Origin of the sequence: Streptomyces sp. NPDC088354 (assembly GCF_044753585.1) — a bacterium.
Lineage (GTDB): Bacteria > Actinomycetota > Actinomycetes > Streptomycetales > Streptomycetaceae > Actinacidiphila.
This window is the reverse complement of the sequence record NZ_JBIVNJ010000031.1, coordinates 55,458-106,572: the sequence shown is the minus strand read 5'-3', so window position 1 is coordinate 106,572 and position 51,115 is coordinate 55,458. Positions and strand designations below refer to the sequence as shown.

Annotated in this window: 26 protein-coding genes and 5 pseudogenes (1 of these 31 running past the window's edge); 13 read left to right on the top strand and 18 right to left on the bottom strand. The window is 67.3% G+C overall.

Features of this window, described 5'->3' with window-relative positions:
• Positions 1-527: 527 nt before the first annotated feature.
• Entirely contained in the window at positions 528-1,808 is a 1,281-nt protein-coding gene (locus tag ACIP98_RS32145; protein WP_401979250.1) for an MFS transporter, read from the bottom strand.
• A gap of 45 nt (positions 1,809-1,853) precedes the next feature.
• Between ACIP98_RS32145 and ACIP98_RS32140 the strand changes: the two genes are divergently transcribed.
• Entirely contained in the window at positions 1,854-2,483 is a 630-nt protein-coding gene (locus ACIP98_RS32140) for a TetR/AcrR family transcriptional regulator (protein WP_401979248.1), read from the top strand.
• 408 nt (positions 2,484-2,891) lie between these two features.
• Here ACIP98_RS32140 and ACIP98_RS32135 read toward each other — a convergent pair whose 3' ends face one another.
• The 16 genes and pseudogenes from ACIP98_RS32135 to ACIP98_RS32060 form a co-directional block, all read right to left on the bottom strand.
• Entirely contained in the window at positions 2,892-5,042 is a 2,151-nt protein-coding gene (locus ACIP98_RS32135; protein ID WP_401979246.1) for an AMP-binding protein, read from the bottom strand.
• 224 nt (positions 5,043-5,266) lie between these two features.
• The gene (locus tag ACIP98_RS32130) at positions 5,267-23,887 is read right to left on the bottom strand and encodes an amino acid adenylation domain-containing protein (protein WP_401979245.1); all 18,621 of its coding nucleotides are present in this window, start codon (positions 23,885-23,887) and stop codon (positions 5,267-5,269) included.
• A 1,390-nt stretch (positions 23,888-25,277) separates the two neighbouring features.
• The gene (gene istB, locus ACIP98_RS32125) at positions 25,278-26,042 is read right to left on the bottom strand and encodes an IS21-like element helper ATPase IstB (protein ID WP_319663752.1); all 765 of its coding nucleotides are present in this window, start codon (positions 26,040-26,042) and stop codon (positions 25,278-25,280) included.
• Positions 26,039-26,698: pseudogene (locus ACIP98_RS32120) on the bottom strand (Mu transposase domain-containing protein); the annotation flags it as partial. The gene istB and the pseudogene ACIP98_RS32120, both read right to left, overlap by 4 nt.
• A 34-nt stretch (positions 26,699-26,732) precedes the next feature.
• Positions 26,733-26,984: pseudogene (locus tag ACIP98_RS32115) on the bottom strand (nuclear transport factor 2 family protein); the annotation flags it as partial.
• A gap of 2 nt (positions 26,985-26,986) precedes the next feature.
• Positions 26,987-27,794 (bottom strand): annotated as a pseudogene (locus tag ACIP98_RS32110) (IS630 family transposase); the annotation flags it as partial.
• Positions 27,795-27,928: 134 nt separating this feature from the next.
• Entirely contained in the window at positions 27,929-28,333 is a 405-nt protein-coding gene (locus ACIP98_RS32105; protein WP_401979243.1) for a hypothetical protein, read from the bottom strand.
• A 175-nt stretch (positions 28,334-28,508) separates the two neighbouring features.
• Complete coding sequence (locus ACIP98_RS32100) at positions 28,509-29,834, bottom strand: RNA-guided endonuclease InsQ/TnpB family protein (protein WP_401979241.1); 1,326 nt, start codon at positions 29,832-29,834, stop codon at positions 28,509-28,511.
• A gap of 156 nt (positions 29,835-29,990) precedes the next feature.
• Entirely contained in the window at positions 29,991-31,229 is a 1,239-nt protein-coding gene (locus tag ACIP98_RS32095) for an iron-containing alcohol dehydrogenase (protein ID WP_319663750.1), read from the bottom strand.
• Between the two features lies 1 nt (position 31,230).
• The gene (locus ACIP98_RS32090) at positions 31,231-31,614 is read right to left on the bottom strand and encodes an Ldh family oxidoreductase (protein ID WP_401979240.1); all 384 of its coding nucleotides are present in this window, start codon (positions 31,612-31,614) and stop codon (positions 31,231-31,233) included.
• 92 nt (positions 31,615-31,706) lie between these two features.
• Positions 31,707-33,167 (bottom strand): NAD-dependent succinate-semialdehyde dehydrogenase, encoded by a 1,461-nt coding sequence (locus tag ACIP98_RS32085; RefSeq protein ID WP_401979238.1) that lies wholly within the window; start codon positions 33,165-33,167, stop codon positions 31,707-31,709.
• A 274-nt stretch (positions 33,168-33,441) separates the two neighbouring features.
• Entirely contained in the window at positions 33,442-34,518 is a 1,077-nt protein-coding gene (locus tag ACIP98_RS32080) for an ABC transporter ATP-binding protein (RefSeq protein WP_401979237.1), read from the bottom strand.
• The gene (locus ACIP98_RS32075; RefSeq protein ID WP_401979235.1) at positions 34,518-35,585 is read right to left on the bottom strand and encodes an ABC transporter ATP-binding protein; all 1,068 of its coding nucleotides are present in this window, start codon (positions 35,583-35,585) and stop codon (positions 34,518-34,520) included. Before ACIP98_RS32075 ends, ACIP98_RS32080 begins: the two co-directional genes overlap by 1 nt.
• Entirely contained in the window at positions 35,585-36,502 is a 918-nt protein-coding gene (locus ACIP98_RS32070) for a carbohydrate ABC transporter permease (protein ID WP_401979233.1), read from the bottom strand. Before ACIP98_RS32070 ends, ACIP98_RS32075 begins: the two co-directional genes overlap by 1 nt.
• Complete coding sequence (locus ACIP98_RS32065; RefSeq protein ID WP_319663743.1) at positions 36,502-37,368, bottom strand: sugar ABC transporter permease; 867 nt, start codon at positions 37,366-37,368, stop codon at positions 36,502-36,504. Before ACIP98_RS32065 ends, ACIP98_RS32070 begins: the two co-directional genes overlap by 1 nt.
• Positions 37,369-37,448: 80 nt before the next feature.
• A complete protein-coding gene (locus tag ACIP98_RS32060) occupies positions 37,449-38,867 on the bottom strand; it encodes an extracellular solute-binding protein (RefSeq protein WP_319663742.1) in 1,419 nt (472 codons plus the stop codon).
• Between the two features lie 388 nt (positions 38,868-39,255).
• Between ACIP98_RS32060 and ACIP98_RS32055 the strand changes: the two genes are divergently transcribed.
• Positions 39,256-39,990, top strand: coding sequence for a GntR family transcriptional regulator (locus ACIP98_RS32055; RefSeq protein WP_319663741.1), 735 nt, complete (start codon positions 39,256-39,258; stop codon positions 39,988-39,990).
• A gap of 95 nt (positions 39,991-40,085) precedes the next feature.
• Positions 40,086-40,655, top strand: a complete 570-nt coding sequence (locus tag ACIP98_RS32050; protein ID WP_089227892.1) for a DJ-1/PfpI family protein — start codon at positions 40,086-40,088, stop codon at positions 40,653-40,655.
• A 242-nt stretch (positions 40,656-40,897) separates the two neighbouring features.
• Here the strand turns inward: ACIP98_RS32050 and ACIP98_RS32045 are convergent, their stop codons facing one another.
• Positions 40,898-41,023, bottom strand: coding sequence for a hypothetical protein (locus ACIP98_RS32045; protein ID WP_319663739.1), 126 nt, complete (start codon positions 41,021-41,023; stop codon positions 40,898-40,900).
• A 235-nt stretch (positions 41,024-41,258) separates the two neighbouring features.
• On the opposite strand from ACIP98_RS32045, the gene ACIP98_RS32040 reads away from it, so the two are divergent.
• From ACIP98_RS32040 to ACIP98_RS31995, 10 genes and pseudogenes are all read left to right on the top strand, one after another.
• Positions 41,259-45,209: a ThuA domain-containing protein gene (locus ACIP98_RS32040; RefSeq protein ID WP_401979230.1), complete on the top strand. Its 3,951-nt coding sequence runs from the start codon at positions 41,259-41,261 to the stop codon at positions 45,207-45,209.
• 92 nt (positions 45,210-45,301) lie between these two features.
• Positions 45,302-47,335 (top strand): ThuA domain-containing protein, encoded by a 2,034-nt coding sequence (locus tag ACIP98_RS32035; RefSeq protein ID WP_401979229.1) that lies wholly within the window; start codon positions 45,302-45,304, stop codon positions 47,333-47,335.
• A 60-nt stretch (positions 47,336-47,395) separates the two neighbouring features.
• Positions 47,396-47,613 (top strand): annotated as a pseudogene (locus tag ACIP98_RS32030) (hypothetical protein); the annotation flags it as partial.
• A gap of 269 nt (positions 47,614-47,882) precedes the next feature.
• Positions 47,883-48,227 carry a GntR family transcriptional regulator gene (locus ACIP98_RS32025; RefSeq protein WP_401979227.1) on the top strand — a complete coding sequence of 115 codons (345 nt, stop codon included), beginning with the start codon at positions 47,883-47,885 and terminating at the stop codon, positions 48,225-48,227.
• Positions 48,205-48,330, top strand: coding sequence for a hypothetical protein (locus tag ACIP98_RS32020; RefSeq protein WP_401979225.1), 126 nt, complete (start codon positions 48,205-48,207; stop codon positions 48,328-48,330). The genes ACIP98_RS32025 and ACIP98_RS32020 overlap by 23 nt, the downstream gene beginning before the upstream one ends.
• A 141-nt stretch (positions 48,331-48,471) precedes the next feature.
• Positions 48,472-48,780 (top strand): annotated as a pseudogene (locus tag ACIP98_RS32015) (DJ-1/PfpI family protein); the annotation flags it as partial.
• A gap of 64 nt (positions 48,781-48,844) precedes the next feature.
• On the top strand, positions 48,845-48,991 hold the full coding sequence (locus tag ACIP98_RS32010; RefSeq protein WP_401979251.1) for a hypothetical protein: 147 nt from the start codon (positions 48,845-48,847) through the stop codon (positions 48,989-48,991).
• 67 nt (positions 48,992-49,058) lie between these two features.
• Positions 49,059-49,868 (top strand): alpha/beta fold hydrolase, encoded by an 810-nt coding sequence (locus tag ACIP98_RS32005; RefSeq protein ID WP_401979224.1) that lies wholly within the window; start codon positions 49,059-49,061, stop codon positions 49,866-49,868.
• Positions 49,869-50,475: 607 nt separating this feature from the next.
• On the top strand, positions 50,476-51,042 hold the full coding sequence (locus ACIP98_RS32000; protein ID WP_401979222.1) for a hypothetical protein: 567 nt from the start codon (positions 50,476-50,478) through the stop codon (positions 51,040-51,042).
• On the top strand, positions 51,039-51,115 hold the 5' portion of the coding sequence (locus ACIP98_RS31995; protein WP_401979221.1) for a M48 family metalloprotease. Its footprint extends 2,161 nt past the window's final position; 77 of the gene's 2,238 nt are visible here — the first part of the coding sequence; the start codon lies at positions 51,039-51,041; its stop codon lies off the right edge, out of view. The genes ACIP98_RS32000 and ACIP98_RS31995 overlap by 4 nt, the downstream gene beginning before the upstream one ends.

Genomic DNA, 51,115 nt, shown 5'->3' with positions numbered 1-51,115 from the left:
AGCACCACGGTCTCGGCGTCGGGGTAGTCCTCGGTCAGTAATCGCTTGACCTGGCCGGCCCAGTCGATCCTGGTGCGACGAGGCTGGGCGTCTACTCGGCGCCACCCTCGCAGGGGTTCAACCCACATGTCTCCAGGGTGTGGCGGCACTTCGACCCCGCCGCGCGTGGGCACGTGGCCGGCGCCCCGGAGCAGCCTTGGCCGCTGCGGGAAACGGGCGGACGCCGCGCCTAACCGCGCCACGATCCTCGAAGCGCCGGCCGGACTGTTCGCCGAAAACAGGATGGACAGCGTCACCACCGACCAGGTGGCGGCGGCCGCGTGGGCCGGTAAAGGTACCGGGTTCCGCTGCTTCGGCGACAGGACCGCCACTGGCCGCCGCCCTGCTGGCGGAGCGGGAGCACGACCTGCGGGAGGCCGTCACGCACAGATGACTGCGGCTACTTCATCGGCGATCACGCGGTCGCCTGTGGCCACTCGAGGCGGAGCCTTCGTGTGGCCGCTCTGCCGGGTCTCCGCGTCGCCCGCTCATGAAGATCGGGTCGTGTGGCCTGCGCCCGAAGTGACGGCCGTCCCGCTGGGGAAAGGCAGTCCGGTCTTCTCGCTCGATCGTGTGCTGATCAAGCTGGCGGCGAACAGGAGGACGGCCCCTGCGTAGAAGGGGGCGCGCAGTCCGAACGCATGGGCCGTAAAACCCGCTGCCACAGCACCCAGTGCGGTGCCGCTGCCGATGACCATTTGGTAAGCCATTGCGACGCGGCCAAGTAGTTCGGCAGGCACGAGTGACTGGCGCAGTGATACCGCGGTGACGTTCCATGCCAGATTCGCTGTTCCGTACGCGGCGATACCCATGCCAGCTATAGGGCCTGAGGTCGCCGTGCCTGCGATTGCGGCCGCGATGGCAGTTCCCGCGGTGGTCAGTTTGAGGAGCCGCGGAGCGCCGAAGTGTGCGGTGAGGCGCGGGGTAGACGTTGCCCCGGCAACCCCGCCGAGCGCGAAGGAGGCGACCAATAGAGCGAAGCCCAGGTTGCTCAGCCCAAGGGTTTGCCGGGCGTAGAGCACCAGGATGGCGATCAGACCCCCGCTGACGAGGTTAGTGATCCCGGATGTCAGGCAGAGACGGCGCAGCAGATGCTGCCGCCAGAGCCAGCGGATGCCCTCGGTCGTGTCACGGCGCAGGGTCGTCCACATCTTTGATGCAGCTTGGGATCGGGGCTCGAAGTTCCCGCGGAGGATGAATACCAGTACTGCAGCGGTGGCGAAGGACAGCGAGTCGACGATGAAGGGGAGCGCGGCGGCGATGCCGAACAGCACCGCGCCCAGCGGCGTTCCCGCCAGGGTGTCGATGATCAGGGAGCTGGCCTGCAGACGGGCGTTGGCCCGTGTGAGTGCGCCGGGCGCAACCAGTGCAGGGACCATGCCGGCCCAGGCGCCACTGTAGAGCGTCTGCCCACAGCCGAGCAGGAAGGCGACGAGCGTCAGGAGCGGAATCGCCACGATGCCGGCGGCCACCGCCACGGCAAGCATTCCGACAAGCAAGGCCCGGGCCGCGTCGACGAGCCACAGGATGCGGCGGCGATCGAAGCGGTCCGCCAGAACACCAGAGGGCAGTCCGAGGAGCAGCCAGGGTAGTTGCTCCGCCAGGGACACCATCGCGATCTGCCGTGGATCGGAGGTCAGTTGTGCCGCGAGGAGCGGCAGAGCGACGAATTTCATGCCGTCACCGAGGCTGGACACGGTGACCGAGGCCCAAACCCGGTTGAATCTAGACCCGAGCCGTGTGCGGGGTATCTCCCTGTCGAATAGCATGAACTGGACTCTGGTTCTGGTTTTGGAAGGTGTCAAGGGGGTCAGATGAGTGAGCAGGTCCGCAAACCACAGCAGCAGCGCAGCCGGGAGAAGGTGGTCCGCATCCTTGAGGCGACGGCCACATTGCTGGAGACGACTCACTACGACGAACTGGGTACCAAGCTGATCGCCGCCGAAGCGGGAGTATCGGTCGGTGTGCTCTACCGGTACTTCGCCGACAAGGAAGCAATCGTCGCCTCCCTGGTTCACCGCTGGTTCCAGATGGACGTGCAGACTGCCGAGCGGATCACCGAAGAGACCTTGCCCCAGAGCTCGCTGGAGTTGCTGCAGAAGCTGCTCGCCGCCTACGCGGACCGGTTCCGCAAGGAGCCAGGCTATCGCCGCGTCTGGTACCACGGACCACGTATTGCCACGCTGCGTGCGGCCGGTCAGCAAACGGACCGGGACATTGCCGAGCGGGTCCACAAGGCACTCGTCCGGGGCTACGCGATGCCGGACACCGAGCTATTCCGGCGACGCGCTCGACTAGCCGTGGAAGTCGGGGGCAACCTGCTCGACATTGCCTTCCGCGAGAGCGCTCAAGGCGACCCCGAGATCCTCGCCGAGGCCGCACTCATGATGGACCGATACCTATTCGCCCCGTCTACGAACTCAGGATTTCCCGGAACCGAGTGAAGTTGCGGCAGGAGTCCTTCAGCAGCGACGGCCAGGCGGCCTGACCGAGAACAGCAGCGGCCAGGCCCCCCTCACGCAACGGGGTGAGAAGGACATCCCGGCGCCGCTGCCCATGCGGCAGCGGCGCCGGGATGCCCCGCGTCAAGGCCGACTTGACGCTGAGCTAACCACCCGGGGTTTCCGGCTCAGGGACAGGCGCTGGCACCTCGCGGGCGGCCTCGCCCTGACGGTGGTGTGGTCCCGCGACCTGCCCGACCACCCCACGTCCGTACAACAACGAACCGGGACAGCCTCGGCCACTGGTACGCCTCCTTCGTCGTGGCCACTGGCCTCGAGCTGCGGGCGTCGCGACGCCCCCAGACTGGTAGCAGTATGGGGACCAGCCCGAGTCACGACGTGATCCACACATCAGAGTGCCCCTTGGTCGTACGAGCCATCGTCCTGGGGTTCCGGGCTGACACTACGGCTGATGGCCCGCGCCATCGTTGTACGAAAAATATTCTGGGCTACGTCATGAGGGGTCTGGTCCCGCAGCGATTCGATCGCCAGGGTGACTCCGGTGATCTCAAAGAGTCTGGTGCGTAGCAGAGTCATGCCGAGCGAGTCAAGTCCGATGTTTCCCATCGGAGTAGCCGTCTCCACGGCGGACACGTCAAGTTCCATGACTGCTGCGACTTCGGACCGGACGAATTCCAGGACGTCGTCCACCGTGCGCGGTAGACGGGCCGGCCCGGGCACGGCCAGGGGCAGCCGCTGGCCGTCGGCAGAATAGGCCGACCCCTCGTGTACGGCCGACTCGTCACTGGCCCGAGAACGGGCCGGCCAGCGGAGGATCTCAGCCAGCTCGCCCTGGAGCAGGAGGTCCCGGGTGTAGCGGCGGCGAACCTTCCCGCTTGACGTCTTCGGCAGCGAGCCAGGTCTGACCAGAACGACTTGGAAGGCACTGACGTCGTGCTCGCGCCGGACGTCCTGGGCGATCGCCTCGGCCAGAGGGACGAGGTCGTCGCGCTGATGGCGGCCGACGATCTCGGCCACGATGCCCACACCCTCCGAGTTACCGCGCTCGAGTGAGAACGCCACGCATCCGCTCGGCCTGACTTGCCGGTGCCTGGCGACAGTGGTCTCGATGTCCTGCGGGTAGTGTTTGCGACCGAAGATGATCACCAGGTCCTTCTGCCGACCGCTGACGAACAGGTCGCCCTGGTAAACGAAGCCTAGGTCACCGGTACGTAGGAAGGTGCCCTTGTAACCGGGGAGCGTCGCGCCGAACGACTCGGCCGTGGCTTGCGGACTGTTCCAGTAGCCACGGGCGACGTGCGGACCGGACAGCCATATCTCGCCGATCTCGTCCGGCGAGCACTCCCGCCCGGTCTCCGGCTCGACGATCGCGACGGTCTGCGGCCACCGTGGCAGACCGCAGCTGACCACGGGTAGGGCGCGCGGGTCAGAATCGGCCAGGATCACCTTGCCTGCCTGCAGACCATCGCGGTCCAACATGACGGCGTCGTGCTGGTCAGGGCCAATGAGGCGACGGCCGGAGACGATAAGGGTGGCCTCGGCCAGGCCGTAGCAGGTAAAGAACGAGGAGCGACGGAACCCGGTTGGCTCGAGACTCCGACTGAACAGGTCCAGCGTGCTGGTCCGGATCGGCTCCGCCCCGTTCCCAGCCCCTTCCAGGCAGGTGAGGTCGAGTCCGGCGATCCGCTCCGGCGTCGCAGTTCGGGCGACGATCTCGTAAGCGAAGTTCGGTGCGAGGGTGAGGGTGGCCCGGTACTGAGAGACGACTCGCAGCCAGCGTATCGGGTCTCGTAGGAAGACCATCGGCGGCATCTGTACGGTGAGATGTCCGTACCAGATCGGCATCAGCGTACTGCCGATCAGCCCCATGTCGTGGTGAGTCGGCAGCCAGCTCACAACGACCGAGTCCGTGTGCATGCCGAAGGTGACACTGAGCATGCGTACGTTGGCGGCGAGGTTGTCGTGCGCCACCATCACACCCTTCGGGGCAGCCGTGGATCCCGAGGTGTACTGCAGGAACGCAATGTCGGACGGAACGATCGGCCCCGGTTGCCAGTCGACATCAGGGTCGCCAAGACCCGTTGTGTCCACCATGAACACCGGCAGACGCGGCAGCGCCGGTTCCTGCTCCGACGAGTCCGCCCACAGCGTGGCCAGGGTCGTCGCGTCGCCCAGGACTACCGCCGCGCCGCAGTCGTCGGCGATGCCGGCCAGCCGACCGAGGTGGCGGGAGCTCTGTGGCGGGTTGACTGGGACCGCGATCACACCGGCGTACAAACACCCTAGGAATCCGACAACGAAGTCCGGTCCCGGTGCAAAGCACAGCAGGGCCCGGTCACCGGGGTGGGCCGAGGTGCTGAGCCGGGCAGCGACTTTGCGTGCCTCACGGTCGAGCTGGGCGTAACTGAGTCGCGCCGACTCGCTCAGGCCGTCGGGCAGGAAGACGAACGACGGCCGGTCCGGTTCGTTCTGACTCCACCAGCGCACCGCTTCTACCAGCGTTGCGAAACTCGGACAGGATGGCGGCGATTTGACGCCCATACGGAATATTCTCCTCGTGATCGACCGGCGGAGCGACGCGGGGTGGTAACCCTCGAGCAGCACCTCCGACTGAATTCCGGCTGCCTCGGAATGCCGAAATCTTGTCGAATATGTTGACTATTGTGTGAATACGCAGTTCAGGGACGGATCCACCCATGCCACCGACGCATCGTGATGGTCCTTTCGTCGCAGGTGAATTCGTTGGGTGATCAGGCCCGGTCGCCTCAGCGTGAAGCGAATGCCGTGAGGAGACGGGTTCCCAGGACTGTGGCGTTTGGTGGCTTGAGAATCGTCATGTGGGTTCCCGGTAGGTCGAACACCGACAGTTCCGGGGCCCATTGGCGCCACCCGTCGGCAGTGGCGTCCTTGAACCGGCGATTCGTGGCGTCGTCGGCCCCCGAGTCGTCGGCCTGGCCCAGGCTGACGGGACCCGGATAAGGCGCCTGTGGCGTATAGGGAGTGCGCAGCGCGGACGCGAACACCGTGAGCGGACCGCGGAGTACGTCCGGGGTAGTCCGGGTCGGGAGCAGACCGAAGTGGACCAACCGCTCATGAATTAGGGTCAGTCTCGTGGCAGGGTCCGGCTCCGCGGCGAGCTGCGCGGACGTGATGCCGAGCGGCTGCTCCACGGTCATCTCGAAGATCCTGACCCAGTTGGCCAACACATCGCTGTGGCCGTACTCCTTCGGCTCCGCTCCCCGTGAGTCCGGCGGGTCACTGTCGAGCAGGGTCAACGACGCCACCGCCCGCCCGGTCTCCCGCAGTCGTCCGGCCATCTCGAAGGCGATCCAGCCGCCGAACGAATGGCCCAACAGATGCACCGGCCCGGACGGATGGATCCGTTCCAGCGCTTCGAGGTTACTGTCGACGGCGGCCCTAATACTGGTGTGCGGAAGCAGCAGACCGTCCAGTCCGCGGGCCTGTAGCCCATGGACAGGCTGGTCGCGGCCAAGAGCGTCACACAGATCGGTGAAACCGACGACGCCGGCCCCGGCTCCTGGGACTGCGAACAGTGGAGTCGCCTGCCGAGATCTGCCCTGCTGCAGGGTGACGAGCGGAGTGAATTCGGCGCCGGTAAGCAATTGGTTCGCAGGCGTCCGGTTCCGTGCCTCTCGCAGTGCGGCCGCGAGTTCTTCCCCGACAGACTTGACGTTGGAAGTCTCGAACATCGTCCAGTGCGTGCCCGCGACCGGGATCACCTGGAGTTCGGCGGCCGGGAGGACGGCAGCCCAGCCACGGTGCTCGCCAGCCTCACCGTTCGGGGTAGACCGGTCGTCGGCGGCAGTGAACAGATGTACCCGGATGCCGTTGGCCTGCACCACGTGCTCCGCTGTTGCCGACTCGGACAGTCTAAGTGTCTCCACCATCACCTGGGCGTCGGCCATGGTCAGTTCCGGCGAGAGTAGTTGCTGTTCCTTCGCGATCTCCACCAGCGCCGCGAAATCGGAGACCGCGAGCAGCCCGGCCTGATCGTCCGGCCCTTGTGCTTCCGCCGTGCGCAGGATCTCCCGGCGCAGAAGGTCTTCCACGGTGACATCCTCGGCCGCTGCGTCCACGCGGACGTAGGTGTCGAACAGCCCGAGAAACTCCACCGTTTCGTCGTCTCCGAGCAGCTGGGTGGCGATCTCGTGGGCGAGCGTGCCTCCGAAAGAGTAGCCAGCCAGCCGGTACGGCCCGGACGGCTGCACCCGGCGGATCATCCGGATCATCCGGGCGGCCATTCCCGAAACGGTCCGAGGTCCCGACGGTCCGCGGGGATCGATCGGCAGGGCGTAGACGGGCGTCACGTCGTCCAGGTAGGGCAGCAGTGCCCGACCGTAGAACAAATGACCGAAGCCGTCGTGGGTTAGGAACAACGGCGGACCACTGCGGCCGGTCCGGAGAGCGACCGCGGCGTCCCCGGCCGCATGCTCGCGTGTGCCGCTGTCCAACGGTGCGCCTGCATTCCCAGCTTCCGGGTCGGTGGCGGGAGAGGGGAACGAACCGGTCTTAGCAGAGGCCATCCGCGAAGCCAGGGCGGCGACGGTGGGCCGGGCGAACAGTTCGGTGAGCGAGACGGTCATCCCGGCCTGCTCCCCCAAGGCCAGAGCGCGCATGGCAAGCAGCGAGTGCCCGCCCAGTTCGAAGAAGCTGTCGTGGCGGCCGACCCGCTTGAGTCCCAGGACCTCAGCCCAGACCTGAGCCAGAGCGGTCTCCACCGGACCGTCCGGCGCTTCGTATCCATGGGTGGTGTACTCCGGCGCCGGCAGCGCACGCCGATCGAGCTTTTCATTCGCCGTCAGCGGAAGACCGTCGAGAACCACGATCGCGGAGGGGAGCATATAGGGCGGCAGTGTCTGGGACAGGTATGTGCGCAGGGCCTCAGTGTCCACGATGGCGCCAGCGTCGGGGATGAGGTAGACGACGAGCCGCTTGTCTCCGGGCGTGTCCTCTCGGACGATCACAGCAGCCTGTGCCACCGCCGGATAGGCGGCAACGGCGGCTTGAATCTCGGCCGGCTCGATGCGGAAGCCTCGGATTTTGACCTGGTCGTCGGTGCGGCCCAGGTACTCCAGTTGCCCGTCCGTATGCCAGCGGACGAGGTCGCCGGTGCGGTACATCCGCTCGCCGTTGCTGCTGAAGGGGTTCGCAACGAAGCGCTCCGCCGTCAGACCGGGCCGGCCCAGATAACCCCGGCCGACCTGGATACCCGACAGGTACAGCTCACCCGCCACACCAACTGGAACCGGCCGCAGCGTGGCGTCGAGCACGAATGCGCGGGTGTTCCATACGGGATGCCCGATCGGCACCGTTGAATCACCCTCGCTCCGGGCATCCCAGTGTCCACAGGTGCCATGGATCGTCACTTCGGTCGGACCGTAGAGATTGATCAACGGAACATCCCACGCCTTGGCGATGCGGGATGCCAGAGTCGCGGGCAGAGCCTCGCCTCCTGAGAGAACAAGGCGGAGTCCGCCCGGCCGCTCAGTCGTCGGAAGCGCGGCAAGGATGGAAGTAACGAGCAGCGCGATCGTCACACCACGGTCCGCGATGTGGGCCCCCAACCGCTCGAGATCCTGGGCCTCCTCGACGGAAGCCATGGATATCGCGGCACCGCTTGCCAGCGGCATCCATATCTCATTCCCAGCCGCGTCGAAACTCACCGACGTGCGTGCGAGTACGACATCGCTTGTATTCGCACCCGTTGCCGCGCTCAAGCACAGTGCCTGGTTCGCGATAGAGGCGTGCTCGACCATCACCCCCTTCGGCACTCCGGTCGACCCCGACGTGTAAATCACGTAGGCCAGATGATCCGGACGCAATCCCACCCCCAGCGGAGCGGATTCCGGCAGACCAGCAAATACCCCGCGGCCGGAGTCGAGTTCATCCAGGTCGAGCACCGGCCGGCTCCCGCTGCCGAGCGCGTCCACCACCGCACGAGCGGTCGCCCCCGCCGTCACCACGACTCGGGGAGAACTGTCGGTGAGCATGTACGCCAACCGGTCCAACGGGTAGCCCGGGTCCAACGGCACGTACGCGCCCCCGGCCTTCAGCACCCCGAGAAGAGCTACCACCAGATCCAGACCACGCTCGGCACACACCGCCACCAGCACATCCGGACCCACCCCGGCCGAACGCAACCCATGAGCAACCCGGTTCGCCCGCGCATCCAGCTCGGCGTAGGTCAGTTGTCGCCCTGCGTGCACGACAGCCACGGCGGCCGGGGTGGCGGCGACCTGCGCGGCGAACACCCCGGTCAAGGTGCGAGCCGGACCGACGGTCGCGCCAGAGTTGTGTCCATAGATGAGCATGTCCCGTTCGGCCCGGGTCAATACCTCAATGTCGGCAACCAGCTGCTGCGGATCCTCGCCCAGGGCCTGAACCAGCCCGCTCAAGGCCGTCTCCAGCATGGCGCACACGGCGGCCGGATCGACAGAATCGGCCGCGCTCCGGGGAATCTGGGCGGTGAGGCGAAAGCCCTGCTCGCCGGCGTCGTCGACCGACATCGCCACCGGATAGTTAGTCCGGTCCTCTCCCCCGAGCAGTTCGACATCCGCCCAGACTCCCGAGTCCGACTCGGCCCAGGCGGACCGGCTTTGGTGCCGGTAGTTGAGCAGGCTGGTGAACAGCGGGCTCGACACCGGCACGGCGCTGCACCGCTGAGCCAATGCCAGTGACGCGTGCTCATGGCGCAGGAGATCCCGGAGCCCCTCGTGCATCTGCCCGACCCCCGATCCGACCGAGGTCGTGCCGAGCGTGAACCGGACCGGCAGGGTGTTGACGAACAGGCCCACTCCCCGTTCGGCTCCGGCCGCGCCCTGGGTCCGCCCGAACAGGACGGTGCCGAAGACGACATCGTCCCGGCCAGTGGTGCGGGCCAGGACCTGGGCCCAGGCCAGGTGGAACAGGCTGGCCGGCGTCACACCGAACCGTCGGGCCACCTCCCGTACCTGCCGGGCGGTGCCGGGGCCGAGCCGGCGCACAGCCTGGTCGATGTTGCCGCCGGTGCCGTGGATGTCGATGAGGCCGAACGGGGCGGTCGGCTCGTCCACATCGCCCAGCAGGCCGCTGAAGAACTCCTCGTGCTCGGCCGCGGAGACACCGAGCCGGGCCTGGGCGACGACGTTCCGGTAGGGCACCGGCTCCTGGAGGTCTGCCTCGTGCCCCCTGAGGATGGCTTCCACCTCCTGGCGGATGACGTCCAGAGCGCTGTGGTCACCGGCGAAGTGGTGCAGCAGGACCAGAACGAGCCAACGCCCGGATACCGGTTCCTTGGCCAGCGCGAGCCGCAACGGCGGCCCTTGGCGCAGGTCCAGCCGGTAGTACTGCGGATCGAACCTGTCTCGCAGCTGCTGGGAAGCGTCCCGCCCCGGGTCGGCGTCCAGAATCACTTCTTCCACCGGGAGTTCCACGCTTCGCCGCACCACTTGGACCGCCTCGGGCAGACCGTCGTGGACGACCGCGGAACGCAGGATGTCGTGCCGGTCCATCACCACCTGCAGTGCCGCCGTGAACCGGTCCACAAGTGAGCGGGACCCGAACGTCATCAGACTGGACAGGAGGTAGGCGTCTCCCTCGCCACCGAGCAGGTGATGGAAGAGGATCCCTTCCTGCAGCGGCCCGAGTGGGTAGATGTCCTGAACGGCGGGCGCGCCGCCGGGCACGGACCGGACCACGAGGTCAATCTGCTCGGGCGAGAGCGTGACCAGCGGCAGCATGGCCGGGGTGATCAGGCTGGCGCCGGGCGGGATCAGGTTTGCCGGGATGGCGACGGCATCGACCTCGGACCCGGCGTCGATCGCCGCTGCTAGAGCGGCCACGGTGGGCTGGGCGAAGAGCGTCCGCACGTCGCTGACCAGGCCGCGTTCGCGCATCCGCTCGACCAGCGAAACCGCCAGCAGCGAATGTCCGCCGAGCTCGAAGAAGTTGTCGTACCGGCCGACTGGTTGCGCGCCTTCGGGGCCGGGCAGGATCCCATGCCACAGTTCCGCGAGCGCGGTCTCGGTCTCGCCCACCGGGGCCTCGAAGCAGCGGGTGACGTAGGCATTGCCATCCGGGGACGGCAGGGCCCGGCGGTCCAGTTTCCCATTCACGGTCAGCGGGAATTCGTCCAGGCGCACGAAGGCGGCCGGGACCATGTGTCCGGGGAGCTTCGCGGCCACGTGTTCCCGCAAGATCTCGACGTCGTCGTCGGCCGGACCGTCGGCGCTGTGGGCGTCGGCCACGTAGTAGGCGACCAACCGCTTGTCGCCGGAGGTGTCCTCCCGTGCCACTACGACGCTTTCTCGGACCAGGGCGTGCTCGAGCAGGCGGGCCTCGATCTCACCGAGTTCGATCCGGAACCCGCGGATCTTGACCTGGAAATCGTTGCGGCCGAGGAATTCAACGGTTCCGTCGGGCTGCCACCGGGCTCGGTCGCCAGTCCGGTACATCCGGGGTTCGGGGCGACCGGCGGGCCGGGGCGCGAACGGGTCGGGAACGAACCGCTCAGCCGTCAGCTCGGGCCGGTTCAGATAGCCGCGGGCCACCCCTGCGCCGCCAATGAACATCTCTCCGGGCACGCCGATAGGGGCCGGCCGGCCCTGCTCGTCGAGGATGTAGACCTGAGTGTTATCCATCGGACGGCCGATATGGGTGACAAAGCCGTCCTCGCGGCGCATCAGCGTCCAGGTCGCGTTGACGGTCGTCTCGGTCGGTCCGTAGGTGTTGTAGACCTCCTCGATCGCGGTCTCGGCGAAGACCCGCTCGACCAGCTCGCGCGGCAGCACCTCACCCCCCAGGTCGACGGTGCGCACCATCGGCGGTACGGCGCGGGAGTCGACCAGCAGGGCCATTGCCGAGGGCACGGTGTTGATCAGGGAGACGTCGACTTCCTCGGTGACCAGACTGGTGGCGTCCTCGACGACCACCACACAGCCGCCGGCGGACAGAGTCGGGAACAACTGGAACACGGACAGGTCGAAGCTGATCGACGTTGCGAAGAGCATCCGGGAAAGGGCCTGCTCACTGTACGAGTTCAGGGTCCAGCCGATCAGGTTGACCAGGCCGCGGTGCTCGATCATGACGCCCTTGGGCACCCCGGTGGAGCCCGAGGTGTACATCACGTAGGCCAGGTGCCGGGAAGTGAGTCCGAACGGCACGGGGTCGGTGTCGAGTTCGCCCTCGTCTCCGGATGCCTCCCCGGCGCCGTTCACCGCGTCCGTACCTGCCTCGAAGGGTTCTGTCAGGTCGATCACGGGCATGCTGGCGTCTGGACCGAGTTCACGTAGGCGGGCACGGGCGGCCAGGCCATGGACGAGGACCGCGACCGGTTCGCTGTCGGTGAGCATGTGCCGCAACCGCTCGGCCGGGTATGCCGGGTCCAGGGGAACGTATGCTCCGCCGGCCTTGAGTACGGCCATCATCGCGATCAGCGTCTCCGGGCTGCGTCCGGCGCAGATCCCGACCCGGCGGTCCGGGACGACGCCGAGGGAGCGTAGCCGGTGCGCGATGCGGTTGGCCCGGATGTTCAGCTCGGCGTAAGTGAGGACGGTGTCCCCATGCACCACCGCGACCGCGTCCGGGGTTGCCCGCACCTGTGCCTCGAACAGCTCATGGGCCGTCGCGTCCTCGTCGAAGGGCACGGCGGTGGCGTTGAACTCGTGGAGCAGTGTGTCGCGCTCCGCGGCAGGCAGGACGTCGATCCTATTCACCGGCCGGGAGGGTTCGTCAGCCAACGCGGACACCAGTTGATGGAGGGCTGTCCGCAGCAGCTCGGCGATCCGGGCCGGGTCGACGGTGTCGTCGACCTGGACAGTCAGGGTGAACCCGCCGCCCAGGTCGTCGACGGACACGGTCAGCGGGTAGTTGTTCCGGTCCTCGATGTCGACGAAGTCGACGCCGGAAAGCGCAGTGGCGTCCAGGCCGGACAGGTGGGGCGCAGCGGAGTCCCGCTGCCGCCGGTAGTTGAACAGGCTCGTGAACAGCGGGGTCGGGGCTGGGATGGCGCTACTGCGCTGGGCCAGCGCGAGCGGGGCGTGCTCGTGCCTCATCAGGTCGATCAGGAGCTGGTGCGTCTCGCGGATGCCGATCTCGACCGGCCGAGCGTCGATGGTGATCCGGACCGGCAGGGTGTTCATGAAGGTACGTACGCCTTGGTCGACACCGGACTCGTCGACCATCCGGCCGGACAGGACTGTGCCGAAGACGACGTCGGTATGGCTGGTGACCTGGGCGAGCACCTGGCCCCAGGCCTGGTGGAACAGGCTCGGAGTGGAGACACCGAAGCGGCGGGCCTGATCCCGGACCGCCTGGGAGAGACCGGCCTCCAGTCGGGTGCGGATCTCGCTGATGCCACCGCCGTTGCCGTAGACGTCCGTCAGCCCGAACGGGGTCGTGGGTTCCTCCACCCCGGCAAGCAGTTGCCGGAAGAACCGCTCGTGTTCCTGAGCGGAGACGCCGAGGACGGTCTGGGCGACGACCTCACGGTAGGGCAGCATCATCGGCAGAGTGCCCTGGCGACCGACCAGGACCTGCGCGACTTCGTCACGTATCAGGTTCAGGACGGTGCCGTCGCCCGTGATCAGGTGCAGCAGAATCAGTATCAGCCAGCGTCCGGTGCCCGGGTCGTAAGCGGTCGACAGCCGGACCAGCGGGGCTTGGCCCAGATCGAGCCGGAAGTGACGCGGATCGACCCGGGCACGCAACTGCTGGGCGGCGTCCAGTTCCGATTCGGCATCGAGGTCGATCTCCTCCACCACCAGTGGAGCGTGCCGCCACACTACCTGGACCGGCTGGGGTACTCCTTCCCAGACCAGTGAGGTGCGCAGGGTGTCGTGCCGGCCGATCACCACCCGCATCGCCTCTATAACCTGTTGCCGCAGGTCCGAGGAGTCGACGGCGATCAGCGCCGAAACCAGGAAGGCGTCACCTTCGGTGGCCAGCAGGTGATGGAAGAGGATCGCCTCCTGCAGCGGCGCGAGCGGGTACACGTCCTGTATGTTGCCCACCCCGCCCGGGACGCCCGCCACCACGTGGTCGATCTGCTCCTGGGTCAGGGTCACCAGCGGCAGAAGGTCCGGGGTGATCACGGTAGTGTCGGAAGTGATCGGGTTGGCGGGGATGACGACCGCACCGGAGCCTGTGCCTGCCTCGATCGCGGCGGCCAGGACCTCGATGGTGGGACTGGCGAAAACGGTCCGGACATCGGCGTTCAGACCGCGTTCCCGCAACCGCTCGACCACGGTGATGGCGCGCAGAGAGTGCCCACCAAGTTCGAAGAAGTTGTCGTGCCGACCGACCTGGTCCACACCCAGGACCTGCGACCAGACATCGGCCACGATGGTCTCGAAAATACCACGTGGGGCCTGGAACTCGCGGGAGTTGTAGGCGTCGTCGTCGGGAGCGGGTAGAGCCAGCCGGTCGAGCTTGCCGTTCACTGTCAGTGGGAGGGCGTCCAGGGCGACGAAGGCCGCTGGCAGCATGTGATCGGGCAGACTCCGGCTGAGGAGCGCCCGCAGTTGCTCAGCCGTGATCGGCGCCGGGGGTATCCCCGGCGAGGTCGTCGTTCCGGTGGTGGTGTTGGGGACGTAGTAGGCGACGAGGCGCTGGTCGCCCGGCGTGTCTTCCCGAGCCAGGACCACCGCTTCCCGGATCCCGTCATGCTCCAGCAACCGGGCCTCGATCTCACCCAACTCGATCCGGAAACCACGAATCTTCACCTGGAAATCACTACGCCCCAGGTACTCAAGCGACCCGTCAGGCCGCCACCGCCCCAGGTCACCCGAACGGTACAACCGACCACCCGCCACAAACGGATCCTCGACGAACCGCTCCGCCGTAAGCTCCGGCCGGTTCAAATACCCCCGCGCCACCCCAGCACCACCGACATACAACTCCCCCGTCACCCCGACCGGCGCCGGACGACCATACGCATCCAGCACATACACCCGAAGATCAGGAATCGGCACCCCGATCAGACTGGCACCACCGCACTCGACATCCGCCGCCGACACCGGCTGGTACGTCACATGCACCGTCGTCTCAGTGATCCCGTACATGTTCACCAGACGCGTGCCCGCACCCGCATTCCGGGCAAACCACGGCCGCAGCATCCCCACATCCAGCGCCTCACCACCGAAGATCACAAAGCGGAGACGGTGCTCGAACTCCGAGGCCGACTGGGCTCGCATCAGCGGACCGAACGCGGACGGCGTCTGATTCAACACCGTCACACCCTCAGAACACACCAACGCATACAACTCCTCAGGCGAGCGCACCACATCAGCCGGCACCACCACCAACCGCCCACCATGCAGCAGCGCACCCCACAACTCCCACACGGCGAAGTCGAACGCATACGAATGCGCCAGAGCCCACACATCATCCGGACCGAACCCGAACCACGCATCCGTCGCCGCGAACAACCTGGTCACCTGCCGATGCTCAACCATCACCCCCTTCGGAACACCCGTCGAACCCGACGTATAGATCACATACGCCAAATGCTCCGGACGCAGCCCCACACCCACCGGACCACCCTCCGGCAGACCCGCGAACACCCCAACACCCGAAGCAAGACCAGCCAGATCAACCACCGGACGACCCACATCACCCAACCCGTCCATCACCTCACGAGCAGCAACCCCCGCCGTCACCACCACCCGCGGAGCACTGTCCTGCAGCATGAACGCCAACCGCTCCACCGGATACGAAGGATCCAACGGCACATACGCACCACCAGCCTTCAACACCCCCAGAACAGCAACCACCAAATCCACACCACGCTCAGCACACACCCCCACCAACACATCCGGCCCCACACCAGCCGAACGCAACACATGAGCCAACCGACTCGCCCGCACATACAACTCCCCATACGACAGGGAACAACCCCCATCAACCACAGCAACAGCATCCGGATCCGCAGCAACCCGCACCGCAAACAACTCCGTCAACGTCACCGGCACCACCGGCCCACCCGCAACCCCCGACACATTGAACACCGTGGTCAGAAGGTCATGTTCGGCGGCAGGGAGCACGTCGAGGGCTGCGACCGTGGCCGGAGTCGGCCGCATCAACATGTCGGTCAGCCGCTCCAGCGCGGTGCACAGCATCGCCACTACCCTGGCGGGATCAGCACCCACGACATGCCCGGCAATTTGGACCGTGAGAGCGAAGTCCTCTCCCAGATCATCCACCGACACAGTCAGCGGATAGCTGGTCCGCCCAGCAGTACTCAGCAGCTCCGCACCGTCCCACGGATCCTCCGAGAGCTCGGGCGAGCGGCTGGCACCCGGTGCGGATGACGGTTTAGCGCCGTGACGGTAGTTCAGCAGTGAGGTGAACAATGGCTCGGACGGCGGAACGGAACTGGCCCGCTGAGCCAGGGCCAGCGACGCATGCTCGTGGGTCAACAGGTCGATCAGCAACCGGTGCATCCGCGCCACCGCGTCGGCGGCCCCGCTCGAGCCGACCTCGACTCGCACCGGCAAGGTATTGATGAACAGGCCCAGTCCTCGCTCCGCACCAGCCCCACCGTGCGCGCGGCCGAACAGGACGGTCCCGAACACCACGTCGTCCTGGCCGGTCAACCGGGCCAGAACCTGGGCCCAGGCCAGATGGAAGACACTGGCAGTGCTCGCGCCCAGTCGACGAGCCGACTCGCGCAGACTGAGAGCCGACTCCGAGCCGAGATGCACAACAGCCTCGCGAACGTCGTCGCTGCCGTGGACATCGAGCAAGCCGAACGGAACGGTAGGCCGGTCGACCCCACGCAGTAGATCGGTGAAAAACTCCTCGTGCTCGGCGGCCGAAACCCCGAGCACGGCCTGTGCCACAAACTCCCGGTACGGCACTGGAAGTGGCAGGTCTTCTCCGTGACCCGCCAATATCGCACCGACCTCCTCACGCATCACCGCCAGTCCGCCGTGGTCACCGACAAGGTGATGAAGCACGATCAGTGCCAGCCAACGCTCCCCGGACGGGTCGAAGGTCACACAGACGCGCATCAACGGCGCTCGTGTCACATCGAGTGGGTACACACGTGAGTCGAAACGCACCTGCAGCTCACTGATCAGCCGGCCCGCCGGGACACCGCTCAGATCGATTTCCTCGACCGGAAGCTCCGCATTTCGGTGCACCACCTGAACCGGTACGGGCAGACCCTCCCAGCGCATCGACGTCCGCAAGACGTCATGCCGATCCACCACCGATTGAAGCGCCGCGACGAACTCGTCGAGTCGCTTCCGCTCCCGGAACGACAACAATTCCGAGACAAGATAGGCATCACCGCCGTTCGTGCCGTCACGACCAAGCAAGTGATGAAAAAGCAGTCCTTCCTGCAACGGCGTCAACGGGTACAGATCCTGTACATTCGCGGTACCCCCGGGGACGGTGGCCACGATTTGGTCGATCTGCTCCTGGGAGAGCGACACCAAAGACACCATGGACGGCGTGATGGCGCTCGCCCCGGCGGGAATGCCACTCGCAGGAAGCAACCCCGTGTCCCGGCCGCTCCCTGTGTCCACCACCATGGCCAGACCCGCCACCGTCGGATGGGCTAGCAAAGCCCGGACATCGGTGTGCACGCCCCGTTCACGCAGCCGCTCCACCAACGACACCGCTAGCAGCGAATGCCCGCCCAACTCGTAGAAATTGTTGAATCGTCCGACCCGGTCCACTCCCAGGCTCTGCGACCAGACCTCGGCCACGACGGACTCCAGACCGAGCGCCGGTGGTTCGTAACCGTAGGCCGTGACAGCATCACCGGTAGGGGCAGGCAGGGCCGCACGGTCGGCCTTCCCGTTGACCGTCAGGGGCAGGGAGTCCAGGCGAACGAAGGCCGCCGGGATCATGTATTCCGGCAGTGTGGTGCGCAGATGGTTCCGCAAGTCGGTCACCGAGAGGTCTGCCGCCGTGCCGTCGTCCGACGCTCCGTCCTGGGGGGTGGGAACGTAGTACGCGACGAGGCGCTGGTCGCCCGGGGCGTCTTCCCGAGCGAGGACCACGACCTCGCCGACTCCGGGATGGTCGGCCAGCCGTGCCTCGATCTCGCCCAGCTCGATGCGGAAACCACGGATTTTCACCTGGAAATCATTACGTCCCAAGAACTCCAGCGACCCATCAGAGCGCCAACGGACCAGGTCACCAGTGCGGTAGAGCCGGTTCCCACCACTGGTGAAAGGGTCGGGGACGAATCGCTCGGCCGTGAGCTCAGGTCGGTTCAAATACCCACGGGCGACCTGGACACCACCAATGAACAACTCTCCGGCGGCTCCGACGGGAGCGGGCCGTCCAACAGCATCCAGGACGTACATACGGGTGTTGGCTCCCGGTCGCCCGATCGGGACCGTTCCTGGAATATCACCGGGCGCACAGAACCATGTGGTCACCTCGACGGTTGCCTCGGTAGGGCCGTACAGGTTGTGTAGTTGGGTTTTGGGCAGGAGTTGATGGAACCGCCGCACCACGGCCGCGGGAAGTGCTTCACCGCAGGCCAGAACCCGGACCGGGGCGATCGCGTTCATGGTATGCGGATAGCCGAGCCGTTCAAGATGATCCAGGAACACCCCCAACATCGAGGGCACGAAGTTCAGTGTGGTGATCTGCTCACGCTGGATCACCTCTTCAAGATAGGCAGGCTCCTGATGGCCGCCGGGGCTGGCCATCACCAGCCGGGCCCCGACCGCGAGCGGCCAGAAGAACTCCCCTACTGAGATGTCGAAGCCGAACGGTGTCTTCTGTAGAACCACATCGTCGGCGTCGAGGCGGTGCTCATGCTGGGCCCACAACAGGTGGTTGACAACCGACCGGTGCTCGACCATCACGCCCTTGGGCACTCCCGTGGAGCCGGACGTGTACATCACATATGCCAGATCCGAACCGGTCGCGCCATCGGAACAACGCAACCCGCCGGCGGATTCGGCCGTCGGCATTCCAGCCTGGGCATCCGCCCCGAGCTCGTACACCGGCACCCCGGTGCCACTCCCGTCACCGACCAACGCACACATCAGGGAGTGCGTGTTCCCCCCAGTGGTCAGGACTGCAATCGGAGCGGCATCGCTCAGCATGTGCCGCAGCCGGTCCGAAGGCAAGCCTGGGTCCAACGGCAGGTACGCCGCGCCCGACTTCAGCACAGCCAGCAGCCCGGCAGCCAGATCCTTTCCTCGCTCGGCACAGACGCCGACCACCACGCCGGGCCGGGCGCCACTCGCCCGCAGACGTCTGGCAATTCGCTCGGCCCGTGCGTTCAGGTCCGCGTAGGACCAGGTCCCGGTCTCGTCACTGACCGCGACGGCGTCCGGTGTCCGGGCAACCTGCATCTCGAAGAGTTCATGCACCGTCACCCCCGCCTCCAGGCCGCGAGGAGTGAGCAGATCAAGATCAGTCGCGTTGAACTCGTCCACCACACGCGCCCGTTCGGCGGCCGGAAGTATGTCGAGAGCCCCAGCCCGACGGTCCGGTGTCCGCACCAGAGCCTCCGACAACCGTTCTAGGGCGGTGACCATGAGAGCGCAGACGCGGGCCGGGTCGAGGGAGTCGTCGACTTGTGCCCGGAACCGGAACCCGATGCCGTCGTCGTCGACCGACACGGTGATCGGGAAGGTCGCACCGCCCTCGGCGTCACCGCCTACCGCCTCGGTCTCCAGCCCAGTCGCTGAATCCGTCCAGCTCTCGGTCGCTTCCTCGAGCGCGGTCTGGGACTGTGGGCTGCGCCGGTAGTTGAGCAGAGTGGTGAACAAGGGAGCCGGAGCAACGACTGCGCTGCAACGCAACGCCAGCGACAGCGGAGCATGCTCGTGCCGCAGCAACCTCGTGAGGATGCCGTGGGCGTGCCGGGCTGCAGCCTCCACACTCAGCCCGTCGAGCGTGATCCGAACCGGCAGAGTGTTGATGAACAGCCCCATCCCCCGTTCGGCTCCAGTTGTCCCCTGAGTCCGCCCTGACAGCACCGTGCCGAACACCACGTCGTCCCGACCGGTGACCCGGGCCAGGACCTGGGCCCAGGCCAGATGGAACAACCCGGCCGTACCGATGCCGAGCCGACGGGCCTGCTGCCGCAGCCGCAAGGCCACATCGGCGTCAAGGACCGCTGCGGCGTCCTTCAGCCCTGAACCATCGCTGTGTTCCTCCAGCACGTCGAACGGAGCGGTCGGCTCGTCGACGTCCCCGAGCAGTGTGGTGAAGAACTCCTCGTGCTCTGTCTCGGACACTCCCAACCGCGCCTGGGCCACGACTTCCCGGTAGGGGACCGGTTCAGGCAACCTGTGCGCCTGACCGTCCAGATGGGCCTGCACCTCGCGTCGCATGACACGCAACGTGCTGTGATCGCCTACCAGGTGGTGCATCATCACAATCGCGAGCCACCGGTGCTGTTCAGCATCGAAGGTCACACCTACCTGCAGGAACGGAGCCCGGCTCAGGTCCAGTCGGCAATGCCGGGGATCGAACCGGGCCCGCAGCCATCCGGCCGTGTCCAGCCCGGCGACGCTCTCTTCCGAGGTGTCCCGATCCAGGTACTCGACAGGGAGTTCGGCCTGACGCCAGACCACCTGCACCGGAGCAGGGAGACCGGCCCAGAATATCGAGGTCCGCAGAACGTCGTGCCGGTCTACCACCTGCTGAAGAGCGCTGAGGAACGCGGTCAGTCTCTGCTCGGAAGGGAAGGCCGTCATGCTTGTGATCAGATAGGCGTCCCCCTCGCCGCCCATCAGATGGTGAAAGAGCATGCCCTCCTGCAACGGCGCCAAGGGGTAGATGTCCTGAATGTTTGACATCCCACCCGGCACCGAACCTGCCACCCGGTCGATCTGTTCCTGCGACAGAGAAACCAGCGGCAGCATCTCCGGAGTGATCATCGTCGCCCTGTCCGGGATCAGCGACGGCGGCACCACCACGGCCATACCACCACTGTCACCCTCGATCGCACCGGCCAGCGCCTGCACCGTGGGGTTCCCGAAAAGGGTCCGAACATCGGCGACAGCCCCGCGCTCACGCAACCGCTCCACCAACAACACCGCCAGCAGCGAATGTCCACCCAGCTCGAAGAAGTTGTCGAACCGCCCCACCCGGTCCACGCCCAGGACCTGCGACCACACCTCAGCCAGCATCGTCTCAAGTACACCGGACGGCGCCTCGTACCGGCGCGAGGTATAAGCCGCACCGTCCGGCGCGGGCAGAGCCAGCCGGTCGAGCTTGCCGTTCGGCGTCAGTGGGAGGGCGTCCAGGGCGACGAAGGCCGCCGGGATCATGTAGTCCGGAAGCGTCACCGCCAGCCCTGCCCACAACTCGTCCAAGCCCACACCAGTGCCGGCGTCTGTCCCCAAGTGGACCCCGAGGCCGGTTACGGTAGTGGTGTTGGGGACGTAGTAGGCGACGAGGCGCTGGTCGCCCGGCGTGTCTTCCCGAGCCAGGACCACCGCTTCCCGGATCCCGTCATGCTCCAGCAACCGGGCCTCGATCTCACCCAACTCGATCCGGAAACCACGAATCTTCACCTGGAAATCACTACGCCCCAGGTACTCAAGCGACCCGTCAGGCCGCCACCGCCCCAGGTCACCCGAACGGTACAACCGACCACCCGCCACAAACGGATCCTCGACGAACCGCTCCGCCGTAAGCTCCGGCCGGTTCAAATACCCCCGCGCCACCCCAGCACCACCGACATACAACTCCCCCGTCACCCCGACCGGCGCCGGACGACCATACGCATCCAGCACATACACCCGAAGATCAGGAATCGGCACCCCGATCAGACTGGCACCACCGCACTCGACATCCGCCGCCGACACCGGCTGGTACGTCACATGCACCGTCGTCTCAGTGATCCCGTACATGTTCACCAGACGCGTGCCCGCACCCGCATTCCGGGCAAACCACGGCCGCAGCATCCCCACATCCAGCGCCTCACCACCGAAGATCACAAAGCGGAGACGGTGCTCGAACTCCGAGGCCGACTGGGCTCGCATCAGCGGACCGAACGCGGACGGCGTCTGATTCAACACCGTCACACCCTCAGAACACACCAACGCATACAACTCCTCAGGCGAGCGCACCACATCAGCCGGCACCACCACCAACCGCCCACCATGCAGCAGCGCACCCCACAACTCCCACACGGCGAAGTCGAACGCATACGAATGCGCCAGAGCCCACACATCATCCGGACCGAACCCGAACCACGCATCCGTCGCCGCGAACAACCTGGTCACCTGCCGATGCTCAACCATCACCCCCTTCGGAACACCCGTCGAACCCGACGTATAGATCACATACGCCAAATGCTCCGGACGCAGCCCCACACCCACCGGACCACCCTCCGGCAGACCCGCGAACACCCCCACACCCGAAGCAAGACCAGCCAGATCAACCACCGGACGACCCACATCACCCAACCCGTCCATCACCTCACGAGCAGCAACCCCCGCCGTCACCACCACCCGCGGAGCACTGTCCTGCAGCATGAACGCCAACCGCTCCACCGGATACGAAGGATCCAACGGCACATACGCACCACCAGCCTTCAACACCCCCAGAACAGCAACCACCAAATCCACACCACGCTCAGCACACACCCCCACCAACACATCCGGCCCCACACCAGCCGAACGCAACACATGAGCCAACCGACTCGCCCGCACATACAACTCCCCATACGACAGGGAACAACCCCCATCAACCACAGCAACAGCATCCGGATCCGCAGCAACCCGCACCGCAAACAACTCCGTCAACGTCACCGGCACCACCGGCCCACCCGCAACCCCCGACACATTGAAGCCTGTCGTCACCTGGGTCAGCTGTGCCTGATTCAGCAACTGCAGTGCCCCGACCGGGGAGTCCGGGTCAGTGACCATGCTGTCCAGCAGTGTGAGAAGGCAGTCACCGATCCGGGCCGCAGCCTCGGTCCCGAGGCGGGCAGTGGAGAACTCCAGCAGGCCGCTCAGATTGGCCCCGGTTCGGGTCATGATCAGGGAAAGGTCGAACTTGGCCGTGCCCTCGACCGCGCCGTCGATTCGGGTCTCGAGGGTGACGGTGGCGTCCCCACCGAGGCCGCGGACGGTCTGCACCGGTATGTTCTCGAAGACGAACGCCGCCTGCACCAAGGGGTTGAGGCCGCTACCGCGTCCGGTAGCGAACGGGCCCACGGCCGCCACGACATCCCCGAACGGCATCTCGTGCTGGGACGCAGCAGCACTCTCGGCCTGCATCCGGGCGATTGCCTCGGTGACACTCGGAGCACCGGTCAGGTCGCAGCGCAAGGCCACCGTATTGGCAAAGAACCCGATCACCTTCTGCAGGGCAATTTCGTCGCGGCCACTGGCCACCGTGCCGACCACGAAATGCTCCTGACTGCTGAGCCGGTGCAACACGATCGCCCACGCCGTGAGCAGAACCGCATACAAAGTGCAACCATTCCGGGCGGCCAAGTCGTTCAGTCGGCCGGTCAACCCGGCCGGGACGGTGAAGGCGTGCACGCCGCCCGCGTACGGCGGGGAGGGTGCGTCGGATCCGAAGTCCGGTTCGAATGGCAGGTCGAGGACCGGCACGTCGCTCAGATGGTTGCGCCACCAGGTCAGGCGGTCACGGTGAACCGGCTCGTCCCGCGACCGGTTCTCGTGGCGGACATGGTGGGCGTACTCCAGGGCAGGGGCCACCCTTTCGGTGGCGTCCTGCGCGACCGACCGGGCCCGGTACCCGTCGGTCAGCTCGGCCAGGAAGACCGTGATCGACCAGCCGTCCGAGATGATGTGGTGCTGAGTCACCGAAACGATGTACTCGTCGTCAAGGAGGGTAATGACCACCACCCGCAGCAGCGGCCCCTGCCCCAGGTCAAACGGGGTCTGCTGGTGATCGTGCAAAATCCTTGCGAGGGTTTGTTCCAGGCCGTCCGGGCCTGCCCCGGCTGCAAGTCCGCGCAGGTCCACGTACTCAAGTCCGACATCGTTCGGAACCGGATCCACTACTGCTTCCGGTCCGGTCGCGGTGCTGGTGAACCGGGTCCGCAAGGACGAATGCCGGGCGATCAGGTCGTGCAGGCTCCCGGACAGAGCATCCCGGTCCAAGGCGCCGCTCCAACGCAGCCGGAAGTGCAGGTTGTACTGCGGGCTCGGTCCGCTCATTTGGTCGATCAGCCACAGCCGCTGCTGCCCGCTGGAGAGCAGCCTGCGATCGGCCTCGCTCACATCGCTGGCAATCGGCAGGACCGTGCCGTTCTCGGCCTGTGCTTGCAGCAGCGCGATCAACTCCGCTCGGTGCACCGCAACGGCCGCCCGCAACGACTCAGTCATCGCCCCTTTCGGGGCCCTGAACGTGAGACGCTCGCCGTCGAGCAGGAAGGTGACCCCGGAATCGGAGGCCAGAATGAGAAATTCGTCGAATGTCACGGTCATCCTTCGTCGTACGAGTCGTCATCCTGAGCGTCCGGGGGTGTCCCCGCGGCTGATAATCCGAGCCGACATCATCCGGAAGAGAGTCTGTCAATCACGGCAGTATGGTCAATTACCACGCGCTTCGGATCAGCCGTACTGCCCGAGATACAGTGGATAAAGGAGACGCCATCAGGCCGCGGCTCCGGCAGTGAGGCAGATGCCAAAACATCGCCCACTGGGAGGAGAATGACACTCATTCATGGGCGAGGGGCACGCACCAAAGCGCCCAGATCCTCCTGCGAATGCACCTATGACGGAGCGGAACCTACCAGTGAGACGCCTGCAACATCACATGAAAAGCAATCAAAAATTTAATGTACCCAAGATCAAGGCACATAGAAGCAGAGTGCCAATCTTGCTGGCATAGACGATCAAGGGGCCTTCTCAGTGGGGCCACCGCGGGGTGACGGCTGGCTGGTCGGAGATCGGTGCAGAACGGCCTGGACTCCTCGGTGGTTGAGCGAGATGTTTGGCGTCTCAACTCTGCAGGCGAAAGACCTCGTTGTCGACGCCCTCCCGGCTGGGACTTGACTCGTGCGCTGGTTGAGTGGGTGACGATGCTGACCGCCACCCGGGAGAGTGACCGCCGCTGCAAGGCCGGCTGCCGAACCAGTGGCAACGCCCACGCCTACGTGGGAGCGGTCACCGATCTCCTGGCCCACCGTGCGTGCGGGGCGACCCGGGCCTTGCGCGAGCCGGACGTGGAGCACATGGTGGTGGACGGCATGCTCACCACGTGGGACCGGATCGGCGTCGGCGGCACCTTCACCACGCCGCCCCGACGCCCGCACCACCGAGAACTCACCTCTTGGCAAGGCCCACTGAACCGGGCGCACGCGGGCCTCCCATATCCCGGTGAACGCCGAATGGCCGCCCACAAGCGCTGTCGCATCTTCCGCCTCGCCTGCTGCAGCCCGAGCCAGGTTGGAAGTTGGTCTCCAGATATCCGTTCCCCCGCTCGACCAGGCCTTTCTCCTCCGGACCGCAGGGCTGGCAGAGATGGACCCTGTCGGCAGGCAGGCCCGCGAACGCTAGGGACTCGCGCTTCAGCTTCCCCTTGCGAACGCCCGGCTCGTTGCACCGGACAAGTGTCCGGGAGGCCACTGCCGAGTTGTCGGCCAGCAGGCGCCGATGACCGTCGATCAGGTCACTTGCCGACCGGGACAGCGGCATCGAGGCTGTGATTACTCCGTGAGTACCCCGGCACGACCATCAGGACCGGCGGCCGACCCGACTGGCCGTAACCGAGCGGCATGTGTCCACGGGCGGAACCACACATCCCACCACGGGTGTCCGCGTACTCGTCTGAGTGCACCATCGAGTACGAAGTTGTCTGCACCATGGCTCAGGCCACGTCGGTGTCTCGCTGGTTGGCTTGCAGGCGGTTCTTGAGTCGGTAGCTGTTGCCGTTGATCGGGACGACCTCGCAGTGGTGCAGGAGGCGGTCGAGGATCGCGGTGGCCAGGACCTCGTCGCCGAAGACCTGGCCCCACTCGCCGAAGGTCTTGTTCGAGGTCAGGATGATGGAGCCCTTTTCGTAGCGCTTGGAGACGACCTGGAAAACCAGGTTCGCTTCGGCTCGTTCCAGCGGCTGGTAGCCCACTTCGTCGACCACGAGAACGGCGGGACGGAGGTAGCCGGTGAGCTTGCTCATTAGCCGGCCCTGGTCCTCGGCGGCCTTGAGGTGGCGGACCATGTCATCGAGGCTGGTGAAGTAGATCGAGTAGCCGGCCCGGCAGGCCGCGACCGCGAGAGCGACGGCAATGTGTGTCTTGCCCGGCGGCCCGAGCAGGGCGACATTGGCCTTGTCCTCGACGAAGGAGAGGGCGGCCAGGTTTCTGACCTTGCGCGGGTCGAGTTCGGGCTGGAAAGAGAAGTCGTATTCCTCGAGCGTCTTGTGGTGCGGCAGCTTCGACAGACGCAGCCCGTTGCGGAATCGGCGGTCGTCACGGACTGCGAGTTCCTCGGCGAGCACCAGGTCGATCAGATCGATATAGCCCATCTTGGCCTCGTCAGCCCGCTGAATGTACTGGTTGAGGGCTTCGGCCAGGTGCGGCAGGCCGAGCTTGGCGGCGGTGGCGCGGATGCGGTTGCTGGTCAGCTCGCTCAACGGACCTCCCTCGTTGGTGCGTTGGTGGTGAAGGGGCGAGTGCCGGTCAGTTCGTCATAGACCGACAGCGGACGGCGGCCGACCTCGACGTTCGCGGCGGCGGCTCGGTTCAGCAGAGCCTGCAGTGGCCCGTTCGGCTCCCCGGCAGGTCGGCCGCGGCGAGGGGCGGGCAGGTCGATCCCGGTGGTGACGCGGCGGCCGGCGCCCGTGGGCAGACCGTCCCAGTGGCTCTCGTCCACGATGCGGGCGCCTCGGCCGACTGCTCTGGGATGGGCGGCAAGCAGCGTCTGGCCGGTCGCGTCGGGGACGGTGGAGTGGAGTGTGATCTGGGACTTCGTTGCCCTGACCTCCACCAGCTGGCGAGGGCGGACCCTGCGGGCGGGAACCGAGTAGAGGTTGGCGTCGAAGGCGACCAGGCAGTCCTTTCCGACATGCCGCAGGTGCCGCTGCGTGACCACGTAGGGGGTCGCCGGCAGTGGGCGGAGAGCGGTGTGGTCGCGCACGGCCCGGTGTCCGATGACCTCACCGTGGGTCCCATGGACCTTTGCCCTCCGCAACGGAACCCAGGCGGTGAAAGCAGCGTTCATTTCCTCGATCGAGGAGAAGGCCCGCCCGGCGAGGACGTGGTTCCGGACGATGCCGACCTGGCGTCGGAGCCAGGTGTCCACCGGGCAGGGCCAGGCCGTGGACCTGCTCCGCAATGACGATGTCGCCGTTCACGGCCTGGCGGACCGTTTCGAACCTGACCTGCTCGAAGGCCTGGAAGACACCCCGCCAGACCTGGACCAAGGCGTCACGGCCGTGGACTTCGCTGTCGCCGTAGTTGTGGAAGACGACGTCGGGGTGGAGGAAAGGGGCGAGGCGGTCGGCGTCCTTGGCATTGAACGCCTCGACGAATTCACGGACGAGAGTGCCGTTGTCGACGGACAAGGTGTGACTCACTTGTCGCAGACGATCGCGATGCGGATGTCCGTCGGATGTAGCGAGCGCAGGTAACGGCAGAACTCCAGGAACTTCGAGCGGTTCTTCGTCTTCTTTATGTGCCCGTAGAGCTGGTCTTTTCCCAGGTCGTAGGCGGCGAACAGGTGCCTCACCCCATGCGGGCGGGTATAGGTCGCCCGGCGGCGCTGCCTTGGTTCACGATCCGGGTCTTTGTGTCTGCCCCCGAGTTCGGCCCACTGGCGGCCGGGGTGGGGTTGCAGGTTGAGCGGCCCGAACTCGTCGAGGCAGAACACGACCTCGGGTTCACCCGGCTCGGGCAAGATCTCGCCGTCGGCGATGGCGTAGAGGTGCTCGACGCGGGCCTTCTTGACCGCGTAGTCGGGATCCCTTCGAAGCCTTCCACGTCTTCACGCGTTGAAAGGTGACGCCCTCCTCGCGGAGCAGGATGCGCAGGCCCTCGTGGCTGATGTCGTCGACCACCCCCTCCGCGACCAGGAAGTCGGCCAGCTTGACCAGGCTCCAGGTCGAGAATGGCAGGCCGTGCTCGATCGGCCTGAACTTGGCGATCTTCTTGATCTCACGCCGTTCAGGCAGGGTGAAGGTTCTCGGCCGGCCGCCCTTGTACTTCGGGTACAGCGATGCGAAACCGTCGGCGTTGAAGTTGTAGATCACGTCGCGAACCCGGTCCGCGCTGGTGAACGTCACCTCGGCGATCTTGGCCACGTCCATGCCCTGCGCGGACAGCAAGACCATCTGGGCTCGCCGCCAGGTCACCACCGAGCCAATCCCCCGCCGGACGATCCGCAGCAGCCGTCGCCCCTCGTCATCGTCGATCTCACGGACCCGCACACGCTCAGCTACCTGGACAGCATGACGAACAACGCGCCGCCCGGATCACCATCCAGCCGGCGCGTCATACAGGGCAAACCTTGCTTGATGCGGCACTAGGAGCCGAGGGAGGCGGTGTTGCGTCGGGTCTCCGCAAGGGGAATGTCGATGTACCGCGTGAGGGTTAGCGCGTCCTGCGGCTCATCGGCCTGGAAAGTGACGCGACGCAGCAGGCTGACCCCGTCGAGCGCGATGCCCTCGCGGGCGAGGACGAAGACGACGGCGAGGAAGGCGGACCCTGACAGCCGCGGCTGGGGGGGGCGCTGCTGGGGTACGGCGGCTGTGGGCCGGGGGGTGAGCAAGGCGCGGACGGTGCCGGACGGCAGCCCGGTGAGGTCGACGGTCTGGTCGGAGGTGTAGCCCATGGCGCCCAAGACGAAGATGTCGTCGTCGGCGGTCGGGAGGCGGTGGGTCGCCGGGTGCGGTTGTGTCGGGTACGGCCGCGGGTGGTCCGGCGCCACCTCCGGACTGCGGGGCGGGTGTGCTGGAGGATGGTAATGGCCAGGTCGCCGAAGGTCTCGCGGACAGCCTGGTCGGCGGCTGCGTGGTTGGGCAGGCGTAGCGGAGGTAGGGGTCGCCTGGGACTGTGCAATCAATGGACAGACCCCCGCGCCGCCGTGCGTGCCAGCGCGTGGGTCAGGTTCTGTAAGTCGTAGCCGACAATTCCGATACCCAGGGTGGGGCAGGGAACTCGTCGCCATTTGACATCCTCCCCGTCCTAAGGACGGGGATTCCTGGCTCACGTGGGCTGGGAACCAGCGGTCCGTCAGCTCTTACACGATCGGCACCAGCCGGGTTGAGACCAGCCCGGACCAGCATCACGCGGGCGGAGTTCTTGTCCCTGGACGAGACGGCTCCGCACGCGGTGCAGGTGTAGGTACGTTCCGAAAGAGGAAGTGCGTGCTTGGTTCTCGCTCCGCACTGCGCGCAGTCCATGGTGGTGTGCGCGGGATGCACCGGGCGGACATCCCGCCCGTGCTTGCGGCCCATCTCAATCAGGGCCATCTTCGTGGCGCCGATCGCCGCGTCCGCCGCCTTACGGGCCATGCTGGACTTCGCCAGGAACTTCGGCCGGAAGTCCTCGACCGCGATCGCGTCGTGGTCGGTCACGACGCGCTTGGCCCACTTGCGGGCCGTGTCCTGGCGTTGCCGGGCGATCTTCTTCGACACCTTCGCGGCGGCCCGGCGGGCCCTGCGGTACCCGCCGGTGTCGGGCTTGTTTTTCGGGGTGCGGCGGCGGGCCATCATCTTCTGGTAGCGGGCCAGTTTCCCTGCGGCGGCCTTCCCGTGCTGGGCGTGGGGCAGGTCGTGGACGTCGCTGGTCGTCGTGGCGGTCTCACGCACGCCCCAGTCGATACCGATCACCGCACCGGTGGCGGGGAGCGGCTGCACCTGGACGGCCACGACGAACGAGGCGTACCAGTGGCCGAGGCTGTCCCGGTACACGCGCACCGACGTCGGGTCGGCGGGCAGGTCGCGGGACCACACCACCGTCAGCACGATGCCGCCGGCCAAGTGCAGGCGACCGTCCTTGAGCCTAAAACCCCGGGTGGTGTAGTTCAGCGACGGGGCGGCCTCACGCTTGCGCTTGATCCCGGGCATGCCGGCCCGCTGCCGCACCGGCAGCCGCGCCGTGATGTCCTTCAACGCCTTGGCGCGGGACTTCGCGAAGTCCCGGATCGTCTGCTGCTGCGGCACCGAGCTGCCGTCCCGCAGCCACGCCATCGACCGCCGCGCCCCGGTCAGCATTCTGTCGAGCTGCGCCGGGCCGCACGTGATCTTCTGCCCGGAGGTCCGGTTCAGAGCGTAGACCTTGCGGGACACGGCCACGCACTCGTTCCACACCCACCGGCACCGCGCCCACTCCGCCTCCAGACCGGCGCGCGCGGTGGACGACACCCGCAGCCGGAAGGTGTACCGGGCATGCCCGGCCCCCTCCTCGACCGTCGCAGTCGCCGTCACGCTCCGGAACCTAACAGCCCCCACTGACAACGAAAGAGAGCACAGGTCAGAACAGATGCGCAGCCAACTCCGCCGCTTCGCGGCTCCGACCCAAGGACCCATTCCTCCCCGGCCTGAAGGCCGGGGCCTCCTGGGAGAAATCAGGTGAAAGGCCCGTCACTGTCTCTGCTCCGGAGTCAGGACGTGTCGGGTCCGGTCCCCGATCCAGGCCGCTTCGAGGATCGCGGTCAGACTGGCGGTGTCGGTCGGGCCTGGATGGTTCTGGATCAAGCGGGTGACACCACTGGCCATCTCCGCGAAGCGCGGGAGGTCGGCGCGCGCCACGCCGATGTCCGCCAAGGTGGCAGGGATGCCGATGTCGGCAAGGAGCCCGTCGAGCCAGGTGAGGAACGTATCGGCGGCCTCGGCATCCGAGGCGTCCGTCACGTCGAGCCCGCACACCCCGGCGAGGATGGTCAACCGGTCGCCGATGGCATCCCTGGCCGCGTCCAGCGCGTAGGGCAGCAGCAGCCCGACGCCCAGGCCGTGCGGTGTGTGGGTGGCTGCGCCGATGGGGTACTGGAGGGCGTGCGGAGCCGCGTTGCCCGCGTGGGAAAATGCGAGCCCGGCCAGCATGGACCCATAGGCCATGTCCGCGCGCGCGTCCTTGTCGCTTCCGTCTCTGACGACCCGGGGCAAGCTGCGGGCGATCCGCTTCGCGGCCAGGAGCGCGTAGTGATCGGTGATCGGGTTGCGGCCGAGGAAGACCTGCTCCACCGGGTCGCGCGGTCCGTGGGCCCGGGGTCGCGCGGTGTAGCTCTCCACCGCGTGGCACAACGCGTCGATGCCGGAGTGGGCAGTGACGGTCGCAGGGCAGGTGTAGGTGAGCTCGGGGTCGACGATGGCGAAGTCGGGCACGATGTGGACGCTGGAGACCCCCACCTTCAGCTCGCGGTCCGGGTCGGTCAACACCGAGACGGGCGTGAGCTCGGAGCCGGTGCCTGACGTCGTCGGGACCGCGACGAGAGGAATCGTCGGCCCCGGCACCTTCGACTCGCCGTAGTAGTCGCGCGGCGTCCCACCGTGGCGCCGGATGACGCCGACGATTTTGGCGAGGTCGATCACCGTGCCACCCCCGATGGCGAGGATGACGTCGGCGTCCACTTCTGCGGCGACCGAGACGGCCAGGGCGACATCGGCGAGTGGCACGTCCGGAGTCGCGTCGGCAAACACCCCGACGACTTCGGCCTTCTCCCGCACGGCGGCCACGATCTCGGCCACGCCCGGCTGCCCCAGAAGAACCCGGTCGGTCACGATGAGGACTCGCGAGCCACACTCGGCCACCACTCGGGGGATGTTCTGCGCGACCCCTTCGCCCACTATCAGCTGGCGTGGTCCGCGGACGGTCTCAAGCATGTCAGTGCCTCCCTGGAACGTCGGCGGTGATGTGCTGGGCGGACGTCCAATTCACCTGCGAGACCGGGACGGCGTCGGCTGCCGGGTGGCGCAGGCGCGCGCCGGGCTCCCGGACTCGGTCGTGCCCGGGCGCCCTCGGGTCCATCGCGATGAAGACGTCGCCCCTGGTGCGCGGGTCAGTCGGGTCTAGGGTCCCGCGGACATCGTCGCCAAGGGCGGTACGCGTCAAGGTCGCGACCAGCATCTCGATCATGAGCCCGGGGGCGTAGCCTTTGGGAGCACCGAAAGGGCTGATCGCCCCATCCACCGCCGCGGCCGCGTCTGTGGCGCGCACACCGGTGGAGTCGACGGCGTCGCCGGGTGCCGGCGGATTCGTGCCGGCCATGGCCCGGGTCCCGGCCCACGGGTGGAGGCCGGTCAGGTCATGTGTGTACAGGGCGCGGTGATCCTCGGCGGGCACCCGGGGCAGTAAACCGGTCACGTCAGGTCGATCGCCGCGTAGGTGACGTCGAGGTACTCAAGGATGCCCTCGTGCGATCCCTCCTTGCCGATCCCGGACTGCTTCACGCCTCCGAAGGGAGCTGACGGGTCCGAGATCAGACCGCGGTTGATGCCGACCATCCCCGTCTCCAACCCCTCGGTGAACCGGAGCGCCCGCTGGAGGTCACGGGTGAAGACGTATCCGGCCAGGCCGTGTTCGGTGTCGTTGGCCTTCGCCATGACATCGTCGTCGGACGTGAACGAGATGATGGGCGCCACCGGGCCGAAGATTTCCGCCTGCAGTATCCGCGCGTCTTCGGGCACGTCGACCAGGACCGTAGGTGGGTAGAAGTGGCCTGGCCCGTCCGGACGCTCGCCGCCGACCAGGACACGGGCGCCGCGATCGACCGCGTCGGCGACGAGGTCGTCGATCTTGGTGACCGAGGCCTCGTCGATCAGCGCCCCGACGTCCACGCCGTCGTGGAGACCATGGCCCACCGAGAGCGCGCCCATTCGCTGGGCGAAGCGCGCCGTGAACTCCTCGCGCACCGGCTCCTCGACGTAGATTCGGTTGGCCGCGATGCAGGACTCCCCGATGTTGCGCATCTTGGCCACCATGGCACCGTCGAGCGCGACGTCCAGGTCCGCGTCGGCACACACGATCAAGGCTGCGTTGCCGCCCAGTTCCATGGAGGTGCGCAGCACGTTGTCCGCCGCCTGTCGTAGCAGCACGCGCCCGACCTCGGTCGACCCGGTGAACGAAAGCTTGCGGGTCCGACGGTCGGCCAGCAGTGCTGAGACCACCTCGCCGGCACGCTTGGTCGTCACGACGTTGACGACGCCCGGGGGAACGCCGACCTCCTCCATGACGCGGGCCAGGAACAGCATGGTGAGTGGCGTCTGGGCTGCCGGCTTGGTGATCGTCGTGCAGCCCGCCGCCAGCGCAGGAGCGAGCTTGCGGGCACCCATGGCCAACGGAAAGTTCCAGGGCGTCACGAAGACGCACGGTCCGACCGGCTTCGGCACGGTGAGGATGCGATACCCACCAGCGGGAGCGGTGTTGTAGCGCCCCTCGACGCGCACCGCCTCCTCGGCGAACCAACGGAAGAACTCGGCGCCGTAGGCCACCTCTCCCCGAGCCTCGGCGAGCGGCTTGCCCATCTCGAGCGTTATCAGCCGGGCGATCTCCTCGGATCGCTCGGTCAGTGCCCGGTACGTCGCGGTCAGCAACTCCGACCGTTTTCGCGGCGGTGTCGCCGCCCACTCCCCCATTGCCTTGCTCGCCGCGTCCAGAGCGGCGAGCCCGTCGACGACGTCGGCGTCCGACACCTCGGCGATGGTCTTCCCAGTGGCCGGATCCTCGACGACAAAGGTGGCTCCGCCGGCGGCGTCGCGCCACGCGTCGCCAATCCGGAGCCGCCGGTGCTCGGGGGCCAGGGCGTTCATCGGGTCACTCATTGCGTCGCCTCCTGTGATGTTCCTGGTGATGTCCCGTGACCTCGGCGACCGCGCCACGCGCGTTGGCGAACGGGTTGCACGACCGGGTCGGGGTCGAGGTTGCCGAGCGGGTCGAACGTGGCCTTGGCCCTGGCTGCAGGGCGACGCCCCGCGCCACCGATCGCCTTCTCGGGCCATCGCTGCTTCGGCGTCGTCAGGCCGTGCTCACCGGTGGCGGTCCGCCGAGGCTCGATTGCCACGTGCGGGCGCATGGTGACGTCGCCGCCCTGCGCGGTTACCTCCCTGCCTCGGACAGCGCCAGCCCGGTGCCCGCATCGAACAGGTGCGCACGGTCCAGGTCGACCGTGACAAGCAGTCGCTCGCCCGGCGTACCCGTGACGGTGGGTCGTGCCTTGACCTTGAGGATCTCCGTCCCCACTCGGACGTCGACCACCGTTCGGTCACCGAGCGGCTCAAGGCCGTAGAGCTCACCCGGCAACGACGCGTCCCCACGCTGCTCGATGGACAGGTCCTCTGCCCGCAGGCCCAGCATCAGCGGACGACCGTCCTCAGCCGTGGTCCAGCGGGGCCGCGGCAGCGTCCAGCCTTCCGCCCCGACCAGACGATCCCCCTCGGCGTGGCAGGGGAGGAGGCTGATCGGCGGGCTCCCGACGAAGCCTGCGACCCACTGGTTGGCTGGTCGCTCGTACACCTCGGTCGGCGTTCCGACCTGTTGCACCTTCCCCTCCTTGAGGACCGCGACCTGGTCGGCCATGGACAGGGCCTCGACCTGGTCGTTGGTCACGTGGACGAAGGTTCCCCCGAGACTCCGGTGGATGCGGGTGAGCTCGGTGCGCATCTCGACGCGGAGCTTGAGGTCGAGGTTCGTCAGCGGCTCGTCCATGAGAAACGCGCGCGGGCGACGGACCAGCGCCCGGGCCAGGGCCACACGCTGCATCTCACCGCCCGACATCTGCGCGGGACGACGCTGCAGCAGACGTTCGATGTGCAGCAGGCCCGACATCTGCTCGACGGCAGCGGCGATCTCGCTCGAAGAACAGCGGCGTGCCCGCAGCGGCGAAGCGATGTTCTCGTACGCCGTGAGTCGCGGGTAGAGGGCGTAGCTCTGGAAGACCATGGCCAGGTCGCGTGCGGCCGGGGAGTCGCGGGTCGCGTCCCTCCCGTCCAGCTGCACCGACCCGGCGTCAAGCTGCTCGAGGCCGGCGATCGCTCGCAGGGTCGTCGTCTTGCCTGCCCCGGAGGGCCCGAGCACGACGAAGAAGGAGCCGTCCGGCACGTCCAGCGTCACCCCGTCCAGGGCCTGGACCTTGCCGAAGGACTTGCACAGCCCGTGCACTGCCACGGTTCCCATCAGGCCACCAGCTCTTCCGTGCTCAGGTCGTAGACCGGCGGGGGCCCGCCGGTGTGCCGCAGCCCGACTGGCGCGCCGGCGGCGAAACGGACAGTCGGTGGCATCCGAACCCGTACGTCGCGCCGGCCGCCGTGATCGACCACGGCGATGACTTCGTCTCCCAGCCACTCCGCCGAGACCACGCGGCCCAGGGCCGAACGCTCCGCCCCTGGTTCTGTGACTTCCAGCGCCTCCGGCCGGACGCCTGCGACCAGGCGACGGTCGCGCGGCAGGCTCGGCGGTGGCGGAAGGACCAGTCCGCCCTGACTGCGCAGCTTCCCGTCGGCCACCTCCACCTCGATCAGGTTCATCGGCGGGGAGCCGATGAACGCGGCACAGAAAAGACTCGCCGGACGGTCGTAGACCTCCAGTGGCGTGCCGATCTGCTCGACGCGGCCCTTGTTGAGGATGGCGATTCTGTGGCCGAGCGACATCGCCTCGACCTGGTCGTGGGTGACGTACACCATCGTCGTCCCCAGTTCCCCCTGCAGGTGCTTGATCTCCGTGCGCATGTCCGCCCTCAGCTCCGCGTCCAGATTGGTGAGGGGTTCGTCCATGAGGAATGCGCGCGGTCGCCGCACGAGGGCGCGAGCAAGCGCGACGCGCTGCTGCTCCCCGCCGGACAGCCGGTGCGGTCGCCGGTCCAGGAGCGGACGGAGCCGCATCAGCCGGGCGGCCTCGTCGACCCGCTCGCGCACCTCCGCCTTGGGCAGTCCCTCGGCCCGCAGTGGGAACGCCAGGTTGTCGCGGGTTCTCAGATGCGGGTAGAGAGCGTAGAACTGGAACACCATGGCGATGTCGCGCTCGGCGGGCGGCAGGTCGTTGACCAGCGTGTCGCCGATGCGGATGTCGCCCGTCGTCTGCCTCTCCAGGCCGGCTACGGCTCGCAGCGTGGTCGTCTTCCCGCAGCCCGAAGGGCCGAGCATCACGAACAGCTCGCCGTCGCCGATGGACAGGTCCACGTGATCGACTGCGACCGTCCCGTCCGGGTAGCGCTTGTGCAGCGCGGTCACCTCGATGCCCGCCATCAGCGTCGCACCGCCCCGAGCGTCACACCGGCGACGAGGTGCTTGCGCACCAGGTAGGCGAAGACGAGCACCGGTAGGGCGAACACTACGGAGGCGGCGGCCACGAGACCCCAGTCCACCGTGGTTCCACCGATGAGGCCGGCGATGGCAGGCGGGGCCGTCCGCACGCTGTCGCTGGAGGTGAGGAAGATGGCGAACACGAACTCGTTCCACGAGAAAATGAGTGCGAAGACCGCCGTCGCGGCGATGCCGGGCAGGAGCAGGGGAAGGGTGAACCGGCGGAACGCCTGCAAGCGGGTATAGCCGTCGAGCATGGCGGCATCCTCGTACTCCGCGGGCACCTCGTCGACGAACCCCTTCATCATCCAGATCGTGAACGGGACGTTGAACGCGGCGTAGATGAGGATCAGGCCGAGCTTGGTGTCGATGAGTCCGACTTGGCGGTACATGAGGAAGATCGGGATCACGACCACCACGGGCGGCATGAAGCGGGTGGACAGGATGAAGAACAGTTGGTCCTTCTTGGCCTTCACGGCGAAGCGTGAGTAGGCCCAGGCCGCCGGGACCCCCAGCACGGTGGCCAGCGCCGTGGAGACCCCGGCGACCACGACGGAGTTGAGGAACGAGACGGACAAGGCCGAGCGACCGCCGCCGGGGGCGACGAACACGTCCTTGAAATGGCCCATCGTGACCTTGAAGTCGAAGAACTTGGCCGGGACGGCGTAGACGTCCCGGTTCTCCTTGATGGACGTCTCGATCATCCACAGCACCGGAAAGAGCATCACGACGGCCAGCACGGTCAGCAGCGCGACCTCCAGCACGGAACGGCCCCGGCCGCGGCCGCGGCCGCGACGCGCGGGCGGCGTGTGATCCCGGACAGGATCTGTGGACGCGGCCTTGTCGACGGATACGGCCATCAGTCCTCCTTGAGCTTGTTCAAGTAGCGCAGGTAGAGCTGCGTGAGGACGATGACGACGAGGACCATGAGGATCCCGTAGGCCGAGGCGGTTCCGGTGTTGAAGCCCAGGAACGCGACCTTGTAGACGTGGAACGACAACGTCTCGGTGGAGACCCCCGGACCTCCGCTGGTGAGGATGTAGACGAGGTCGAACAGCCGGAAGGCCTCGATGGCCCTGAACAACACCGCGATGAGGAGCAGCGGCCACACCAGCGGAAGAGTGATGGTGCGGAACCGGAACCACTCGGACGCCCGGTCGATCGAGGCGGCCTCGTACAGGTACTTGGGAACCGCGGTGAGGCCGGCGAGTGCGATGAGCATGATGAACGGCGTCCATTGCCAGGTGTCGACCACGATCAGGGACATCAGTGCCGTTCGCTGCTGGGTGAGCCACTCCACCTGCCCCATGCCGAGCGAGCCGAGCAAGCTGTTGATCACGCCGAATTGCGCGTCGAGCATGAATCGCCAGAACAGCCCGACCACGACCGGCGACAGCATCATCGGGACCAGGAACAAAGTGGTCAGCAGTCCTCGCCCGTGCGTGCGCCGTGAGATCAGGTAGGCGATGGAGAAGCCGAGCACGGTCTGCAGGGTGACCGCGCCGACCACGTAGATCAACGTCGTCAAGGCCCTCAGGTGGACCTGCGCCGACGTCAGGATGGCGGTGTAGTTCTCGAACCAGACGAAATGGGCCGGCCCCCCGCGGGTGGCCGAGTAGTCGGTGAACGACAGGTACAGCGCCCACAGCAACGGGAACACCGACATGCCGAGCAGCAGCAGCAGCGCCGGGGAGATGAAGGCCACGGCGAGCCCGCGGTCGCTCAAGCGGCGGGACCGACCCGCTGCAGGCAGCGTCGCGGACGCCACCTGCCTGGCGTGGTCGGTCGTCAGAGGAGTGGGAGCACTCACAGTCCGCCGCCGCCCTTGCGGCTGCCGGAGTCGAGCACGCTCTGCTGCTCCTTGGCGATGTCGTCGAGCGCGTCCTTCGGCTTTTTCGCGCCGTTGAGAGCCGCGTTCACGCTGGTGTTCTCGATGTCGACGAGGCGCGCGTACTCGGGCACGTTCCACATGTCCCGCATCCGCGGAACCGAGTCGGCGTACACCTGGTTGAACGGCCCGGCATTGAGGAACTCGGGCGACTGCAGGGCGTCGGTACGCGCGGGCACGCCACCAGCGGCGGCCCACTTCTTCTGGATGTCAGCCCGCTCGAACCACTTCATGAAGTTCAGGGCCTCCGCCTGCTTCGCTTCTGAGGAGTAGGCCGACACGTGCATCCCCATACCACCGAGAGGCACCAGGTTCGTCTTCTGGCTCGGCAGGGTGGCAAAACCGAGCTTGTCGAGGATCTGCTCCCGCGTGGTGCCGAGCGTCGACTGCTTCGGGTCGAGCAGTCCGCCGCTCGCGGCGATCCAGTTGAACGCGATGCATGCCTTGCCCTGGGCGACCGCCGCGTTCACCTCGTCGATGAACCAGTTGCCGGAGCCCTTGGCGGTCAGCGGCTTCATCTTGTTGACCAGGACGTCCATCGCCTCTTGGCCCGCGGTGTCGTTGAGGACGCCGTCGATCTTGCGCGTCTTGGAGTCCCAGAGGTTGCCGCCGTAGACGCCGTTGACCGTGTTGTAGGTGACGGCCGCGGCGTCGGAGCCGTTGGCCTGGTGGAAAGCCAGCCCGCTGACGCCGGGGTGGTCCGCCTGGCACTTCTCGGCGACTGAGATCATCTGGTCCCAGGTCTGCGGTGGCTTGTCGCCGATCAGGTCCTTGCGGTAGATCATCGTCCAGGTGTCGCCGAGCAGCGGCAGTCCGTACATGCTGGCGTTTTCGTCGCGCTTGCCGGTCTCCGCCTGGGGGAACTGGCCGTAGGCCGCCAGGAGGTACGGGTTGTAGGCCTTGACGTCGATGTTCTTCTTGACGAAGTCGGTGATGTCGAGGATGTTGCCGTTCGTCACGGCCTCGCCGATGTGTTGCGAGTCCAGGATCGGGATGTCGAAGTCGGTACGGTGCGCTGCGAACTGGGTGAACATCGCGTCGTGCCAGTTCGCGTTCGGCACGGTGTTGACCTTGACGGTCACATTCGGCCGCTCCTTGGCGTACTCCGCGTTCGCGAAGGCTTCCAACGCGTGGGCGGGGGGCCAGTCGAACCAGATGAAGCTGAGGGTCAGCGGGTCCTTGGTGAGCTCCGGGATGGTCGCCGGCGCCTTGGGGGCGCTCGCCTGCGGGTCGCCGCCGCAAGCCGCCACGGTCGTGGCCACCAATAGGGCCGCCGTCGCCAGCTGCACCTTTCCACCGGGAACGGACAGTCGTCCGAAGGGCTTGGGATACCGCATCCTCGTGCCTGCTTTCTGGGTCGGGACTTCTGGAGCCTTGCTGCGTGCTTCGCAGAGCAGTTGCTGGGTGCAGGCCTGTTGCCGGCTGTCGCAGGGGCTGACCGGCGGACCGGCGTCACGAGTACGCCGCGACGTCCTGGGGCTTCAGACGGTCGAGAGGTCCTTCGGTCCTTGTGCGGCCCGGTGGCGAACCGAGCAGGACGTCGAGCATGCTCAGGGACGCTTCAGGTGGTCGAAGTAGGGCGCTGGCGGGCGGTTCCGCGATGGGTGAAGGATGGCTGGCATCCGTCACCTTTCCTATACGATCCGATCGGGGGCATCAACATCCCGCAGCATGCGACCCGTGTCAACAGGTTCGCAAAGACGTAAGAAAGGACCTCACGTCACGATGGACGACGAAGCGATGATCGCGAGGGGAAGTGAGGCCATGACGGGCGGAACGCCGCCGGGAAAATCTCGTGGCCGGCTTGCCGACGAGGTGTACGACACGCTGCTCGGACAGCTGATGTCGCTACGGATAGAGCCTGGCTCCCGCGTCACGATCGACGTCCTGGCGCGGGAGCTGGGGGTCTCGCAGACGCCGATCCGGGACGCTCTGAACCGGATGGAGGCCGAGGGCCTGGTCGTGCGTGTGCCCCATGCCGGGTATCACATCCCCCCCCAAATCACCCGCCAGCGATTCGAGGACATGCTCGAGCTCCGCCTGCTCCTCGAGCCGGCAGCGGCGCGCAGATCCGCCGAACGCGCGTCCTTGCAGCAGGTGGCCGGCCTGCGACGAATGCTGGAGGAGATGGCGGAGCTGGAGGGGGGCAGCGGGCCCATGGCCTATGGCGCCTTCGGGCTCCGCGACGCGGCTTTTCACGATCTCGTCGCCCTGAGCGCGGAGAACCAGGTCATCCGCGAAGCGCTCGCTCGCCTGCACACGCACGTGCACCTGTTCCGGCTTCTCCACGACACCCAGGTCACTCACTTGGCCATGGCCGAGCACGAAGAAGTTGTGGCCGCGATCGCCGCGCGTGACCCCGATGCCGCCGCCTACGCCATGCGTCGGCACATCCTGCTGTCCGGCGAGCGGTTCCGGCGTTTGCTCGACGCGGCCAAGGGCTCGGACGGAATGGTGTAAAGGCTTGACGGGCGGACTGGGCCGAGGAATGCTCACACAATCGGATCGGATCGGATCGGATCTGCCTCATCCCCCTCAGATGCGAGGAGAAGCAGGTGCCCAGAGCGCTGCTCCTGACCGGCGACGCCGCCGAGGAGCTCGACACCATGTATCCCTACTATCGCGTGCAGGAGGGCGGCTGGGACGTTGACGTCTCGTCACGGACGATGCGCGACGTTCAGCTGGTCATCCACGAGTTCGACCCCAACTCCGACGCCTACGTGGAGAAGAACGGCCGCAAGCTGCCGGTCGACGTGCCCTGGGCCGAGGTCGACGTCGAACGCTATGACGCCCTCATCATCCCCGGAGGACGCGCCCCCGAGTGGATCCGGGTCGACGCCGACGTCAGGCGCATCACCGAGCACTTCTTCGCGCGCAACCTCCCGATCGCGCTGGTGTGCCACGGCGCGCAGGTGCCGGCCGTGTACGGGCTGCTCAAGGGCCGGAAGACAGCGTGCTTCCCCCCCATCACCGGCGACATGGAGAACGCGGGCGCCACCGTCATCGACGCTCCCGACGTCGTGGACGGCAACCTCGTCTCCTGCCGGGGATGGCCCGACATGCCGCAATTCGGCAGGGCGATGATGGAACTCTTCTCGAAATCCATCAACTCCGCATCGGCATGACCCCACCTGGCCTGCCCTGATGAGGCCCGAGCCACTTGCCGACCTGTGCCGCCGCCATTGTCATGCCCCGGTCGTCAGAGGTCAGGCCTCTGGCAATGTCGGCCATCTGGTGGCTCGATCGTGGCCAACCTGTTCTACCCGCGAGTGATCGTCATCGGAGGCGATTTCGCCTCGCCGGCCCAGTGACTGCTGCGCTACGCACAAGATCAGCTGCGACGGCTCGTGGTGGCAGCTCCAGCCGCTCAGTGCCGATTCGTCGCCTCCACGCTCAGCTTCGGCGCCGCCTCCACGCTCAGCTTCGGCGCCGCCTCCCGCGGCACGGCGAGCATCGTGATCAACGACATCATCGACGACCCGATCGCGATCACGGATTTACCCAGGCCGACACCTTACTGACGGCCCCACAGACCTGGAGATCACACTCTCCAGCAACCGCAATATCAGCTACCACCCAGTGGCAATGAGCGCGACGGCGCGCGCCGTGCCTGACATCCCCAGGTAGGAAGGGTTTTCATGTCACCACGTCATCGCCCGTGGGCCAGGCTGCTCGACGCAGCCCTGCCAGAAAGCGGACGACGCCCGAGACGTCGCACCGCGACCACGATGGCCTTAGCCCTCATCGCCCCGTTCCTCACGCTCGTCGCGACGCCGGTGAGCGCCGCGGCCCCCACGGCGGCTGAGCCCGCTTCCGTCGCTGCGCCGGCGCCGCCGCAGCAGCCCGCGCCTCCCGCCAAGCCCGCACCACCGGACGCCCGCTTCAAGGTGCTCGTGGTGCGCAGCACCCAGGACGCGGTGTCGTCGGCCGGCCTGGCCGCGATCCGGGATGCGGCCAGAACCGGTCATTTCACGGCCGTGGCGCCCAAGCCCGCTGACGTGGGCGACCAGTTCACGGAGAAGAAGCTGGCGCAGTACCGCGCGGTCGTGTTCCTGGACACGGGTCTCGCGAGCCCGCTCACGGACGCTCAACGCGCGACCTTCGAGAGCTACTTCCGCGACGGCGGCGGCTTCGTCGGCGTCGGCTCGGCGGTCGAGACCGACGAGTCCTGGTCGTTCCTGACCGATATCCTGGGGACGCGAGCGTCCGGCAGGACCGACGTGCAATCGGGTGACGTGAAGGTCGCCGACCGCGTCCACGACGCGAGCAAGGATCTGCCGCAGATCTGGTCGCGGACCGATAATTGGTACAACTTCAAGAAGAACGTCCGCGGTGTGTCACACGTCCTCGACACCGTCGTCGAGGACCCGTTCGGGCCGCAGCCGCAGGGCGCCGACCTCGACGGGATCGCCGGGGGCACGATGGGCGCCGATCACCCGGTCTCGTGGTGCAAGGACTTCCAGGGCGGCCGCTCGTTCTACACCGGCCTTGGCAACACGGCCGCGAGCTTCGACCCCGGCCTCACCAAGCACCTCAAGGGCGCGATCGGCTGGGCCGCGGGCCAGGCCGACCCGGCCTACAGCGATTGCGGCGCCACCGTGCTGGCCAACTACCAGCAGACGAAGATCGGCTCGCCGCCTAACCTGCAGGAGCCGATCGGTTTCGACCAGCTGCCGGACGGCCGCGTTCTGCAGACGGACCGCCTCGGCTCGCTGCGCATGCACGACTCGACCACGGGTGTCACCACGGTCGTCGCCAACTTCGCCGATCCGAGCCTGCCGATGACGCAGCAGATCTACTCCGCGGGCGAGGACGGGCTCTACGGCCCGGCGGTCGACGCCAACTTCGCGACCAACAAGTGGGTCTACCTCTACTACTCGCCGAAGGAGGTCACCGACGTCAAGCTGAGCGACGGATCAGTCGTCACCCAGACCACGCCGAACACCACCCCGCCGAACGTGGCGGCGTCCAAGACCGCGTGGGATCCGTACGTGGGCTATTTCCAGCTCAGCCGCTTCAAGTTCGTCGACGCCGCCGACGGCACGCCGGCGCACCTCGACATGGGCTCCGAGCAGCAGATCATGCGCGTGCCGGTCAACCGCCAGGAATGCTGCCACGTCGGGGGCGACATCGACTTCGACAAGCACGGCAACCTCTGGATGGTCACCGGCGATGACACGCCCGCGGGCGGCATCAACGCCGGCGGCTACGGGCCGTACAACTCGCAGAAGACCGACGAGCAGCAAACCGTGCGCGTCACCAACGCGACGGGCGGCACGTTCACGCTGACCTTCGAGGGTCAGACGACGGAGCCGATCGCGTGGAACGCGGATCGCAATGCGATCGACGCGGCGCTCGAGGCGCTCTCGAACATCGAGGCGGACGAGATCCAGACCAGCGGCGGCCCGGTCAACACGTCGAGCGTCAACGTGTTCTTCCGCCGCGGCAAGCAGCAGTCCAATCAGTCGCAGATCACCGCCGACGGCTCCGGCCTGACCGGCACCGCCACGCCGGCGATCGCCACCAGCACGGCGCAGGAGGGCGGCTGGTATCAGCGGCTCACCGGTGACTCGCGCCGCACCGCACTGAACACCAACGACCTGCGCGGCAAGGTGCTGCGGATCAAGGTCAAGGACGGCAGCATCTCCGCCGCCGACGCCAACAAGGCCGCCTTCGGCCCCGGCCACGGCCCCGGCGCGGGCGTGGGCGCCTACTCGATCCCGCCGGGCAACCTGTTCCCGCTGGTCGCGGGCAAGCCCCGGGACAAAACGCGGCCGGAAGTCTACGCGATGGGGTTCCGCAACCCGTTCCGGATCCAGGTCGATGAGAACGACGTGGCCTACATCGGCGACTACTCGCCCGACGCCCAGACCCCGCAGCGCTCGCACGGCCCGGCGGGCACCGGGCGCTACGAGATCGTGCGCAAGCCGTCCAACTACGGCTGGCCGACGTGCTACAAGCGCGACCTCGCGCACTACCAGTGGAACTTCCACGAGTTCGCACCCGGCACCACCACACCGGGCACGCCGCTGAACGACCCGCCTCAGAAGTTCGACTGCAACGGGCCGACGCAGCGCAACGACTCGCTGTGGAACATCGAGGGCGGTCCGACGGTCGAGCCGGGCCTGAGGGACGTCCCGCCGGTCACCGACCCGGACATCTGGTACTCCTACCGCGACAACAACACGAGCGCGCCGCTCGGCACCCCGTGCGAGGCCTACTACGCGCCGACCCCGGGCCCGATCGCTCCCGGCTCGACGAGCGAATGCCCGCGGCTGTTCCCCGAGCTCTACACCGGCGGCGTCGGTCCGCACGGGGTCACGAAGTACCACTACGACCCGAAGAACCCGAACCCTCACAAGTTCCCGCCGTACTACGACGACTCGGTGATCATCAGCGAGTGGACGCAGGACACGCTGCGCGAGGTCAAGCTCGACAAGCGGACCAACAGCGTCCAGAAGATCAACAACTTCCTGGATTGCGGCAGCCGTGCGAGCGCCGGGGCAGGCACGTTCCGGTTCGAGTGCGACAACCCGATGGACTTGCAGTTCGGTTCTGACGGCGCGTTCTACCTGCTGACCTACGGCAACGGGTTCAACGTCATCAGTCCCGACGCGGGCATGTACAAGTGGGAGTACGTCAAGGGCAAGCGCGCGCCGAAGGCCGTGCTCACCACGGACCGCACCGACGGCTCAACGCCGCTGACCGTGAAATTCTCCAGTGCCGGCTCGCTGGATGAGGATCCCGGCGACTCGATCCGCTACGAGTGGAACTTCGGTGACGGCTCGGCGATCGAGACCGACCCGAACCCGGCACACACCTACACGCAGTCCGGCCGCTACACGGCCGTGCTGACCGTGCTCGACTCGTCCGGCAAGCAGACCTCGACCAGCACCGTGATCACCGTGGGCAACACGAGCCCGACGGTGGCCGTCGATACGCCGGTGGAGGGCGGGACGTTCGCGTTCGGCGAGGACATCCCGTTCTCGGTCACGGTCACCGACCCCGAGGACGGGACGGTGGATTGCTCCGAGGTGCAGGTGACGTTCGTGCTCGGCCACGACGCGCACGGCCACGCCGAGGAGTCCGTCAACGGCTGCTCGGGCGTGCTCCACACCGACGCCGACGACGTCTCACACGGCGGCAACGTCTCCGGCGTGGTCCAGGCGCGCTACACCGACCACGGCGGTCCGGGCGGCGTCCCGCAGCTGACCACGACCGGCCAGCACCAGATACGCCAGAAGCACCAGGAGGTGGAGTTCGTCGTCAACCAGTCCGGCACCAACACGGCGACCAACACCGACGGCGCCGCCGGCGCCGGCGTGCACCGCGGCAGCCTTGGCTCGGGCGACTGGCTCCAGCTCAACGGCCCATTCAACCTGACCAACATCGATTCGATCACGTTCCGCGCCGCGGACGCGGCGAACGGCCGCACGGCCGGGTCGCCGCTGGCGGCAATCGAGGTCCGTCAGGACTCGATCACCGGGCCGATCCTGACCACGGCCAACCTCATGTCCACCGGCGGGACGGGAACCTGGACGACCCAGACGTTCCCGGTCTCGATGTCCGGGACGCATGAGCTGTTCCTGGTGTTCCGCCCGGTCACGGGTGGCGCCACGGGCGGCAACCTGTTCAACCTCAACTGGGCCGAGTTCGTCGGTTCGGGCGTCGGCACCTAGCGAACCCGCCCGTGCCGACGAACCCGGGTTCGTCGGCACGGGCATCCGCACCCAGCCCACCCGCCTGTACAGCGGCAGGAGAGAAGACACTCATGCGGAGAAGATTTCGCACATCGGCAGCGGCCGCCTTCCTGACAGCGGCCGCACTCATCCCCACGACACCGTCGTGGGCACAGGAAACGACACCGCCGACGATCAACGTCGCGACGCTGTCGCCCTCTGCGCCGACCGGCCAGAACAACTGGTACACCGGCCCGGTGACGCTGAACGTGTCGGGGACCGACGACGTCGGCATCGCCAAGTTCCAGTACTCGCTCAACGGCGGCGCCGCATACATCGACGTGCCCGTCGAGGGGGCGCCGACGTCGGCCACGGCGTCGGCGGTGATCACGCAGGAGGGCAACACCAGCGTCCGGTACCGCGCGGTCGACACGTCCGGAAACATCGCGGCGTTCCGCTCGATCTCGGTCCGGATCGACACGCGCGCGCCGGCCGCATCGTACCCGGCGATCACCGACGGCCACGTCGGTCACGTCGCCACGCTCATCCCGACGCGCACGGACCCCACACCCGGCTCGGGCGGAGTGGCTGTGCTGAACATGTACCTCGACGGCAAGCTGGTCCCGCCGTTGCCGGTGCAGACCTCCGACCTGTCGCTCGGCGTGCACACGCTCGCGGTGCATCTCTCCGACGCTGCTTCCAGCAGCGCGAAGTACACGCAGACATTCATCGTGACGACCTCGTTCACGGACGTCGGCACGCTGATCAACCGCTTCGTGACGGCCGGCAGCGTCCCGGCGGATGTCGGCGAGGCGCTCCAAGCCAAGGTCGACCAGGCGAAGGCGCTCGCCGACGCCGGTTCGGCCAATCGCGCGACCCAGCTCCTGAACGGGTTCGTCACGATCGCCGGCCGGATCCCGCCCGGCTCGGCCCGCAGCACACTCGTGGGCGATGCTCGCTACCTGATCGACCAGCTCAACGACCGGCTCCCGCCGGAGCCCGCGACAGGCCTCACGTCCGAGCCCGCGCAGGGCCCGAAGTTCATCCCGGACCCGGTGCTCGCCCCGCTCCCGCACAAGCCGGACGCCGACTACAACGTCCTCATCTTTTCCAAGACGACGGGCTTCCGGCACGACCACATCCCGCACACCGTGGCCGCGATCCAGAAGCTCGGCATCGCGCACAACTTCAACGTCGACGTCTACGACCCGCAACTCCCGACGGTCACGCTGCCCACGAGCCCGTTCCTGAGCCTCGACACGCTCAAGCAGTACGACACGATCGTCTTCGAGTCCAACGTCGGGCACCCGGGCCCGCTCAATGCGACCACCGAGCAGCCGAACTTCGAGGCCTACATGAAGCAGGGCGGCGGCTATGTCGGCATCCACGGCGCCGCCGACTCGTTCGAGGTCGGCACCTGGCCGTGGTACGGCAACCTCGCCGGTGGGTTCTTCACCAGCCATCCGAACGGCCAGAACGGGTTCGGCCAGTGCGGCAGCTGCATCCACGCCGAGGTGGTGACCGAGGACAAGACGCACCCGGCGACCGCGCATCTCCCTGCCCGGTGGATGACGGTCGACGAACTCTACAACTTCGACCGCAACATGCGGGCCGACGTGCACACGCTGCTGAGCCTCAACGAGGACAGCTACCAGCGCAGCCTCAACAGCGGCAACGCGGCCACCAACCCGCTGCAGCTGATGAACGGCGACCACCCGATCGCGTGGTGCCAGAACTGGGACGGTGGCAAGGCGTTCTCGAACATCCTCGGCCACTTCCGGACGCAGTACTACGACGACGCGTTCATGCAGATCATCCTCGGCGGGATCGAGACGACCGCCGACCGCACGGACGCCAACTGCTCCTCCTACCGCGAGACCAGCCTGCTGATCAAGGCTGACCGAGCCAACGGGCTGCTGACCGCGGACGCCGCGGACGCCGCCGGTGCCGCCCTGGACATCGCGCGGGACAGCTACCTGGCGACCAAGTACACCACCGCCATCCCGGCGCTGAACTCGATCGTCGCCCTGGCCAACGACCAGGCCTCCGGCGACGCTGCGGCGCGTTCCGAGCTCGCGCGGCAGGCGCGCGAGCTTCGGGAGTGGATGCAGAACCTCAACCGCTGACCCGTTCACGCGGCGGGGGCGGCGAATCGCCGCCCCCGCCGCGCTGACGCTGGAGCGGGCGCCGTGGACGGCTGCATCACGAAAGCGCCCTCGGGCGACGAGAAAGCCGGACGCTCTCCGGTCGACCGGGGCTGCGGCGCCGCACCGAGAAGGACGGCAGCGCCGTGGACTTCTGCCTCTACCTCGCCGCGACTCTGGTCACGCCCCGCATGCGCATCCGCCGATCGACCAGCCGCTACCGCTGGAACGGCCGACCCACGACCCGACGCCTCAAGTGACCCATTTGCCGGTCGGTCTTAGGCGGTCGAAGTAGGGCGCTGGCGGGCGGTTCCGCGATGGGTGAAGGATGGCCGGCATCCGTCACCTTTCCTATACGATCCGAATGGACGTCACCATGCAGCAGCGTTGCGACCGATGTCAACAGGTTCGCAAAGACGCAAGAAAGATCCTCACGTCACGATGGACGACGAAGCGATGGTCGCGAGGAGCCGTGGGGCCATGACGGGCGGAACGCCGCCGGGAAAGTCGTGGCCGGCTTGCCGACGAGGTGTACGTCACGCTGCTCGGACAGCTGATGTCGCTACGGATCGAGCCTGGCTCCCGCGTCACGATCGACGTCCTGGCGCGGGAGCCGGGGGTCTCGCAGACGCCGATCCGGGACGCTCTGAACCGGATGGAGGCCGAGGGCCTGGTCGTGCGCGTGCCTCATGCCGGCTATCACATTCCCCCCCAAATCACCCGCCAGCGATTCGAGGACATGCTCGAGCTCCGCCTGCTCCTCGAGCCGGCAGCGGCGCGCAGATCCGCCGAACGCGCATCCTTGCAGCAGGTGGCCGGTCTGCGACCCCATGGCCGAGCACGAAGAAGTTGTGGCCGCGATCGCCGCGCGTGACCCCGACGCCGCCGCCTACGCCATGCGTCGGCACATCCTGCTGTCCGGCGAGCGGTTCCGGCGATTGCTCGACGCGGCCAAGGGCTCGGACGGAATGGTGTAAAGGCTTGACGGGTGGACTGGGCCGAGGAATGCTCGCACAATCGGATCGGATCGGATCTGCCTCATCCGCCTCAGATACGAGGAGAAGCAGGTGCCCAGAGCGCTGCTCCTGACCGGCGACGCCGCCGAGGAGCTCGACACCATGTATCCCTACTATCGCGTTCAGGAGGGCGGCTGGGACGTTGACGTCTCGTCACGGACGATGCGCGACGTTCAGCTGGTCATCCACGAGTTCGACCCCAACTCCGACGCCTACGTGGAGAAGAACGGCCGCAAGCTCCCGGTCGACGTGCCCTGGGCCGAGGTCGACGTCGAACGCTATGACGCCCTCATCATCCCCGGAGGACGCGCCCCCGAGTGGATCCGGGTCGACACCGACGTCAGGCGCATCACCGAGCACTTCTTCGCGCGCAACCTCCCGATCGCGCTGGTGTGCCACGGCGCGCAGGTGCCGGCCGTGTACGGGCTGCTCAAGGGCCGCAAGACAGCATGCTTCCCCCCCCATCACCGGCGACATGGAGAACGCGGGCGCCACGGTCATCGACGCTCCCGACGTCGTGGACGGCAACCTCGTCTCCTGCCGGGGATGGCCCGACATGCCCCAATTCGGCAGGGCGATGATGGAACTCTTCTCCAAATCCATCAACTCCGCACCGGCATGACCCCACCCGGCCTGCCCCAGTGACGGCACTTCGGACCATCACAGTCGACGGCTCGCCCGTCCACGTCATGGAGAGCGGCACCGGGCCCGCGGTGCTGATGCTGCACGGCTCCGGACCCGGTACGACCGGATCGGGCGCCTGGGCAACGACGGCACAGGCGCTGGGCACGTCCTGGCGCCTGGTGGCTCCTGACCAGGCGGGGTTCGGCCGTACACCAATCCCGGCGGGCACCAGGGGTGGGCTCCGGCTGTGGACGGATCAGGCCGCAGGCCTGATGGATGCTCTCGGTATCGAGCACTACGCCGTGGTGGGCCACTCCATGGGCGGTGCCGTGGCACTGGCGTTGGCGGCCGCGCGTCCCCATCAGGTCACCCGTGTCGTGGCGGTCTCGACGATGGGCGCCCCCGGGGCGCCGCTGTCCGCCGAGCTCGATGCGGTCTGGGCCGCCCCCGCCGGCCCGCTCGGGGCACGAGAGATGTTGAGTCGCCTCGTCCTCGACCAAGCACTCGTGACCGAGTCGGCCGTCGCTGCCCGTGCAGCTGCGATGCGAGCGGGGGCGGCCGCGTTCGCGTCGTTGTTCCCTCCGCCTAGGGCACGTTGGGCCGACGAGCTCACCCTCTCGGCGCAAACGCTGGCAGGAATCCGCGCGCCCGTGCTGCTCGTCCACGGCGCCGAGGACCGAGTCACCCCGCTCGGAACGGCAGCCCTTCCCCTGCTCGAACACCTGGCCGATGTCCGTCTGCACGTGCTCGGCCGATGCGGGCACGTGCCGGCGCTCGAGCACCCGCACGACTTCAGGCGACTCCTGTCCTGCTTCCTCGGCCGGGAACGGGACTGTAAAACTAACGGCGGATCCGATGATCAAGGCGCCAGATGACCGAGACCGCCGTTGAGTCCGTCAAGCAGACCACCGAACCGGATGCGCTGGGAAGGCAATGGATCCGGCGCAGCGGCGGGCGGGCTGTCCCGACTGGACTCAGTGAGTGCCGGGGCGGCTTCCTCGAGGGCGGTGGCTTCCGGGGAGCGGGACACGGGTGTGGTACAGGCGGTGAGTTGCGCTCACCACCCGGACGGCAGATGCGTCGGGATCGGTGAGTCTTCGCGGCCGCAACTGACCCTCAACGCTCAGGGGCGTCACGTCACCGCCCAGCGCCCACAACGCCTGCTCCGAACCGGGCGGGCGATACACCAGATCCACCCCGGTGCGCCTCACCGCGCGAGCCAAGGCTCCAGCCCGCCGCGCAGGGCCCGGCGGGTCACCGGCCACCAGTCGGTCGACGCAGCCTGGTCGTCAAAACGAGGCATCCGACTTGTCTCAGGCGCTCATCCGGCAGCAGAAACGAGACCGGGAGCTGGTGTGCCGGCGTGGCCCGCTCCGTTCACGAACGAAGCGGCCCCCAGCCGAAAAATGGGGCCGCTGCTGGTCTATTTTCACCGGCAGACGCGCCGACAACTCGGAACCACGAGCGCGGGGGCCCGCCGGGGTGGCAGAGTTCCTTGGACGGACCGTCGAGGGCAGGGGCACGGACGACATGCGCGGGTACGACCAGACGCTGGCGACCCGGCTCGCGCGGCGCGCGGTGGAGGCCGTCGCGCCGGAGGAGCTGCCGCAGTTCGCCATGACGGCGGAGGCCTTCCACCGCGCTCCCCCGTCGTCGTGGTTTGTCGCCCCGGGCCGCGATGAGCCGCTGGGACTCGGGCTGGAGACGGTTGCGACGCTGCTCAGCGCCACGGCGCTCACGGCATCGGTCCACGTGCTTGACCACCTGGCCCAGCAGGCCTCCGAGCGGGCCGCGGAGTCCGTGGGGCGGCGGGTGTGGTTCAGGTTGGGACGGCGGCGGGCTGCGGCCACGCGACCCACAGTGACGGCCGAGCCGCCGTCCGCCGCGCAGTTGACCGAAGTGCGACGGATCGCCAGGCAGACGGCCCTGCGGCTGCAGGTGCCGGAGGAGCAAGCCCGGGCGATCGCCGACGCCATCGTGGCGGAGCTGGCCACCATCCCCGCCGGGCCGGCCGGGCCGCCCGGGAGCCCGGAGGGATCCACGCCGTGACCGCGGGGGTCCCCGCCGGCCGGGCAGGGCGGGAGCGCGACCCGTTCGGCCTCCCCTCGGGCACCACCGCGCG

Bases quoted from the DNA above. Each gene is read 5' to 3' on its own strand.
- ACIP98_RS32145 (WP_401979250.1), bottom strand. From the start codon at position 1,808: ATGCTATTCGACAGGGAGATACCCCGCACACGGCTCGGGTCTAGATTC.
- ACIP98_RS32140 (WP_401979248.1), top strand. From the start codon at position 1,854: ATGAGTGAGCAGGTCCGCAAACCACAGCAGCAGCGCAGCCGGGAGAAG.
- ACIP98_RS32135 (WP_401979246.1), bottom strand. From the start codon at position 5,042: ATGGGCGTCAAATCGCCGCCATCCTGTCCGAGTTTCGCAACGCTGGTA.
- ACIP98_RS32095 (WP_319663750.1), bottom strand. From the start codon at position 31,229: ATGCTTGAGACCGTCCGCGGACCACGCCAGCTGATAGTGGGCGAAGGG.
- ACIP98_RS32090 (WP_401979240.1), bottom strand. From the start codon at position 31,614: ATGGCCGGCACGAATCCGCCGGCACCCGGCGACGCCGTCGACTCCACC.
- ACIP98_RS32085 (WP_401979238.1), bottom strand. From the start codon at position 33,167: ATGAGTGACCCGATGAACGCCCTGGCCCCCGAGCACCGGCGGCTCCGG.
- ACIP98_RS32080 (WP_401979237.1), bottom strand. From the start codon at position 34,518: ATGGGAACCGTGGCAGTGCACGGGCTGTGCAAGTCCTTCGGCAAGGTC.
- ACIP98_RS32075 (WP_401979235.1), bottom strand. From the start codon at position 35,585: ATGGCGGGCATCGAGGTGACCGCGCTGCACAAGCGCTACCCGGACGGG.
- ACIP98_RS32070 (WP_401979233.1), bottom strand. From the start codon at position 36,502: ATGGCCGTATCCGTCGACAAGGCCGCGTCCACAGATCCTGTCCGGGAT.
- ACIP98_RS32060 (WP_319663742.1), bottom strand. From the start codon at position 38,867: ATGCGGTATCCCAAGCCCTTCGGACGACTGTCCGTTCCCGGTGGAAAG.
- ACIP98_RS32055 (WP_319663741.1), top strand. From the start codon at position 39,256: ATGGACGACGAAGCGATGATCGCGAGGGGAAGTGAGGCCATGACGGGC.
- ACIP98_RS32040 (WP_401979230.1), top strand. From the start codon at position 41,259: ATGGCCTTAGCCCTCATCGCCCCGTTCCTCACGCTCGTCGCGACGCCG.
- ACIP98_RS32035 (WP_401979229.1), top strand. From the start codon at position 45,302: ATGCGGAGAAGATTTCGCACATCGGCAGCGGCCGCCTTCCTGACAGCG.
- ACIP98_RS32010 (WP_401979251.1), top strand. From the start codon at position 48,845: ATGGAGAACGCGGGCGCCACGGTCATCGACGCTCCCGACGTCGTGGAC.
- ACIP98_RS32005 (WP_401979224.1), top strand. From the start codon at position 49,059: ATGGAGAGCGGCACCGGGCCCGCGGTGCTGATGCTGCACGGCTCCGGA.